We start from the raw sequence: 56,562 nt of genomic DNA, 5'->3' as shown, positions 1-56,562 counted from the left end.
ACCGGACGGACGGGTCTTCCTCGAACTGGCGGGCCAGCTGGTTCATGAGCCGTACGCCGGACGATGCGAGGGGATGCCCGACGGCGATTGCCCCGCCATAGCGGTTGACGCGCGGGTCGTCGTCGGAGATTCCGAAGTGGTCCAGGAAGCTCAGGACCTGAACGGCGAAGGCCTCGTTGATCTCGAAAAGGCCGATGTCCCCGATGCAGAGTCCGGCGTTCTTGAGGGCCTTCTCGGTGGCCGGGACCGGTCCGATGCCCATGACTTCAGGTTCGACACCGGCGAAGGCATAGGAGACCAAGCGCATCTTCACGGACAGGCCGAGCTCCTCGGCAGCTTCGGCGGAGGCCAGGACTGCCGCCGTCGCGCCGTCGTTCAAGCCGGCGGCATTGCCTGCGGTGACCCGGCCGTGGGCCCTGAACGGCGTGCGCAGCTCCGCGAGGTCATCCACCGTGGTCCCTGGGCGCGGCGGCTCGTCGGTGGTGTTCACCGTCCAGCCTTTGCCGGGCTTCATCGTGGCGACCGGGACCAAGTCGGGCTGGATCTGGCCCTTGCCGTAGGCGGCGGCAAGTTTTGCCTGGGATGCCGCGGCGTAGGAGTCCGTTCGCTCCTTAGTGATGGACGGGAAACGGTCGTGCAGGTTCTCGGCGGTGTTGCCCATGTTCAAGGCGGCCGGATCCACGATCCGCTCGGACATGAACCTGGGGTTGGGATCCGCGCCGGCGCCCATGGGGTGGTTGCCCATGTGCTCCACACCGCCCGCAATCACGACGTCGTATGCGCCGAAACCGATGCCGCTCGCCGTCGTCGTGACCGCGGTCATTGCTCCGGCGCACATGCGGTCGATCGCAAAGCCGGGCACGCTGCGGGGGAGGCCGGCCAGGAGGGCGGCGGTGCGGCCGATGGTCAAGCCCTGGTCGCCGGCCTGCGTCGTAGCGGCGATGGCAACTTCGTCAACGCGTTCGGCAGGCAGGCCCGGATTGCGGCGCATCAGTTCGCGGATGCACTTGACCACGAGGTCATCGGCGCGGGTGCCCGCATAGATGCCTTTTTCGCCCGCTTTGCCGAACGGCGTCCGGACACCGTCCACGAAGACGACGTCGCGGACTGCCCGCGGCTTGGCGCTGTTCCCGGTGTGGCTCATGTGTGACTCCTCGTTGAGACATGGATGCCGGACAGCCCTCGCAGGGTAGCCGGTGTCATTCACCGCCATGTTACTCGCCAGTAACTTAGTGCGCAAGGTGCTCAATACCGATCCTCGCTCACGTATGGAGGGTTCCCGACGGATCCTCGCTCACGTATGAAGGGTTCCCGATGGACCCTCGCTCACGTATGAAGGGTTCCCGATGGACCCTCGCTCACATCATTAAAGAATGCACTTGGAGAAGGGCCTGTATGTGAGCGAGGGTTGTGGCTGGAGGGCCTGTATGTGAGCGAGGGTTGTGGCTGGAGGGCCTGTATGTGAGCGAGGGTTGTGGCTGGAGGGCCTGTATGTGAGCGAGGGTTGTGGCTGGAGGGCCTGTATGTGAGCAAGGGTTGTGCTTGAAGGGCCTGTATGTGAGCGGGCGTCTCAAGGGGAGTGCGGGAATCTCGGGCTAAGGGGCCGGGGTCCGTTCCTTGGAAGCCGGGCTCCGTGGTTCCTTGGGTTCCTTGGGTTCCTTGGGCGGCAGCGGTTGCGGATTCAGTGACGCCTCGGTGAGGATCGGCGCCGTGATGGCGATTTGCCAGTCGCGGGCGCCGAGCGCGCGCAACTCTTCCGACACGGACTCCACCGTGATGTCCGACGGCGGCCGCCACAGCACGCGCCTCATGTAATCCGGAGTGAGCAGGTTCTCCACGGGAAGCTTGAGCCCATCGGCCGCCTCCTGAAGCCGGGGCCGGGCAGTCCCCAAGCGGGCCGCGGCTTCGGGATCGCGGTCTGTCCAGACACGCGGTGGCGGGGGAGCGTTGGTTGGAAGATGCAGAGGCGGAAGGTCTTCGGTGTTCCGCGCGCCGGCAATACAGCGCAGCCAGCGTGGTGCTTCGCGCTGCGCGGCCCGCCCGTGGAAGCCTTTGGTGGCCAGGAGCTGCGGAACGGTTGTGGGCATGGCCTTGGCAGCGGCGACCAGGGCGGAGTCGGGAATGAGGCGGCTGGGAGCAACATCCCGTTTCCGCGCGAGCTGATCCCGTTCGTACCAAAGCTCGCGCACGGCAGTCAACTGACGGCGGTCACGGATCTGGTGCAGTCCGGAGGTCTTGCGCCACGGGTCCACCCTCGGGGCTGGAAGGCCCGCGCCGAGGATGCCGGCGAATTCCTGTTCGGCAAATTCCAGCTTGCCGTCCGCTTCCAGGAGTTCAATGAGTTCTTCGCGCAGTTCGGCGAGCACCTCGACGTCGAGGGCCGCGTACCGCAGCCAGGGTTCGGGGAGAGGGCGGGTGGACCAGTCGGCGGCCGAGTGTTCCTTGGCGAGGCCGAAGCCCAGGAGCTGCTCGATGACAGCTGCGAGGCCCACGCGGGGCAGTCCGGCAAGGCGTGCGGCGAGTTCCGTGTCGAAGAGCTTGTCGGGCCACATGCCAAGCTCGGCCAGGCACGGAAGATCCTGCGTCGCGGCGTGCAGGATCCACTCGACGCCGCGCAGCGCTTCGTTGATGATTTTCAGGTCATCGAAGGGTTCGGGGTCGATCAGCCAGGTGCCTGCGCCGTCCCGCCTGATCTGCACGAGGAAGGCACGCTGCCCGTAGCGGAAGCCGGAGGCACGTTCGGCGTCGACCCCGGCTGGGCCGGATCCCGCGGCGATGGCAGCGGCGCACCGCTCCAGGCCGGCCAGGGTGTCGATGACAAGGGGAACGCCCTCGCGCGGGGCATCCAGATCGATGATCTCGGGTATCCGGCCTTCGGAGCCGTCTACCGTGATGTGTGGTGTGGGATCAGCAGCCGGAGCGCCGGCTGTGGTGGGTTCCAGATTTTCAGGGGTCATGGTGCCTTCAGTTTACCGACTCTGTGCGGGGCCGCTCCGGCCAGGGATTCGAGCGGACTTTCACGGACTTCATGTGAGCCGCCGATTAGGCAGGGGAATGACGCCGGGAGGCAGGGGAGGGAGCCCCGCGAACGTGCAGACCATGTCGCACCATGCCTCCAGATGGGCCTGGACATCTGAAGACGCAGGCGTCCATGAGGCACGGAGTTCTATGTCAATGGTTTCCGGTCTCTCGGCCAGCGTCCCGAAACTCTCGGACAGGATGCGTGTGGCAGTTCCGCCTGCCGCGCGGTACTGGGCCGAATGGTTCTCGAGGGCGTCCACGAGCCATGTCCAGGCCACGGAACCGAGCATGGCATCGTTGCCCATGTCGGCTTCCAGCTGCGCCCGGATATAGGTGACGATCCGGAATTCCCCGTCCCATACAGCCGAGCCGTCTGGATCGTGGAGCAAGATGAACCTGCCTGTTGCGAGCTCATCGTCTTCATCATCGGCCGTTCCAGGCGAGCCCGGGGTGTTCTCGCTGGAGAATGCCATGGCCGCGGGGCCATGGACAGGGGTCCGGCCCGGACGCGTCGACCTGCTGAAGACCTCTGCCCCCAAGGCCACGGCGTAGGGGGCCAAGCGGGAGGGGGCCGGGATTTCCGCGAGCCGCAGCTCGCTCCGGCACTTTGCTTTTCGTAGCGTTCCCAACGCATGCAAGAAATCCGCGGGAACTTGTGCGAGTGCGTTCACCTTCGCAGATTATGTGTCAGGGGCGGCGAAACCTTGAAGCCACGCCGCCCCGTCGGGTGCCCTATGCGGACGCCAGTTCGCGCTTGATTGCGGCAACGAAGGAATCGATGTCCTCTTCCGTGGTGTCGAAGGAACACATCCAGCGCACCTCGCGGTTCGCTTCGTTCCAGTCGTAGAACTTGAAGGAGGAGCGGAGCCGATCGGCGACGCCGGCGGGGAGCACCGCGAAGACGCCGTTGGACTCCGTGGCCTGCGTAGGCTCCACACCCTCGATGGAGTCGACCGCCGCCCGCAGCCGTGAGGCCATGGCATTTGCGTGTTCCGCAGAGCGAAGCCACAGCCCGGACTCAAGAAGAGCGATGAACTGGGCCGAAATGAAGCGCATCTTGGAGGCCAGCTGCATGTTCATCTTGCGCAGGAACTTCAGCCCATGGGCGGTCTCCGGATTCAGGGCAACCACTACTTCGCCGAACAGCAGCCCGTTCTTGGTGCCGCCGAAGGACAAGATGTCCACGCCGGCGTCGCGGGTGAACCTCCGCAACGGCACGCCAAGGTGGGCGGCGGCATTGGCGAGCCGCGCGCCGTCCATGTGCAGTTTCATGCCCTTGGCATGGATGTGGTCGGCGATTGCCCGGACTTCTTCCGGGGTATAGCACGTGCCGAGCTCCGTGGTCTGCGTGATGGAGACGGCCAAGGGCTGCGCGCGGTGCTCGTCGCCCCAGCCCCAGGCTTCGCGGTCGATCAATTCCGGAGTCAGCTTGCCGTCCGACGTCGGGACCTGGAGGAGCTTGATGCCGCCGATCCGCTCCGGCGCGCCGTTCTCGTCCATGTTGATGTGCGCGGTCGAGGCGCAAATGACGGCACCCCAGCGCGGCAGCAGTGACTGCAGGGACAACACGTTGGCTCCGGTCCCGTTGAAGACGGGGAAGCACTCGATGCCTGTGCCGAAGTGCTGCTCCATGACTTCCTGGAGCCGTTCCGTGTACTGGTCCTCGCCGTAGGACACCTGGTGGCCGCCATTGGCCGCGGCGAGGGCTGCCAGGATTTCAGGGTGGACGCCGGAGTAGTTGTCCGAGGCGAAACCGCGGACAGAGGGATCGTGGAGGCGCCCACTGGCTTCCATATCGAGGGCAGCCGGGAATTCTTGTGTAGTGCTCGTCACTTGTTCATTCACGCTTTCAGTCTATTTGGCCAGGAGGAGGCGCTGTCCGTTCAGTTCCGCGGCCGGCTTGTCGAAGAGCCCGACGGCGGCCGCTGCCAAGTCCTCGACGCCCGTGTATCCGGGGAATTTCCGCTCTGGATGTTCCCTCCGCATCGCCGCGTCGAGGAGTGATTTGACCACGAAGACGACAGCTGCGCTGTGCTGCTCCGTGGGTTCGTCCCTGTTGCCTGATTGATCACGGCGGAACCCGTCGGCCATCGCCAGGGTCCAGGTCTCCGCGGCAGCTTTGGCCGCCGCGTAGGTGGCGGCTCCGGCGGTAGGTGCGGTGACCGCCGTCGAACTCACCATGGCGAAACGTCCCGCGGGGGAGGAAGCGAGATCCGTGTAGAAGACCCGGGAGACGTTTCTCAGGGTGGTGATGGCGCTTTGTTCAAGGGCGGCCCAGTCTTCGTCCGGCTGGTCTTCGATTCCCTTGGCGCCGCGCCAGCCTCCCACCAGGTGGATGACGCCGTCGACCCTTTCCGTGCTCCCGTGGATCTCCGATGCGAGTTCGCGCACGGACTCCAACCGGGAAAGATCGCACACGAGGGGAGTGACGTCGTCGCCCGCCTCGGCCGCTGCGGCCTTGATGCGGGCCTCGTTCGAGCCGATCGTGAAGACCCGGTGCCCGGCCAGCGCGAAGGCGCGGGCCACGGCGATGCCGGAAGAGTTGCTGCCACCGGTGACGACGACAGTCAGCGGTTCGCCCGTCATGAGGCCGCGGTCTGTCCGCTAGTTCCGGTGATACCGGTGGTTGATTCGATGATCGGACGCATTTTCTTCTCCAGTGCTTCGTAGAACATGGACAGGGGGAATTCGTCGTCGAGGACCTGGTCGGTGAGGCCGCGGGGCGGCCCGTCGAGCGGCAGTGCCTCTGGGCCCTTCGCCCAGACCGAAGCCGGGTGGGGAGTGACCGTACCGGAAATGAGTTTATACGCTGCGAGCCAGTGGGCAGCCTTGGGGCGGTCGATCGAGCGCCAGTACAGTTCTTCGATCCGGGCACCGAGCTCGATGACGACGTCGGCGGCCTCGTCCCAGTCGATGCTGAGCTTGCTGTCGGTCCAGTGCAGGACGTGGTGCTGGTGCATCCAGGCGAAGAGGAGCTGGCCGCCCAGGCCATCGTAGTTGCGGACCCGGTTGCCCGTGATTGCGAAGCGGAAGATACGGTCGAAGATGACGGCGTACTGGACGAGCTTCGCGTGGCGCCGGGCGTCGGGCGAAGCATCCTCGTCCTTCTCGATCCGGACGGATTCGCGGAAGGCTGTCAGGTCGCAGCGGAGCTCTTCGAGTGAATAAAGGAAGAACGGCATCCGCTGCTTGATCATGAACGGATCGAAGGGAAGGTCGCCGCGCATGTGGGTTCGGTCATGGATCAGGTCCCACATGACGAACGTCCGCTGCGTGAGTTCCTGGTCATACAACAGCTCAGCGGCATCCGCGGGCAGCTGCAGGGATGTCGTTGCGGCGGCTGCTTTGAGGACGCGGCGGAAGCGTGCGGCCTCGCGGTCGGCGAAGATGGCGCCCCACGTGAAGGCAGGCGTTTCCCGCACTGCGACGGTCTCGGGAAAGAGCACGGCCGAATTGGTGTCGTAGCCGGGGGTGAAGTCCAGGAAACGAATGGGTACGAACAGCTTGTTGGAGTAGTCGCCGGCCTCCAATGCGCCGATGAACTCGGGCCAGATCACCTCGATCAGGACAGCTTCCACAAGACGGCTCGTACTGCCGTTCTGGGTGTACATGGGAAACACCACGAGGTGCTGGAGCCCGTCTTCGCGGTGTTCCTGCGGCTGGAAGGCCAGCAGCGAGTCGAGGAAGTCCGGGACTCCGAAGCCGGCGTCGGCCCAACGGCTGAAATCCGTGACGAGGAGTTCGAGATAGGCGGCGTCGTGCGGGAACGCAGGAGCCAGGCTCTTGATGGCCTCCATGATGGCGGCTGTGTATGCCCTGGCGGCCTCGTGGTGGAGGGAATCCTGGATGGAACCATCCTGGACCTGGAACGCCTGGAGGGCAGTGGCTGCGGCCTTCAGGGAGATCCAGTCCCGGTTGTCCGAGGTGATGCGCGGACGGGTGGTGGTAACGGTGGTGGTCATCGTCGACGGTGCCTTTCCTCAAGAATCATTGTTCTGAGGTGAGCGTAGCAAGCGTCCAGAGTCGCTAATTCAAAAGTGGCTCGAGCATAAGAAACTCTTTTGCAAATGGTTCCGGCAGCCCCCGGAAGATCCAGCCCGGGGAGGGCTGGCCGGCCTTGGCGTGGGATCCAGGGCGCGGACTTACTGCCCGGGACTACCGCCCGGCCGCGGACTCGACAAGCTTGAGCGAAACGGAGTTTATGCAATACCGCTGGTCGGTAGGTGTGCCGTAGCCCTCACCCTCGAAAACGTGTCCCAAGTGTGAATCGCAATTGGCGCAGCGGACCTCCACCCGTTCCATTCCCAAAGCACGGTCATGCAGGTACCGCACGGTGCCTTCCGCGAGCGGTGCCCAGAAGGACGGCCAGCCACAATGGGAATCGAATTTCTCGTTGCTCGTGAAAAGCTCTGCGCCGCACGCGCGGCACTGGTAAACGCCTGCTGTATGGGTGTCCCAGTACTCACCCGTGTACGGGCGTTCCGTTCCGGCCTGGCGAAGGACCCTGAACTCCTCCGGGCTAAGTTCCGCGCGCCACTCCGCATCCGTTTTTTCCAGGCATTGCCCGTCCTTCGGGACATCCTGGAGGGGAACCCCGGCCAAGGGGTCCGCGGACTGGAAGTACTTCTTGTTATCTGCAGTGCTCATGCTCTCTCAACGTTCACGAGTCGCCGATAAATCCCGAGCCCGCATAGAGATGCAGCACGGGCAGCCCCAACTGGTCCTGGGCCTTGTTCGCCCAGTCTGTGTGGAAAGTATCGGCAATCGCGTGCGGGCGCGTGACCACGACGGCCTGTGCCGCATTGAGTGCCTTGACCTTGGACACCAAGCCCGCCACGGCACCGCCGTCGACGATTTCACCAGTCACCCCGCCGCCCAGCCCGTCCAAGGCCGCGAGCGACGCCGACAAGGCCTCCGCGGCCTGGGCCCGCTCCGACTGTGGGTCCGGTGCATCCGCGAGTAGATCCCGGAATGCCTTGGCAACATCAAGCAAGGAGAGGTTCTCGAGGAAGTCCACCAACAAGTGCCGGTTTCCTCCCGGGAGGAAACGCCACGGAGGGCGCTGTTCGGAACACGGCCCCGCAACCGGGAGAATGGTCACATGGCATCCATGACCCGAGCTGCGCCAACCGTTGAGAACGGTGCGAAAATGTCCGCCCGCGCCAAATGGACCGTTGCGGGGATCGTTGCTGGAAGCAGCATTGCCGGCTTGCTGGGCGCAGGGTCTTCGGCGCTCGCAGCCTATTTCGCCCGGCGGGTCATCACCCCCTCAGTGCGCGGGGCTGACCAAGAGGTATTGGCAGTGGTACGTGGCGACAAGGGGCTTCAGGTCATCCTCGCAGCTACCCCGGACACAACCATCGACGGCGTGTTCAGCCTCTTCTTCGCGGGCGGGACAGGGGTCGCGCGGATCGGACGGATCGTTTCCTATTCGCCCGCGGAGCGGACGGTGCAGCGCGAAGTCGAGGAAGTCTACAGCGGGGATCTGGCAACGGCCCGGCGCGGGTGGTGGAGCGGTGCTGTCTACGACTCTCCGGCGGCGCTTGGCCTGGATTCGGAAGATATACAGATCGACGTCGAAGGTGGCAAGGCGCCTGCGTGGCTGATTCCGTCAGGCTCAGGGAAGCCCGCGAAGCTGTGGGCGATCATGGTCCATGGCCGTGGTGCTACCCGCCTCGAAGGCTTGCGCGCGGTGCGCGTCGCGCACGATCTCGGACTCGACAGCCTGCTGGTTTCCTACCGGAACGACGGCCTGGCGCCGTCCGCCCCGGACGGCCGCTACGGCCTGGGGTCCACGGAATGGCACGACGTCGACGCCGCCATTGAGTACGCACTCGCCCACGGCGCCCACGAAGTGGTCCTGTTCGGATGGTCGATGGGCGGGGCGATCTGCCTGCAGACGGCCGATCTTTCGCATCACCGCCATGTGATCAGGGCCATGGTCCTGGACGCGCCGGTGATCAACTGGGTCAACGTCCTCGCACACCACGCGCAGATCAACAGGATCCCCTACGCCGTAGGCCGTTACGGGCAGTTGATGTTGGGGCACCCGTTGGGCCGGCGCCTCACCGGACTGGCCGCGCCCGTCGACTTGAAGGCAATGGACTGGGATGCCCGCGCCGTCGAACTGCGGACTCCGACGCTGGTAATCCACAGTGTGGATGATGAGTACGTTCCGTACGAACCTTCGGCCAGCCTCGCCGAAAAGAATCCGGACATGGTCACCTTTGAACCCTTCGAAGGCGCGCGCCACACGAAAGAGTGGAACGTGGATCCGCAGAAGTGGGAGCGCCTGGTGCGCTCATGGCTCGCTCCGCGGCTCGCGCCCCGTGGCGGGCCGGCGTCGGATTGAGGGCGGGCCGGCGGCGGCTTGAGAGTACCTGTGCGGCTCCCGACGTTTGCTAAGGGCTGCCGATCGGGGCAGTCAGGGCGCCGGTCAGCCGGATGAGGTCTGCGGGATCCAGCTCAATGTCCAGGCCACGGCGTCCACCGGAAACGAGGACCGTGCCGAAGGCCAACGCAGATTCGTCGAGCACAGTGGGCGATGGCTGGCATTGGCCCAGCGGGGAAATTCCGCCCAAGACGTAGCCCGTGCGTCGCTCCGCAGCCTTGGGATCGGCCATGGCGGCCTTCTTGGATCCGAGAGCCGCGGCAATTGCCTTGAGGTCAAGGGTGCCACTCACCGGGACGATGCCCACCGCTAGCCTGCCTTCAATGTCCACCATCAAGGTCTTGAAGACACGGCCGGGATCGATACCCAGGACCTCGGCCGCCTCAAGCCCGTAGCTGGCCGCCGAAGGATCATGCGGATAGGGGTGCAGCGTGAAAGGAACGCCGGCCGCAGCCAGTACGGCTGTGGCCGGCGTTCCCTGTGAAGCCTGTTTCTTGGCCATTCCCGGTGCTCCGGCTCAGGACGACAAGCGGTCCACCGCGGCGACTTTGCGCTTGATCCGCCCCAGCATGGCCGTCATGCCCCGCATGCGCAGCGGGGTGATTGCCCGGGTGAGGCCCAGCAGTTCCGGCATGTCATCCGGAACAGCCAGGATCTCGGCGGCAGTCAGCCCGTCCAGGCCCTCGTGCAAAACGCCCGCAAAACCGCGCGTGGTGGGCGCTTCCGGTGGTGCTTTGAAGAACAAACGGTAGGCGACACCGTCGGGCTTCTTTTCCTGCTCGATAGTCAGGAACAGCGGCGACTGGCACTCCACCACTTGCTCCAGGAGCTCAGGGTGGTCCAGCAGCCGTTCCGGCAAGGCCGGGAGCCCGCGCGAGAAATCAAGCAACAGCTGAAGGCGATCGGGCTCGGTCAGTGCCTGGAAGTCATCGACAATTTCCGCCAGTGCGGCGGGCAACGTATTGGTACTCATCACTTCCAGCTTACGCACGTCCGGGCCGGTCTGGCTCCCGTTGCTTCAATATGGCCACACCCATGGCGAGGCACAGGGGGTTCCGGGGTTACTTTCCGGCGAGTGCGGGGACGGAGCCTCGCTCAGCGCCCTTGACGATCGGGACGCGCACGGCATTGCCCCACTCCGTCCAGGAACCGTCGTAGTTGCGGACCGTTTCGAAACCAAGCAGGTACTTCAGTGCGAACCAGGTGTGGCTGGAACGCTCGCCGATGCGGCAGTACGCCACGACATCGTCGCCTTCCGTGAGTCCGGCTTCTCCGAGGTAGAGGGCCTCAAGTTCGGTCCGGTTACGGTAGGTGCCATCTTCGGCAGCGGCGCGTGCCCATGGGATGGAGGCTGCAGTGGGGATGTGGCCCCCGCGCAGGGCGCCCTCTTCGGGGTAGGCCGGCATGTGGGTGCGCTGGCCGGTGTATTCCTCGGGGGAGCGGACGTCGATCAACGGCTTGCCGAAGTGAGCCAGGACGTCATCCTTGAAGGCGCGGATGGGGGCGTCGTTCCGTTCGATCGCGGGGTACTCGCCCGGGGTGGGCTGGGGGACGTCCGTGGTGATTTCGCGGCCTTCGGCGATCCACTTGTCGCGGCCGCCGTCCAGGAGCCGGACGTCTTCGTGGCCGAAGAGCGTGAAAACCCAGAGGGCGTATGCTGCCCACCAGTTGGACTTGTCGCCGTAGATCACCACGGTGGTGTCCCGCGAGATGCCTTTGGCGGCTGCCAGGGCTGCGAACGCTTCACCATCGACGTAATCCCGGGTGACTTCATCGTTCAGGTCCGTATGCCAGTCGATCTTCACTGCGCCCGGAATATGGCCGGTCTCGTAGAGAAGGACGTCTTCGTCGGATTCGACAACAACCAGCTTGCCGTCGCCAAGCGCACCGCCTTCAAGTGCCGCGGCAAGCCACTCGGTGGACACCAGGCGTTCGGGGTGGGCGTACGCGGCGAACTTCTCGTTCTGTTCAACGGGGTAGGACATGGGTATGGCCTTTCACTGACACTTTCACTGACACCGGGCGGCGCCGGGCGATAAGACGTGCCCGGGCATTAATCCCACAGTATCGAGGGCCGGGGCCTAAAGCTCCTCCCCGTTCATATGGTGAAATATGGCCTTCATCACGTGTCCGCCCGGGGCGTGGCATTCCCGGTATTCTTGCTGGGGACTTACGACACGAAGAACGGACCGCATTGGTACAGATCGAACAGCTCGTCGCGCGCACGCCGGCGGTCTCAGCGGATGAGATTCTGAAGGGTTTCTACCCTTCGCCACGGTTCGGAGAGGTGTCCTTCAAAAGCTACCGGCCTGATCCGAACCAGCCCAGCCAAGCCGCAGCGGTCAAGGCCTTGGAAGTGTTTGGGGCGACGGTGGGAGCTGGTGACGGAGACGGCCTGTTCAAGCGCCTTTTCGGCAAGAAGGTCAACAGCCGGGCGGGCATCTACCTCGACGGCGGATTCGGCGTCGGAAAGACCCACCTCCTGGCTTCCCTGTGGCACTCGGCTCCGGGGCCGAAAGCCTTCGGGACGTTCGTGGAGTACACCAACCTGGTGGGCGCCCTGTCCTTCCGGAAGACCGTGGAGGCTTTGAGCAGCTACAAGCTTGTTTGCATTGACGAATTTGAGCTCGACGACCCGGGCGACACGGTGCTGATGTCCCGCCTCATGCGTGAATTGTCCGACGCCGGTGTGAAGCTCGCTGCCACGTCCAACACTTTGCCTGGTTCACTCGGGGACGGCCGCTTTGCCGCCGTCGACTTCCAGCGGGAGATCCAGGTCCTTGCGGACCAGTTCGATGTTGTCAGGATCGACGGGGAAGACTTCAGGCACCGCGGCTTGCCCGCAGCTCCGGCACCGTTGAAGACCGAAGACCTCAAGAGGCAGATGCATGCCGAGTTCGATGGCCAGACCGTGGCCATGGACGATTTCCGCGGCCTGATCGACCACCTTGCCGGTGTGCATCCCAGCCGTTATCGCAAGCTGATCTCAGGAATCGATGCTGTTGTCTGGCGCAACGTCGAGACCATTACGGAGCAGGCCGTCGCCCTTCGCTTCGTGGTGCTGGCCGACCGTCTTTACGACAAGGATGTCCCGATCCTTGCCAGCGGCGTGCCCTTCGACAAGCTCTTCACCGAGGAAATGATGACCGGCGGGTACATGAAGAAGTACTTCCGCGCCGTGTCCCGTCTGACCGCCCTGGCACGTGAGGGCCAAAACCACGAGCCTTCTTAAAGATTGGGGCAGGCCCTTTCGTGTCGCGTTCCGCGCCACGTAGGGACCCTGCTGCCCCACTCTAGGCAGGCCCTTTCGTGTCGCGTTCCGCGCCACGTAGGGACCCTGCTGCCCCACTCTACTTTTGGGGTTCGCGGTCTTTGAGGACCCAGCGCACCAGGATTCCGGCGGCAAGTGCCCAGAACGCGGCGCCGATCCCGGCGAAGCTGAGGCCCGAGGCTGCGATCAGGAACGTCACGGAGGCTCCGATGCGTTCCTCGGCAATGGCCAGCGCCGAGGCGATGGCGGAGGCCATGGTGCCCAGCAGCGCCAAGCCCGCGACGGCTTCCAGGAGCCCCGGCGGTGCCGCCGCCACGACCGTCACCAGCGCGGCGGAGAAGGCTGCCAGCACGAGGTAGGCCAGGCCTGACGTGAAGGCTGCGATCCAGCGCCGGCCCCGGTCCTCACCCGCTTCTTCCCCTGCCGCCAGCGCAGCGCTCAACGCGGCGAGGTTGACCGCATGTCCACCAAAGGGAGCCCCCAGGGCAGTCCCTGCCCCGGTCACCAGCATCGACTGGCGCCACGGAACGGTGTAGCCGAATGACTTCAGCACTGCGACCCCCGGAATGTTCTGGGAAGCCATGGTGACAATGAACAAGGGCAAGGCGATGCCGGCCACCGTGCTGAGCGTGAAAACGGGAGCGGTCCAATGCAACTCAGGCAGCAGCCGGTTCGTAGGGATGCTCACGCCGTTGACCACGATGTAGATTCCAATGACTGCGAGAGCCACCAACAGCGCGGCAGGGACCGACCAGCGGGGCGCCAGCTTCATCATGACCAGCCAGCAGAGGATCACAGGAGCCACCAACAAGGGAGCGGTGCCCAAGGCCTTGAACGGGGCAAGGCAAAGGGATAAAAGCACTCCGGCCAGCATCGCCTGGGCGAGGGCCGTCGGAATCTTCGCCATCAGCTTTCCAAGGGCCGGAATGAGCCCTGTCAGGGCGATCAGCACACCAGCGATGAGGAAGGCGCCGACGGCGGCCGGCCACCCGCCGTCGGGCACTCCGGTTCCCGCGAGCAGCGCGGCACCGGGTGTCGACCACGCAAGCGTGACAGGCAAGCGTGACCGCCAGGAAAGCCAGAGCACGCCGAGCCCGAAGGTGAGGGTGAGGGCAAGGAGCCCGCTGGCCGCCTGTTCCTGTGTGGCCCCAACCGCCCGGAGGCCTGCGAGCACCACTGCGAAGGAGGACGTGAAACCGACCAGCGCGGTCACAATTCCGGCCACGAGCGGACGGGAGAGCTGCCGGGAAGCGGAGGCTGGACGTGACTGTCCGGTGTGGAGAGATGACGCTGGCATAGTCCATCACGTTACCCGAGCCGTGGCGCGTCTGCCGAGGCGACATCGGTTAAACGCCAAGGGCACCGGCGGCGCCTCGCGGCGGGACCGGTGCCCCGTTGACGTAACTGTATTCGGGAGCTCTGGCCGGTGGAACCGGCTACGGAGCCTCATTGGCGGAGGGAGCTGTCCAGGCCGAAACCCTTTCAGCAAACCGTCGAGGTTGCCCACGAACTCGGAAGCGGCTCTCTGAACCGCATCTAGTCGTCGATAAATCGGCGGTCTATTCGATGCCGTCCTTGATGGCTTTTTCATTGCCACCAACGAGGTCCTGAACTTTGCCCTTCAGATCGTCAAGTAATCCCACGGGCACCTCCCTTCAATCACGGAGCCAGTTCGCTCCTCCGTTCTCGATCCTAACCCGAGACCTTGGAGGTGCCAAGGAAAAATTTGACTGGGATGTCAAACGATTCCCGGAAGGGGTCACAGCTGCTTCTCGGGAGAAAGCTCCTGGTGGCGCGGGCTGTCCGGATTCATGAGCGAGTTCTTGCGGCCGTAGCCGAAGTAGATGACCAGGCCGATGGCCAGCCACACGACAAAGCGCAGCCAGGTTTCCCAGTGCAGCTGGGTCATGAGGAAGGCGGATGCCAGCATGCCGAAGGCGGGAACCACGGGCATGAACGGCAGCCGGAAGGTGCGCGGTGCGTTCGGCTTCTTGTACCGAAAGATGATGACCGAGAGACAGACGACGACGAAGGCGGCCAGGATGCCGATGTTGGTCAGGTCCGCAACGGCCTTGATGGGGAATACGCCCGCCAGGAAAGCTGACGTCAGGCCGGCAATCCAGGTGACGCGCTGCGGGGTGCCATGACGGTCGGTCTTGGCAAACCAGCCCGGGAGCAGACCGTCACGGCTCATGGAGAACCAGACACGGGTGACGCCGAGCAGGAAGGTCAACATCACGGTGAGGATCGACAGCACGGCGAACACGGAGATGATGGTGGCGATGACGGGCAGGCCCACACCGCTGAAGGCGGAGGCGAAACCGGCCGTCGGGTTGATGTCCTTGTAGTTCTGCATGCCGGTGAGCACCAGGGTCGCCGCAACGTAGAGGAGCATCGCGATGACAAGCGAGAGCACGATGGCCTTGGGCATGTGCTTCTTGCCGTCCTTGGCTTCCTCGGCTGCGGTGCTCATGGCGTCGTAGCCGAACACAGCGAAGAACACGGTGGCCGAACCGGCCACCACAGGGCCGAAGCCGCTGGGCATGAACGGATTGTAGTTGTTCGTGTTGATGTAGAAGATGCCCAGGCCGATGATGAACAGGATCAGGACCACCTTGATGGCCACCGCCACGAGTTCGAAGCGGCCGAATGCCTTGGTTCCTCGGGACAGGATCCAGGTGACCAGCAGGCAGACCAAGATGGCCGGCAGGTTGATGATGCCGCCATGCCCTTCGTCCGCCGTCGAGGTCATCCACGCCGGCATGTGGACGCCGATCCCGGAAAGGAACGCGTCGAAGTAGCCGGAAATGCCGATCGCGACGACGGCGACGATTGCGATGTACTCCAGCAGGAGGTCCCAGCCGATGAACCAGCCGATGACCTCACCCAGGGCAACGTAGCCATAGGTATAGGCGGATCCGGCGCGGGGGATCATGCCGGCGAATTCTGCGTACGAGAGTGCCGCGGCCGCTGATGCAAGGCCCGCGACCAGGAACGAGATCAGCACAGCGGGGCCGACTCCGGGGGTGTCCGCGCTTCCGTGCGCCACGAGGCCGGCCAAGGAGAAGATCCCGACGCCGATGATGCCGCCGACGCCGATAGCCGTCAGTTGCCAGAGGCCCAGGCTTTTGAAGAGCCCGCTGTGTTTGCTTTCCTCCTCGATCTCGTCAATGGGCTTCTTCCTCATGATCGAACGAACGAGTGCTTCTTGATTCACGGTGTTACTCCTGCATGTTGGCATGGACGAATAGCCCTGAAGAAAAGTATGCGATCTGAATCACGTTGGATAAAGCGATATTTGCTGAGTGGTATTGATTAGATTTGCCGATCTTTTCGGTAGGTGAGCGTCTGCGGGCACAAAAAAAGCAGCTCCGGCGGAGCTGCTTGAGTGGTGTCACTGCTTTTGACCAGTGGCTCTGGCTGGATATCGATGGAATGGCCCGATATTTGTGCAATGGAGCGGACGACGAGATTCGAACTCGCGACATCCACCTTGGCAAGGTGGTGCTCTACCAGCTGAGCTACGTCCGCACATGATGGACTCCGGCTGGGCCGGATTTCATCAACAAGCAAGTTGCCTTGCCTTGGTGGGCGATACTGGGATCGAACCAGTGACCTCTTCCGTGTCAGGGAAGCGCGCTACCGCTGCGCCAATCGCCCAAATGCAATCCGGCCTGGACCGGAAACCAAGGTTTTCACCGAGGTGGGTACGGGATTCGAACCCGTGTATACGGCTTTGCAGGCCGCTGCCTCGCCTCTCGGCCAACCCACCGTGTAAGCACGACTCCTGGGGTTCCAAGAAGTCAATGCCGTGACAGTGTCCTGCGAGCGGACGACGAGATTCGAACTCGCGACATCCACCTTGGCAAGGTGGTGCTCTACCAGCTGAGCTACGTCCGCATTGTCTTCTTCGGCGGCCTGCCCGCAGGGGGCATTCCGTCGCTTTCCGACGAGTAAAAACTCTATAGGAGGTTCCGGGAAACTCCAAATCGATCTGCCGGAATCGTAAGCAATGGGTGCTAGTTCCTTGAATTGGCGGGGATTTTGCGAGTTACACGGATGTGATTCGTGGGCCTTTTCTCGATTGTTGCCTGGCCGGTCGGCCCGAGGTTTTCCAGATTTTTGATTTCCGGCCGGGGTCGGTTAGTCTTCTTGTGCACGGGCGATTGGCGCAGTGGTAGCGCGCTTCGTTCACACCGAAGAGGTCACTGGTTCGAACCCAGTATCGCCCACCAAGAAGAGGTCCTGTGCGAAACATTGTTCATGTTTCGCACAGGACCTCTTGTCATTGCCCGCGGGTTCTTGCCTCAAGCCCATCGAGGCCCGATCAGGTGCGAGGCGCTGCCCTGACCACCCGGTTCCTTCCGAGTGACTTTGCTTGGTAGAGGGCGGTGTCGGCAGCAGCAACCATCGCGGTGAGGTCGACTGCGCCGGACTGGGTTGACGTGACTCCGTAACTCACCGTTGGGATGTGGATGTCGTCGAGGCTTTTGCTTGCCGCCAAAGAGCGATTGATGTCGGCCGCGATGCTTTCGGCCCGATCTTGGCTCGCTCCGGGCAAGAGCAAGATGAATTCTTCGCCCCCGTATCGTCCGACCAGGTCGGTGGATCGTACGGACTCGGAGCACGCAGCCGCGAATGCTTGTAGGGCGGCGTCACCGGCGGCATGACCGAACTCATCATTGATTGCTTTGAAATGGTCCAAGTCGGCCAGGATCAAGGAGGCGACGGAGCTTGTGGCGTGCAGGCGCTCAAGTTCCTTAGTGGCCAGGTCCATGAAAGTGCCACGGTTGAGGAGCCCGGTCAGGTTGTCGCGGGCAGCGCGTTCGCTTAGCCGGTTGATCAACTGATCGTTGCTGAGGGCGGTCATGCTGAAAGAGACGGCAACCAGGAGTATCAGCGTGACCAGGCTGGCCATCGATGGGCCGAAATACATGCGGAAATTCGGTCCGCTTGGACCTTCGACGAGGTACACGGACAGGCGGCAGAAATAGTAGGCCGCCAGGAATCCCGCGGCCAAGGCCATCGACTTGTGCACGTGGGAGTAACTGGAATCCAGCAGCCACAGATCGCGGGACGCCAACGCGACGCCCACCGTCATGAATCCCAGATAAACCAGGCCCCCGGACCAGGTGTTGAACCCAGGACTTTCCAAAACGGAGGCGAGGGCCGTTACGCCGCAGGCCGCCGCAAATTGCCACCTTGGCGGCGGCAGCATCCTGAGAGACCGGGCGCCGGTCCACACACTGAACGCTCCGCCCACCAGGAGGACGTTTCCCGAGGGATTCGCCCAGACTTGATACGGCGTCCCATTGAGAAGGAAAGCAAGGTTGCCAGCGAGGAAGAACAGAAGGGCGATGCACCACCACCCGTTGTAGGACGACCGCGTGCGCCTGAACGACGCATAGAACAAGAGGAGCAGGGTAAGAGCGACCACGCCAAGGGCCACTCGCAGTGTTGTTATATCGAGGACCAAGATTTGCTCCCGTAGCCGAGGACGTGACCAATTATGGCACCGGGAGTCGGAGAACCCTGTACGCCATGCATGAGGATCTTATTAGTTACGAGGTGATGGGTTCCGTCGGCACCCCCCCAAGGCTCCGGATCTTCTTGTCAGCGGTGTGTGAAAGAGTTTTCCTATGACAGATCCACTGCTTGCCCACGCCACCGAATACGGCCGGATGTATGCCCGGTCCACGTCCGAGACCTTCTCGGTCCCTTCCATCACCACAGTGATCGGCCAGCAGGCCCACTCCCTGGACGGCTGGTTCGGCTACATGGGTGCCAGCAGCCTGGCGAAAGATCCCGAACTCCCGCAACATCTATCCAGTCCCGCCAAGATGAGGCAGGCCGTCAACAAGGCAGCCAAGGCTGCGGAGGTGTACCGGGACGACGCTGGACGCCGTGGCGACCGCGTGCATAATTACTGCGAACAAGTGGCCCTCCGCGCCCTCGGACGCCAGCACCGCGTGAAGGAAACGCGTGAAGAGCTCGCTTCACATGGCGAGGAAGCCTTCGCGGCCCGCTTCGATGAATGGTGGGAGTTGTACCGGGTGGAGCCCATTGCGCCCGAGATCACCGTGTGGAACGCCAGCGTTGGCTACGCCGGAACCCTCGACCTCGTGGCCAAAATCAACGGCAGGGTCTGCCTGATCGACTACAAGACCAAAGGCACCACCCGCGATGGAACAGTGAAAGCCCTCGACGACAAGGTGGTGATGCAACTGGTTGCGGGCATGAAGGCCGAGGAGAGCCTTGTGGATCCAGCGGCAGGGGAGTGGGAGCCGTGGAAATACGGTGAAAACCCGGTTCTGCTTGCGGTGGCCATCGGAGAGACTGAAGTACGTCCCCAGCTGGCCAATCCAGACGTTCTCAAGCACCACTGGTGGAAGTTCTGCGCGTTGAAGCGGGTGTGGGAGATGTCGGCCGATGTCGCCGCAGCCGGAACAGCGCTGCTTCCTGTAGCGCCGCCGTCGTACCCTGCCACCACGGCACCCGCAGGCTCAACTAAACTGGCTTAGGTCCCTTTCACGGAGACCGAAGCTTTGCCGATCGTGAGGAAAGACAGCACATGGCCATTTTGAGTATCCGTATCATCGGCGACCCCGTGCTCCGCACGGTTGCTGATCCAGTCACGGAATTCGGGCCTGAGCTCGCCAAACTCGTGTCGGACATGACAGAGACAATGGAAGACGTAGACGGTGCAGGACTCGCCGCCCCGCAGATCGGCGTCAGCCAGAGGGTCTTCACTTACCGGATCGGCGGCGTGGAAGGCCACATCATCAACCCCGTGCTGGAAAACAGCGACGACTTCCAGCCTGACGAGGTAGAGGGCTGCCTCTCGATTCCCGGACTCGCTTTCCCGGTTCGCCGCCGCAGGACCACTCGCGCCACCGGCGTGGACCTGAACGGCAACCCCGTGTCGGTTGAGGCGGAGGGCATGCTCGCCCGCTGCTTCCAGCACGAGACCGACCACTTGGACGGGATCCTGTTCACCGACCGCCTCGAGGGTGAGGACCGGAAAACCGCCCTCCGGGCCATCCGCGGGGCGAACTACCACTCCGTGACAGAACGGACCACCGCCAAGAGGGCCAACACTGTAGGCTCAAGCTTCGGCAGCTTCGGGGCTGCCGAATGAGGGTGCTCTTCGCCGGCACCCCGGCTGTAGCAGTCCCTTCCCTTGACGCGCTCATCGAGGCGGGCTTCGAGATCGTGGCGGTGCTGACCAGGCCGGATGCCCCGACCGGCCGCAAAAGGATCCTGACGCCGTCGCCCGTGGCAGCACGTGCGGCTGAACTCGACATCGACATCATCCACGCCTCGAAACTGGACGCCGGGACCACCGAGCGGATCGCTTCATATGAGCCGGACGTCGCAGCGATTGTCGCCTACGGGGGACTCGTCCCCCAAGCCGCACTCGGAGTGCCGCGCCACGGCTGGATTAACCTCCACTTCTCCCTCCTTCCTGCATGGCGCGGCGCCGCACCGGTCCAACGTTCAGTCATCGCCGGTGACGACATCACCGGAGCCGCTACCTTCCTCCTGGAGGAAGGACTCGACACGGGACCGGTCTTCGGGACTTTGACGGAAACCGTACGTCCGGAAGATACGGCCGGCGACTTGCTGGAGCGGCTCTCGCGCAGCGGCGCGATCCTGCTCACCCAGACACTATCCGCCGTCGAGTCCGGCAAAGCGGCCCCCCAGCCCCAGCAAGGCGATGTATCGCTCGCTCCCAAACTGACGCTCGACGACGGCCGGCTCGACTGGACGCAACCGGCCCTCGCCATCAACCGCAGGTCCCGCGGCGTCACGCCCGAACCGGGAGCGTGGACCATGCTCGACGGGCAGCGCGTCAAGCTGGAGCCTCTCGCTTTGCGCCCGGACATCCGGGACCTTGCGCCCGGCCACGTCCGGGTTGACGGCAAGAACGTCCTGGTCGGAACCGGATCCCACGCAGTGCAGCTCGGGCGGATCCAGCCTGCGGGCAAGAAGATGATGCCGTCGGCCGATTGGGCCCGTGGTTTGGCAACACCAGAAAGCGTGGAATTCGAATGAATGAGTCCGGCCGGCGCGGCCCCGACAACAGTGGGAACAGGGACGGCGGTGGCCACGGCAACCGCAATCCCCGCGGCGAAAGCAACCGCAACGCCCAAGGCCGCGAACGCAACAGGGGCCCGCAACGCGGTTTCTCCACCAACGCACCTTCCCAGCGGACCCGGCGCGCAGATCCGGCCCGATTGGTGGCGTTCGAAGTCTTGCGCGCAGTCGCTTCGGAAGACGCGTACGCAAACCTCGTGCTGCCTTCACGGATCCGCCACCACCACCTCGACAAACGCGACGCCGGATTCGCCACCGAATTGAGCTACGGGGCACTTCGCGGCCAGGGGATGTACGACGCCGTCCTGGCCGAGTGCGTCGACCGGCCGCTCGCCCAACTCGATCCGGCAGTCCTTGATGCGTTGCGACTTGGTGCCCACCAATTGCTCGCGATGCGCGTTCCTGCCCACGCGGCACTCGACCAGACTGTCGGGCTGGCCCGCGCCGTCATCGGAGCCGGGCCGTCGTCGCTCATCAACGCGGTGCTCCGAAAAGTCACCGCCAGGACCCTGCCGGAGTGGCTCGACCACTTGCTGGAAAACGAGACCGACGAGACCAGGATCGCCTCTGTACGCCATGCACACCCGGAATGGATTGTCCGGGCGCTGCGCCAGTCGCTCGTCATGCATGGCCGCCCCGCGAGCGAAATCACCGAACTGCTTGAAGCCGATAACGCGGCCCCCGTGGTGAACCTGGTGGCGCTGCCCGGCATCGGCAACCTTGATGAAGCCCTGGAGAACGGGGCCACTCCCGGCGAACTCGTCATCGACTCGGCGCTGTCCAGCGGTGGCGACCTCGGGCGCATGTCCTCCATCCGCGAAGGAACTACGCGCGTCCAGGACGTCGGCTCCCAGTTGGTAGCCCGCGCCGTCGCGGCCGTGGACCTCGGACAGGCCGCCAAGGACGGCGAGAAGTGGCTGGACCTTTGCGCCGGTCCCGGTGGCAAGGCCGCGTTGCTGGCTGCCCTCGCCCACCAGGAAGGCGCGAGCCTCTTGGCCAATGAACCCGCAGAACACCGGGCAAAGCTGGTCAGCCAGGCGCTCTCGGCGGTTCCGGCAGACGCCTGGACCGTTCGGATAGGCGACGGTCGCGACGTCGGCAAGGAACAACCGGAAACTTTCGACCGCGTGCTGGTCGACGTCCCCTGCAGCGGCCTTGGCGCGCTGCGACGTCGCCCCGAATCACGCTGGCGCCGGACGCCCAAGGACCTTGCCGATCTCGGTCCGTTGCAGCGTGAATTGCTCAACTCGGCCATCGACGCCGTCAAACCGGGCGGAGTGGTGGCGTACGTGACGTGCTCCCCGCACCCGGCCGAAACCACCGCCGTCGTCAGCGATGTCCTGCGCAAGCGGGAAGACTTGGAGCAGATCGACGCCGGCGCGGCCCTGGACTCGGTCAGCCTGACCGGCAACCTCGGCGCAGGGCACGAGTTGACCGCCCAATTGTGGCCGCACGTGCATCGAACTGACGCGATGTTCCTGGCACTTATCAGGAAGAAGCCGTAACCTTCGGCGCCTTTCCCCGGCTTAAAGTCCCGCGTGCCCACGCTGGAGAATTGCCAACACCACCAGACCGCCACCAACACTGAGGGAACTGCCTTGACTGAGTGCTGTATCAACCCGAGCATCCTGTCCGCGGACTTCGTGAACCTGGAAGCCGAGCTGAAGAGAATCAGCAACGCCGACGCCGTCCACGTCGATGTGATGGACAACCATTTTGTTCCGAACCTGACGCTCGGCTTGCCGGTCGTGGAGCGGATCCAGGCTGTGAGCCCGGTCCCGCTGGACGCCCACCTGATGATCGCCGACGCCGATCGCTGGGCGCCGGCCTACGCCGACGCCGGCGTGGCTTCCGTGACCTTCCATGCGGAAGCGGCGATGGCTCCCATCAAGCTCGCCCGTGAGCTCCGTGCCCGCGGTGCGAAGGCAGGTATGGCCCTTCGTCCGGCCACGCCGGTGGAACCGTACCTGGACATGCTCAGCGAACTGGACATGCTCCTCATCATGACCGTGGAGCCGGGCTTCGGCGGGCAGTCCTTCCTGGACGTCACGCTGCCGAAGATCCGGCGGGCGCGGGCGGCAATCGATGGCTCGGGTATCGGAGTCGCAATCCAGGTTGATGGCGGCGTCACGGAGGAGACCATTGTCCGGGCAGCCGAAGCCGGCGCGAATGTGTTCGTTGCCGGCTCCGCCGTCTACGGCCACGCCGACCCCGCCGCCGCTATTGAGCGGCTGCGTGCCGCTGGCCTCTCGGCAATGTGACCGGCCTCGCGGCAATGTGACAACAATGACGCAATTGCCTGCATATTGCTCCGGGAATACATCGGCCATGCGTCCAGTTGTGTCAGAATAGCAACACACATACGTGCTCCGGGGTCGGTGTAATTCCGAACCGGCGGTTATAGTCCGCGACCCGCGAGCCATCGCGTTTCCTTCACGGGAATCACGACGGCGGATGGTTGAACTGGTGGAATTCCAGTACCGACAGTTAAAGTCTGGATGGGAGAAGCACGTACAGTCATGCTTGGGCTTTCCGTGCGCCCGGCATCGCGCTGTCGTACACCCCCGGAGCCATCGCGGCATTCGAGGGAAGGAACGACATGGACTTTCTGCGATGGCTCTTCGAAGCACAGATTCCCGTAGGCGGATCTGTCCTTGTTCTTCGCGAAGTGCTAGGCAATATATTCGGGCTCGCCAGCGCCCTGGGCGGCATGCGCCGCAAAGTCTGGGCATGGCCCATCGGAATCGCAGGCAACCTGCTCCTGCTGACCGTCTTTCTTGGCAACGTCTTCGGTGCCGCCTCGCCGGCAACCCTGTGGGGCCAGGCCGGACGCCAGATCATGTTCATCAGCGTCGCAGCCTACGGCTGGTACCGCTGGCGCCAAGGCCTCCAATCAGGCACCCACGGCCGCGCCATTGTGCCTGGATGGGCAAGCCCCAAAGTGCGGATCGCAATGGCGGCAGCCATGATTGCGGGAACAGCCGCCCTGACTCCCGTCTTCGATTCCATGGGTTCCTACCCTCCTGTGTGGGCAGACGCCTGGACCTTCATGGGTTCGCTTCTGGCGACGTATGGGATGGCGCGCGGCTGGACCGAATTCTGGCTGATCTGGGTTGCCGTGGACATTGTGGGGGTTCCGCTGCTTTTCAGCGCAGGCTACTTTGCCAGCGCTTTCATGTACCTCTTTTACGGGTTCTTCACACTTGCCGGATTCTTTGTCTGGTGGCGCGCAGACCGACGTGAAAGCCGTCCGCTCAGGCCAACGCCCGAGCCTGAACCTGCAGGAGCCCTTTCATGAGCGACGCCTTGAAGCTGAATTCCCCGGAGGCTGAGTCTGCGGCCATGGAAACCGCACTGCACGTGGCCCTCCGGGGACACCGTGGCGCCAATCCCTTGGTGGGCGCGGTTGTGCTCGGGCCCAATGGAGAACAACTCGTCACGGGCTACCACCGCGGCGCCGGCACTCCCCACGCCGAGGCGGACGCGATCGCCAAGGCGCGGGCAAAGGGTTTGGACCTCGCCGGGACAACCATGGTGGTCACCTTGGAGCCTTGCAACCACGTAGGGCGCACGGGACCTTGTGCGCGGGCCATCATTGACGCCGGGATATCCCGCGTAGTCTACGCCGTGGACGATCCCCACGATCCCGCCGCCGGAGGTGCCGGCACGCTGCGCGCTGCCGGAGTGGACGTGCAGTCCGGGCTGGCCGCCGCCGAGGCCTGGAAGCTGAACCGCGAGTGGTTCAATGCGGTGGAAGCGAGGCGCCCGTTCGTCACGCTTCACATCGCCCAGACCCTGGACAGCAGGATCGCGGCCACGGACGGGACCAGCCAATGGATCTCCAGCCCGGAATCGTTGGCCGACAACCACGGACTGCGTCGTTTGATCGACGCGATTCTCGTGGGCACCGAAACCGTCCTGGTAGACAACCCGCGGCTGACGGCGCGGGAAGCAGACGGCACGGAATCGCCAAGCCAGCCGGTCCGGGCCGTCATGGGACTGCGCGAGGTCCCCGCGGATGCCGCGGTGCGGGGGACTGACGGCAAGTTCATCCAGCTGCCAACCCGCGATCCTTCAGAAGCTTTGGAGTCGCTGTTCGCTGAAGGCGTCCGGCACGTCATGGTGGAAGGCGGCTCCCGCATCCTGAGCGCCTTCCTCGCCGCGGGTCTTGTGGATGAATTGATCGTGTATGTTGCGCCCACCCTGTTGGGCTCGGGTACACCGGCCCTGACGGATCTCGGCATCTCCACCCTGGCCGACGCCCAGCACTGGAACTGGGACGACGCCGGCGGCGGTGCGGTCCATGCACTGGGTCGCGACCTGCGGCTGCATTTGAGGTCCGGACCATCGGACGGAAACAAGCCGGCTTGGACCAAGTCCCAAACCGAACACCACGAACCATTTCCGGGCAAGGACGCCTCGGACACCACCACAGGAGGACACTGATGTTTACCGGAATCGTTGCTGAACAAGGCACGGTCCTGTCCGTCGAGCACGACGGCGAGGCCAGCGCCACGCTGCGCCTCACGGCCCCCAGCACCACTGAAGGGCTTGGCCTGGGCGGCTCCATCGCCGTCAACGGCGTGTGCCTCACCGCAACGGACATCGACGGCCGGGAGTTCAGCGTCGACGTCATGGGTGAAACCCTCGTACGGACCACCATTGGCGAACTGACTGCGGGTGACACTGTGAACCTCGAGCGTTGTGTCCAGGCTGGCGGCCGCTTGGACGGCCACGTCGTGCAGGGGCACGTCGACGGCGTCGGGCAGCTTCTGGAGCGCGAGTCGCTGGGCAACTGGGACCGCCTCCGCTTCGCCGTGCCAGCCCCGCTGGCACGGTACATCGCCGAAAAGGGGTCGATCGCCGTCGACGGCGTTTCACTCACCGTCACCGCCGTCAGCCCGGCCGAAGAAGAGAACCCCTGGTTTGAAGTGGGACTCATTCCCACCACGCTGGACGAAACCGGGCTCGGGGCCAAGGCCGCAGGCGGCCGCGTCAACCTCGAGGTGGACGTTCTCGCGAAATACACCGAGCGCCTGCTGTCCTTCCGTTCCCCGGCAACTGCCGGCGAGGCTGCCCTGTGAGCGCGGCACGCAACGGCAGTACCACCGTGGTACGTCAGGGGCTGGACCCCGTCGAGAAGGCTATTCAGGCCATGGCAGCCGGCCGTCCTGTCATTGTCGTGGACAATGAAGACCGCGAAAACGAAGGCGACATCATCTTCGCCGCCGAACACGCGACTCCTGCCCTCATGGGCTGGACCATCCGCTACAGCTCGGGAGTCATTTGCGTTCCCCTCGAGGGCTCGCGGGCTGATGCCCTGGCGCTCCCGCCGATGGTCCTGGTCAATGAAGACGCCAAGGGCACGGCCTACACGGTGTCCTGTGATGCTGCTTTGGGCGTAAGCACCGGTATTTCCGCAACGGACAGGGCCCTGACGGCACGGATTCTGGCTGATTCAAGCAGCACGCCGTCGTCGGTCACCCGGCCCGGGCATATTTTTCCGCTCCGGGCCGTTAAGGGGGGAGTGCGTGAACGTCCGGGACACACGGAAGCGGCAGTTGATCTCTGCCGGCTTGCGGGACTCGCCCCGGTGGGCGTGATCGCCGAGTTGGTACATGACGATGGTGAAATGATGCGCCTGGACAGCCTCCGGGAGTTCGCTGCCGAGCATGGATGTCCTCTGATTTCGATCGAGGATCTCGTGGCTTATGTTGTAGCGTCGGAGGCTGAGCACCAGGTTGCAATTGCGGCAGGAAACGAGGAGCAGCGATGACCACAGCGACAACGCACGACGGCGGCACGCACGCGCGCGCACCGCATCCCGTGAGCGGCGGCCCGATTGTCCAGCTACCCACCGCCTTCGGTGAGTTCGTGGCACAAGCATGGACCGACCTTGCCACCGGCGCGGAGCACCTGGCGGTGAGTTCCCCGAAAACGCCGCGTGCAGGCAAGGCCCCGCTGGTGCGCCTTCATTCGGAGTGCCTCACGGGCGACGTATTCGGCTCGTACCGCTGCGATTGCGGCGAGCAGCTGGCCTACGCCCTTGAGCTGATCCGTGAAGAGGGCGGCACCCTGCTCTACCTGCGCGGACAGGAAGGCCGCGGCATCGGCCTGGCCAACAAAATCAAGGCCTACGCCCTGCAAGAGGCCGGATTCGACACGGTCGAGGCCAACGAGCAGCTCGGGCTGCCTGTGGACGCCCGCTGCTACAAAGCGGCTGCCCAGATCCTTGCCGAAATGGGCCTTCACGAAATCCGCCTCCTGAGCAACAACCCGGACAAGCAGAACCGTCTTGCCGCGGCTGGCGTGAAGGTGGTTGAAATGGTGCCCACCGAGGTCCCGTCCCGTGAAGAAAACCTTCGCTACCTTCAGACCAAGAAGGACCGCATGGACCACCGACTGACCCTCGGTGACACCGAACCGGCCGGTACCCATGCAGCTACCGGCACTTTTGACCTCGAACAAGACTGAACTGCACCAGCAAGACTGAACTGCACCATCAACACTGAACGGACTACCACGCACCCATGAGCGGACACGGCGCCCCCACCATCGACCTCACCACCCTCAATCCGGAGGAAACCCACCAGCTGAGACTCGCCATCGTGGCAGCCAGTTGGCACACCCAGATTATGGACGGGCTCCTCGACGGAGCACTGCGTGCCGCAAAGGAAGCAGGCATTGCCGAGCCCACCGTGCTGCGCGTCCCGGGGTCCTTTGAACTTCCCGTCGCCGCGGCACGGCTCGCGCCGCATTTTGACGCCGTCGTTGCCCTCGGCGTCGTCATCCGCGGAGGTACGCCGCACTTTGACTACGTGTGCCAGGCGGCGACGTCGGGACTCACTGAAGTAAGCGTTCGCACCGGCGTGCCGGTGGGCTTCGGCGTGCTCACGTGCGACACCGAGCAGCAGGGCCTGGACCGCGCCGGACTGGAAGGCTCGTCCGAGGACAAAGGGCACGAAGCCGTGACTGCAGCGCTCGCCACTGCATTGACCCTCAAGCAGTACACCTAGGAATCGACGAAAGGGATGTGGGCGTGCCGGCGCATTGTGCGTTCGCTCACATCCCTTCCGTCATGCAATGACCCGACAGGCGGTCACCGGCCCCGAGCAAGTAGGCTGTAGGGCGTGAAGAATTTCGAGACGCTGTTCGCAGAACTGAGCGAAAAGGCAGCGACCCGTCCGGCAGGCTCCCGCACCGTCGCCGAATTGGACTCCGGAATCCACGGCATCGGCAAGAAAGTCGTGGAGGAAGCCGCCGAAGTCTGGATGGCTGCAGAGTATGAATCCGATGAAGCCGCGGCCGAGGAAATCTCCCAGTTGCTCTACCACCTGCAGGTCCTGATGCTCGCCAAGGGTCTGAGCCTGGAAGACGTTTACAAGCATCTGTAGCCACGTCCACTCCGCCCGGACCTGAAAGGTCCTGGCGGAGCCCAGCGTGGCCCCCGCGCTCACTGCAGCACAGTGTCGTCTGAGACCAGTCGTCTGAGACCAGTCCTTCTGGGAACAGTGTCGTGAGCCCAATGCCTGAAACATCCCCTTCCACTCCCCAAGAAAGTCCCCAATGCTGCGAGTAGCCGTCCCCAACAAGGGATCCTTGTCCGAAGCCGCCTCCGCGATGCTGTCCGAGGCGGGATACCGCCAGCGCCGCGATACCCGCGAACTGGTCATGGTCGATCCCGACAACGACATTGAGTTCTTCTTCCTCCGCCCCCGCGACATCGCGGTGTATGTCGGCCAAGGAACGCTCGACGTCGGCATCACCGGCCGCGACCTCCTGCTGGACGCGCAGGTCGAAGCAGAAGAGCTGCTTCCCCTTGGCTTCGCCGCGTCCACCTTCCGTTTCGCCGGCCCCGTCGGGGACTTCTCCGGCGTCGAGCAGCTTGAAGGCAAGCGCCTCGCGACGAGCTACGACGGCCTCCTGCGCGATTACCTCGCCGAGCGCGGTGTCAAAGCCAAGGTGGTCCGCCTCGACGGCGCCGTTGAGTCTTCCGTGCGTCTCGGCGTCGCCGACGCGATCGCGGACGTCGTCGAAACCGGAAACACGCTCAAAGCTGCCGGAATGGAGATCTTCGGCGAGCCCATCCTCAAGTCCGAAGCCGTCCTGATCCGCCGCACCGGCGAGGGTGGTGCCGCAAACGGCACCGCGAAGGAAATCGAGGTCCTGATCCGGCGCCTGCAGGGCGTGCTCGTCGCCCGTCAGTACGTCCTCATGGACTACGACATCCGCAAGGATCTTGTGGAAGAAGCCGCCACCCTCACCCCGGGCCTCGAATCGCCCACCGTGTCGCCGCTGCGCGACTCGGATTGGGTCGCCGTCCGCTCCATGGTTCCTAAAAAGGAAACCAACCGGATCATGGATGAACTGTACGACCTCGGCGCCCGCGCCATCCTGGTCAGCAGCATCCACGCCTGCCGCATCTGACGCCATCCAAGAGAGACAATTCCAGGAGTAGCAATGGCTGTAGCAGTACGGGTCATCCCTTGCCTAGATGTCGACGCCGGCCGTGTGGTGAAGGGCATCAACTTCGAGGGTCTTCGCGACGCCGGAGATCCCGTCGAGCTGGCGCACCGCTATGACAACGCCGGGGCGGATGAGCTCACGTTCCTTGATGTCACGGCGTCTTCCGGCAACCGGGAAACCACGTTCGACGTCGTTCGACGCACCGCCGAGGAAGTCTTCATCCCGCTCACCGTCGGCGGTGGTGTCCGCGGCGTGGCCGAAGTGGACAAGCTCTTGCGTTTCGGCGCGGACAAGGCCTCCATCAACACGGCCGCCGTTGCACGCCCGGACGTCATCGACGAGATCACCCGCCATTTCGGATCCCAGGTACTGGTCCTGTCGGTGGACGCGCGGCGGACGAGGCCCGGCTCCGAGCCCACGGCTTCCGGCTTCGAGGTGACCACCCACGGCGGACGCCAGGGAACCGGAATCGACGCCATTGCGTGGGCCAAGGAAGCCGCGGACCGCGGTGTGGGGGAGATCCTCCTGAATTCGATTGACGCCGACGGCACCAAGGACGGCTTCGACCTCGAACTCATCCGCTTGGTCCGTGCGGCCGTCCACATCCCGATCATCGCTTCCGGCGGCGCTGGAGAACCGGCGCATTTCCCGCCCGCAGTGGAAGCAGGTGCAGACGCCGTTCTGGCGGCCTCGGTGTTCCATTTCGGTCCGGATGACATGATCGCCCAGGTCAAGGCCGCGATCCGCCAAGCCGGCTTCCTGGTCCGCTAGCGGTTCCCACCCCAACCCAACCCAACTGACTCGCAGTTAACGTCGTTTAGAATCCTCATAACGACAACAACTGCGAGTCAGTTGGGGTTTAACAGCGGGTCAGAGGCCGACTTCGGCTGACTGAAGAAGGGCGACGGCGTCCGGCTGGCCTTCGAAGGTGACCAGCGCGTGATGCGTGCGGCCGTGGGCGTGCATCAGGAGCTCACCGGGTTCGCCCACGATGGCGACGGATACGGGAGCCCGCTTGGCAACATGGCGGGGACCCGTGGGGCGGACCAAGACGATCCCGAGGTCCACGCCGCGGTAGAGAATTGCAGCGCGCTTGATCAATTCGTCCCACAGGGCGTCCGAGTATTCCTCGTCCAGGGCCCGTGGAGCCCAACGGTCTCCGGCCCGGCGGATGTCTTCCGTGTGCACGAAATATTCAATGAGGTTGGAGGACTCGTCGAGGGCCTTGATCTTGAGGGGAGACAAGGCGGGCGGCCCCGAGCGGAAGGTATTCACCAGCTCGGCGTAATCTTCCGTGGTTTTGAGCTTGGAGGCCAGTTTGGCCGTGGCTTTGTCCGAGGCCCGGGCGAGGCTCTTGATGACCAAGCCGATGCCGACGGCCGCTTTGCGTTCCCGCAAGTACAAGTGCGCCGCGAGGTCCCTTGTCAGCCACCCTTCGCAGAGCGTGGGGGAGTCAGGTCCGGCCGCCAGGAGTGTTTCGGCCAGTACTTCGCGGGAGGGATCGACGAAATGCATCACTTGTGAAACTAGCACGAGACCCGCTCTGTTGCGCAGTGGAACCGCCGCTGAATTTCGGCTCCATATGAGGCACTAGACTTGATCTGATGTCTGAGCAGTCAACACCCCCAGCCACGCCCGCTGCCGCCTTTGCCGCGGAGCCCGCCGTCGTGCCCGCAAGTCCGCTCCCGCAGGAGCTGGCCAACGCGCTGAAGCGCGATTCCGCCGGCCTGGTGGCCGCGATCATCCAGCAGTTCGACACCGACGAAGTGCTGATGCTCGGCTGGATGGACGATGAGGCGTTGCACCGGACCCTGACCACGGGACGCGTGACGTTCTTCTCCCGTTCCCGCCAGGAATACTGGCGCAAGGGTGACACCTCCGGTCACGTCCAGTTCGTGAAATCGGTGGCCCTGGACTGCGACGGCGATGCCCTGCTGGTCCGCGTCGACCAAGTAGGCGCGGCCTGCCACACCGGCACACGCACCTGCTTCGATGGCCGGAGCCTCGCCGCCGTCACCGGCCAGCGGGACTAGCCCGCTACACACCATCCATTGAGGCAAGCACACAAGAAGAGGCGGAGAACACAAACCATGCAGGACCTTGGAATCATCAGCCCGGGCCTGGAGGAGTTCCGCGAACTCGCCGCGCACAGCCGGGTCATCCCGGTCCGGCTCAGGGTACTGGCCGACGCCGAAACTCCCATCGGGCTCTACCGTAAGCTGGCCCAAGGCCAGCCGGGCACCTTCCTCCTGGAGTCGGCAGCCGTCGGCGGAGCATGGTCACGTTATTCCTTCATTGGTTCCCGTTCACGCGCCACCTTGACCAGCAAGGACGGCCAGGCGCACTGGATCGGCGAGCCTCCCGTCGGCGTGCCGGTCGACGGGAGCCCCGTCGACGCCGTCCGCGACACCATTGCGGCCCTGCAAACCGACCGCTTCCCGGACCTTCCTCCCTTCACCTCCGGCCTTGTCGGCTTCCTCGGTTGGGAAACCGTCCGGCACTGGGAGAAGCTGACCAGCCCCCCGGAGGATGACCTCCACCTGCCGGAACTTGCCCTGAACCTCGTGACGGACATGGCTGTCCACGACAACATGGACGGCACCGTCTTGTTGATTGCCAACGCCATCAATTTCGACAACAGTTCCGAACGGGTGGACGAAGCCTGGCATGACGCCGTCGCCCGGGTGAAGCGACTGCTGGACCAGATCAGCACGCCCGTGAAGCAACCGGTATCGGTCTTGCAGTCCGAAGCACTCGACTTCGCGTCCAGCGTCCAGGAACGCTGGGACGAGCAGGAGTACCTCAACGCGATCGATCGCGGCAAGGAAGCGATCGTCGACGGCGAGGTCTTCCAAGTGGTCATTTCGCGACGGTTTGAAATGGAGTGTGCCGCGGATCCGCTGGATGTCTACCGCGTGCTGCGCAACACCAACCCGAGCCCGTATATGTACCTCTTCAGCCTCGAAGATCCCGACGGCCGCGAATACACGATCGTCGGCTCCTCTCCCGAAGCCCTCGTGACCGTGACTGGCAATGAGGTCATCACCCACCCGATTGCCGGTTCGCGGCCCCGAGGCAAGACCGTTGAGGCCGACAAGGCGCTGGCTACCGAGCTGCTCGCGGACCAGAAGGAACGCGCGGAACACCTGATGCTCGTGGACTTGTCCCGGAACGACCTGTCCAAGGTCTGCGTGGCAGGAACCGTGGACGTCACTCAGTTCATGGAGGTCGAACGCTTCAGCCACATCATGCACCTCGTGTCCACGGTGGTCGGAGAGTTGGCTCCCGGAGCGAAGGCATACGACGTGCTCAAGGCGACCTTCCCGGCCGGCACGCTGTCCGGTGCCCCCAAGCCGCGCGCACTGCGTCTCCTGGACGAACTCGAACCGCACCGACGGGGCATCTACGGCGGCGTCGTGGGTTACCTCGATTTCGCAGGCGATATGGACATGGCGATCGCCATCCGCTCGGCACTGTTGCGCGAGGGCCGGGCGTATGTCCAGGCCGGCGGCGGTATCGTGGCCGATTCCCACAAACCTTCCGAAGCGCTCGAGACCGTGAACAAGGCGGCTGCCCCCTTGCGTGCCGTGCACACCGCCGGATCGCTCCACAACATTTCCCCGGACGCGGTTTCCGCGGATACCGTCGTGGACGGGAACCCCGCACTGTGAGCACTGCCCGCCCCCAGACGGCCAGCACAAAGCCTCCCGTGTGGGCACGGAAGGGCAACGTCGTGCTCGCCATGGCAATTCTTGCCCTCGCCGTTTTCGGGACCACCACCCAGACCTGGATAAACGTCCGCCTGGATCCCGCTGCCGCGGCCAATGCCGACCTCCACGTACAGGGGAGCAAGGCCGCAACCGCGGTGACCGCACTCGCGCTCGTCGCCCTTGCCGGCGGACTGGCATCGTCCATTGCGGGCAAGGTTTCGCGCTGGATCATTGCAACGATCATCGTGCTTGCCTCGGCGGGCATCATTGTCGCCGCGGTGACTGTCCTGGCAGACCCCCTCGGTGCGGCGCAAGGAACCATTGCGGCGACCACCGGCATTTCGGGTGGACACGCCGCTGCGTCGTCCACCGTGTTCCCGGTACTCGCCGTCGTGGCTGCAGGGTTGCTGGCATTGTGTGGTGGCCTGCTGCCGCTCGCGGGCCGGCACTGGAAGGCGCGCACCAAGTACGACGTCGCCAGCCGGGCAGCCCTCGCCGGTTCCGGTCCCGTCGATGAGATCGACAGCTGGGACAGCCTCTCGCGCGGAGAAGACCCCACGTAAGACCCGACTGTCCGGACGTCGGACGATGTCCCGGGTGCCGTCAATAAATGGCAGAATGTAAGCAGTATTCATCCTGAGGAGATTTTCACATGAGCAAAACCACAGTGTCCGCGAGCAAGGCCCCTGTGACCGCTGCGAGCCACAGCGACGCCATCGGCCACGGCAACAGCCCGGCCGCGTGGACCTGCGTGATTGTCATGCTGGTAGGCGCCCTGGTGTCCTCCATCGCCTTTGTTATCGCCAGCACCCCCATTTTCATCGCCGGCATCGTCGTGATGGTGGCCGGCCTGATTGCCGGCTGGGCCATGCGCAAGGCCGGCTACGGCGTCGACGGCAGCAAGCTGAAGAACGCCGGCCACTGACCGTGACCGTTCTTGATGACATCATCGTCGGTGTCAGGGAGGACATGGAGGCCCGCCGCCGCCTTGTCGGCCTTGACGAGCTGAAAGAGCGAGCCGCGGCCGCTGCGCCTGCGCTGGACGCCTGGGCTGCCTTGGGCGGGCCGTCAGCCAGCCGTGACGAACTGAAGGTCATCGCGGAAATCAAACGCCGCAGCCCCTCCAAGGGCGATCTCGCGAGCATCGTCGACCCTGCTGCGCTGGCAGTGCAATACGCCGACGGCGGCGCCTCCGTGATCAGCGTCCTCACCGAACAGCGGCGCTTCAACGGGTCCCTGGCGGACCTGGACGCGGTGCGGGCCGCCGTCGACATTCCGTTGCTGCGCAAGGACTTCACGGTTGACGAGTACCAGATCTGGGAAGCCCGTGCCCACGGCGCGGACCTCATCCTGCTGATCGTCGCCGCGCTTTCAGACGAGCAGCTGCGTGAATTCAGCGCGTTGAGCCACGAGCTCGGCATGAACGTCCTGGTGGAAACCCACACGCCCGAGGAGATCGAGCGTGCGGCCGCAGCCCAGGCGCGGATCATCGGGGTGAACGTCCGCAACCTCAAGACGCTCGACGTCGACCGCTCCCTGTTTGCCTCGCTCGCTGGAAACATTCCAGCGGGAGCGGTTGTCGTGGCCGAGTCCGGCGTGCGGAACGCCGACGACGTCGCGCACTATGCGGGGAACGGTGCCCACGCAATCCTCGTGGGCGAAGCCCTTGTGAGCGACTCCACCCCGCGCGAGCGGATCAGTGAATTCAAGGCGGCCGGAGCTGCCGCCATTGCCGTCAGGACCTGACAGGCCTGATTCGCGGCGTGGACCCGGACAGCAGCGGAGAACGCGGCTGGTAGCTGTCCTGCGGCCCTGGAAGAACCCAACTACCAACTGAACAGGACGGTGAGACTGATGGTGGACGCATCAACAGCCAACTCGCAAGAGAATGTGGCCGACGCATTCCTACAAGGTGGAGCCTCGCTCCGCAACGCCGCTGGGCCGTACTTCGGCTCCTACGGCGGACGCTGGATGCCCGAGTCCCTCATCGCCGCCCTGGACGAGGTCGAGGACACGTTCGAGAAAGCCAAGGCCGATCCTGAGTTCCTTGCCCAGCTGAAGGACCTCAACAAAAACTACTCGGGCCGTCCGTCGCTGCTCACGGAGGCCAAGCGTTTCTCCCAGCACGCCGGCGGCGCGCGCATCTTCCTCAAGCGCGAAGACCTGAACCACACCGGATCCCACAAGATCAACAACGTCCTCGGCCAGGCTTTGCTCGCGAAGCGCATGGGCAAGACCCGTGTCATCGCCGAGACCGGCGCCGGCCAGCACGGCGTGGCCAGCGCCACCGCTGCAGCCTTGCTCGGACTGGAATGCGTCGTCTACATGGGCGCCGAGGATTGCCGCCGCCAGGCACTCAACGTGGCCCGCATGCAGCTCCTGGGCGCCACAGTGGTTCCCGTAACCAACGGATCGCAAACGCTCAAGGACGCCATCAACGACGCCCTCCGCGACTGGGTTTCCAATGTGGACAACACCCACTACCTGCTGGGCACGGCGGCGGGTGCGCACCCGTTCCCGGCGATGGTGCGTTTCTTCCACGAGGTCATCGGCGAGGAAGCGCGCGCCCAGATCCTGGAGCAGACCGGCAAACTTCCGGACGCCGTCTGCGCCTGCATCGGCGGCGGCTCGAATGCCATCGGCATCTTCCACAGCTTCCTGGATGACGCCTCCGTGAAGATCTACGGTTTTGAAGCCGGCGGAGACGGTGTCGAAACAGGACGCCACGCGGCCGCCATCACCCTCGGACGCCCCGGCGTGCTGCATGGTGCCCGGTCCTACCTCATGCAGGACGAAGACGGCCAGACCATCGAGTCCCACTCGATTTCCGCAGGCCTCGACTACCCGAGCGTCGGTCCGGAGCACTCCTACCTCGCGGACATCGGCCGCGTCACCTACGAGCCCATCACGGACACCGAGGCCATGGACGCGTTCCGCCTGCTCTGCCGGACCGAAGGCATCATCCCCGCCATCGAGTCCTCGCACGCCCTCGCCGGTGCCATCAAAGTGGGCAAGCAGCTCACAGAAGGCAAGGAAAACCCGGCCGACACGATCATCATCGTGAACCTGTCCGGGCGCGGTGACAAGGACGTGGAAACGGCCGCCGAATGGTTCGACATGTTGGATGAAAACGGCAACGTCAAGGGCACCACCCTCTCCACGCGCAAACCCAAGGGCCCGTCCGAACGCAGCAACCTTGAGATCAGCACTGAAGAAGCAAGCGAGGACCAGAACTAATGACTGAGCAGATGACCAGCAAGTCCGCTGCCGCGATCGACCGTGCGAAGGCACAAGGCCGGGCCGCGCTGATCGGATACCTGCCGGCAGGATACCCGGACGTTCAGTCAAGCATCGACGCCGGCATTGCCATGGCGCGTAACGGCGCGGACCTCATTGAAATCGGCATCCCGTATTCGGACCCCGTCATGGACGGCGCTGTCATCCAGGCCGCGACTACAGAGGCCATCGCCAACGGTTTCCGCGTCGCCAGCGTCTTCGACGTGGTAGCGGGCATCACCGCAGCCACCGACGCCGCCGTGCTGGTCATGACCTACTGGAACCCGGTGATGCGCATGGGCGTCGACGAGTTCTCACGCAGGCTGGCCGAAGCCGGGGGAGCCGGACTCATCACGCCGGACCTCATTCCGGACGAGGCTGCCGAATGGTTCGCGGCATCGGACAAATACGGACTCGACCGGGTCTTCCTCGTGGCACCGTCGTCCACCCCCGAACGCCTGGCCATGACGGTGGAGGCGAGCCGCGGTTTCGTCTACGCCGTCTCCATCATGGGCGTCACCGGAACGCGGCAGTCTGTCAGCAGCAGCGCCGAAAAGCTTGTCGCCGATACCCATGCGGCCGGTGCCGAAAGGGTCTGCGTCGGGCTCGGAGTCTCCAACGCAGGCCACGTCCGGGAAATTGCGGCATACGCCGACGGCGTGATCGTCGGTACCGCGTTGGTTGCGGCCATCCGGGACGGCGGCGTTGACGCCGTCGCACAGCTCACCAAGAACCTCAGCGCAGGCCTCGGCCGTGCAACAGCGCAGGCCTAGAAAAGGAAAAGCGTAGACAATGCAGAGTCTCCTCCACGTCGCGGCAATGGCTCCCATGAGCATTCCGAGCCCCTCATGGTCCGGATTTGATATTCCGCTGCCGTGGGGGACTCTCCGCATCCATGCGTACGCCCTGTGCATTCTTCTCGGCATCATCCTGGGCCTGTGGCTCACCGCCGTGCGCTGGAAGCGCCGCGGCACCCCCGAAGGCAGCCTGTGGGACATCGCCATCTGGGCGATCCCCTTCGGCATTGTGGGCGGCCGCCTCTACCACGTCATCTCCTCGCCGGACGCGTATTTCGGCCCTGGCTTCAACGGCACCGGCGACCTGTCCCTGATCCCGCAGATCTGGCGGGGCGGCCTGGGCATCTGGGGTGCCGTGGTTCTCGGCGTTGTCGGTGCATGGCTCGGCTGCCGCCGTTCCGGCGTCAAGCTGACTGCATTCCTCGACGCCGCAGCCCCCGGGCTCCTGCTGGCGCAAGCGATCGGGCGTTGGGGGAACTGGTTCAACCAGGAACTCTTCGGCGGACCCACCACGTTGCCATGGGGCCTCCAAATAGACCCGAACAGCCCCAATTTTCCGGCTGGAATGCCGAGTGACACCCTGTTCCACCCGACGTTCCTTTACGAATCGCTCTGGAACATCATCGGCGTCGTGGTCCTCCTGGTCCTGGACCGCCGCTTCCATTTCCGGCGCGGCAGGCTCTTCTGGCTGTACGCCATCTACTACACGCTTGGCCGCGTCTGGATCGAAGCGTTGCGGATCGACGATGCCGAACAGATCAACCTCTTCGGCATCACCACGCGACTCAACGTATGGACCAGTATCTTCGTCTTCGTCGCAGCGCTCATCATCTTCATCGTCCTGAGCCTGCGCGGCAGGCCGGAGCCGGACACCGCGTACCTTCCCGGCAGGGAACCGGCCGCGGTGACCGCCGAAGAGGATGAGGCCGCCACGGTTGACTCAAGTGCCCGGGACGATGAGACGGCTGCTGCTGGGACGAACAGCACAATTGTGACCGATCCGAAGGCCCATGATACGGACGGATCTGTCTCAGATACCGGTGCGCATGGTAATCTCCGGAATAACCAAAGCGATCTGGGCCATACTGCTGAGCCTACGGAAACGGCCGAGGAGTCACATGCCGGCGTCACGTCGGATTCCGGCTCCGCGTCCACCGAAACCACTGCCAGCAGCGCCCCCGGATCCGGGCCGGAAGCTGGCAGCACCAAGTAGCCAGCGCTACGGCACAGGGGAACCGGGCTACCGCCCAGAGGCCCCCGGCCACAGCGTCGTGGCACCTTGGCAGTCGCCCGGCAGCACACAGAGGCTCCGCGGTCAAGCTTGGGTCAGGGACATGCGTAACTGTTCGTTGCGTCTTGCCCGCTGACCTACAATTTCAAGTAACTAGCGCTTTGTTATGCCCGTCACACGGCAGGCAAGGTGGGGCCAACGTTGTCCCTTCCATTCGCACGATCTCGAGGAAGGACGTCTTCAATGACCCATCTTCATAACCCAAGCTGGTCCGGAACAGTCGAACCGCAGGGTGCCATCTCGCCCTTCAAGCGTTTCGCTGCGCTCCCGGAAGCCCAGGGACTCTACAACCCTGACCAGGAGAAGGACGCTTGTGGCCTGGCCATTATCGCCACGCTGCGTGGTGAACCCGGCTATGACATCGTGGAAGCGGCCCTGACTGCCCTGCGCAACCTTGAACACCGGGGCGCCGTGGGCGCCGACGAAGGCACGGGCGACGGTGCCGGGCTCCTCATGCAGGTTCCGGACGAATTCTTCCGGGCCGTCACTGAGTTCGAGCTCCCCGCACCCGGTCAGTACGTGGTGGGTACTGCCTTCCTGCCGGCTGAAACCCGCGAAGCCGAGACCGCAAAGGCCGGTATCGAGGCGCTTGCGGCAGATGAAGGCCTGACAGTTCTTGGCTGGCGAGAAGTGCCGGTAGTGGGGGACCTGGTCGGCGCCATGGCCCGTGCCTGCATGCCTTACTTCGCACAGCCGTTCCTCGCTTCCGCCACTGGCGAAGTGCTGGATCGGAATGAACTGGACTCCCGGGCATGGCGTGTCCGCAAGCGTGCGCAGAACAAGTTCGGCGTGTACTTCCCGTCGCTGTCCTCGCGCACCATCGTGTACAAGGGCATGTTGACCACGGCCCAGCTGGAGCCGTTCTACCCGGATCTCTCGGACAAGCGCTTCAAGACCAAGCTGGCCATCGTGCACTCGCGCTTCTCCACGAACACGTTCCCGTCATGGCCGCTAGCCCAGCCCTTCCGCACCATCGCCCACAACGGTGAAATCAATACCGTCAAGGGCAACCGGAACTGGATGCGGGCGCGACAGTCCCAGCTCGCGAACCCGCTGCTGGGCGATTCGCCGGAGGAGTTGTACCCCATCTGCACGCCGGGTGCCTCGGACTCCGCGTCCTTCGATGAGGTTGCCGAGCTGCTCTGGCTTTCCGGGCGGCCCATCACGCACTCGATCATGATGATGATCCCCGAGGCGTGGGAAAACCACGCCACGATGGATCCGGCCCGCCGCGCCTTCTACGAGTACCACTCGCTGCTCATGGAGCCGTGGGACGGTCCCGCGGCAGTGTCCTTCACGGACGGCAACCTCGTTGGTGCAACCCTTGACCGCAACGGCTTGCGCCCCGGCCGTTACTGGATCACCGAAGATGGCCTGATCATCTTCGCCTCCGAAGTCGGCGTGATTGAGGTCGAGCCAGCCAAGGTGGTCAAGAAGGGCCGTGTTTCGCCGGGCAAGATGTTCCTGGTGGACACCGAAGCCGGTCGCATCATCGACGACGCCGAGGTCAAGGCCGAGGTGGCCGCAGCCAACCCCTGGGCTGAATGGGTCAAGGACAACCTGATCGACCTTAACGAGCTTCCCGAGCGCGAGCACGTGCTGCACACGGCCGCGTCCGTGAACATCCGCCAGCGGACTTTCGGCTACACCACCGAGGAATTGAAGATCCTCCTGGGGCCGATGGCCCGCACCGGGGCCGAACCGCTCGGCGCCATGGGCTCCGACACCCCGGTTGCCGTGCTGTCCAAGCGCCCGCGTTTGCTGTTCGACTACTTCGTGCAGTCTTTCGCCCAGGTCACCAACCCGCCCCTCGACGCGATCCGCGAAGAGCTCGTTACCTCGCTGAAGTGCGCCATCGGTCCCAACGGCAACCTTCTCGACGTCGGGCAGGTCCGCCAGCCGCAGATCTCCCTGCCGTTCCCGGTGATCAACAACGATCAGCTCGCCAAGATCGCCAACATTGAGAACGCCGACGGCGACAAGGTCGCCATGAAGGTCCGCGGACTGTACCGTCCGGAGGGCGGCGAAGCAGCGCTCCGGAGCCGACTGACCGAAATCTGCGAGCAGGTTTCCGGTGCGATCAACCGCGGCGTGCAGTACATCGTACTGTCCGACCGCGACTCCAACGCGCAGTGGGCCCCCATCCCGTCCCTGCTGCTCGTCAGTGCGGTACACCACCACTTGCTCCGCAGCGCCAACCGCACCAAGACCGCCCTGGTGGTCGAGGCCGGCGACGTCCGCGAAACGCACCACGTGGCTGTGCTGGTTGGCTTCGGCGCTTCCGCCGTGAACCCGTACCTGGCGATGGAATCCGTGGAGCAGCTCATCAGCACCGGCGAAGTCGTTGGCGTGACTCCCGAAGACGGCGTCTACAACCTCATCAAGGGCCTCGGCAAGGGCGTCCTCAAGATCATGTCCAAGATGGGCATTTCCACGGTGGCCTCCTACACCGGCGCCCAGACTTTCGAAGCACTGGGCCTGTCCCAGGACCTCGTGGACGAATTCTTCTCGGGCACCCACTCCCAGCTGGGTGGCGTCGGCCTGGATGTCATCGCCGCCGAAGTTTCCGCGCGCCACCAGATGGCCTACCCGGAAGGCGGCATCGAGCTGCCGCACCGTCCGCTGCTCGGTGGCGGCGAATACCAGTGGCGCCGCGACGGCGAACCGCACCTGTTCAACCCGGAGACTGTTTTCCGCCTGCAGCACGCCACACGCGAACGCCGCTACGACATCTTCAAGTCATACACCCAGGGAATCGACGACCAGTCCGAGAACCTCATGACCCTCCGTGGGCTCTTGAAGTTCAAGGACAGCCTGCGGCCCGCGGTGCCACTTGAAGAGGTCGAGCCGGTTTCGAGCATCGTGAAGCGCTTCTCCACCGGAGCGATGAGCTACGGCTCCATCTCCAAGGAAGCCCACGAAACACTCGCGATCGCCATGAACCGGCTGGGCGCCAAGTCCAACACCGGGGAAGGCGGCGAAGACGTGGACCGCCTGCTGGACCCGGAGCGCCGCTCCGCCATCAAGCAGATTGCCTCCGGCCGTTTCGGCGTGACCAGCCTGTACCTGACCAACGCCGAGGACATCCAGATCAAGATGGCCCAGGGTGCCAAGCCCGGTGAAGGCGGCCAGCTGATGGCGCAGAAGGTCTACCCCTGGGTAGCCCGGACCCGCCACTCAACCCCCGGCGTCGGGCTCATCTCCCCGCCCCCGCACCACGACATCTACTCGATCGAGGATCTCGCGCAGCTCATCTACGACGCCAAGCGGGCCAATCCCTCGGCACGCGTGCACGTGAAGCTCGTTTCCGAAGTCGGGATCGGCACCGTGGCGTCCGGCGTCACCAAGGCGAAGGCCGACGTCGTGCTCGTCTCAGGGCACGACGGCGGAACCGGCGCCTCGCCGCTGAACTCGCTCAAGCATGCGGGTGTCCCGTGGGAGCTCGGCCTCGCCGAGACCCAGCAGACGCTCATGCTCAACGGGCTCCGCGACCGCGTCGTGGTTCAGGTGGACGGCCAGCTCAAGACTGGCCGGGACGTCATCATCGCTGCGCTGCTGGGTGCCGAGGAGTACGGCTTCGCGACCGCGCCCCTCGTGGTGTCCGGCTGCATCATGATGCGCGTCTGCCACCTCGATACCTGCCCGGTCGGCGTCGCAACCCAGAACCCGGAGCTCCGCTCGCGCTTCAACGGCAAGCCGGAGTTCGTGGTCAACTTCTTCGAATTCCTCGCCGAGGAAGTCCGTGAGCTGCTTGCCGAACTCGGCTTCCGCAGCCTCGAAGAAGCCATCGGGCACGCCGAGGTCCTGGACACCCGTGAAGTTATCGACCACTGGAAGGCCGAGGGACTCGACCTCGACCCGATCCTGCACGGCCTCGAGTTCGACGACGACGTTCCGCTGCGGAACCTCACCGGCCAGAACCACGAGCTCGACAAACACTTCGACCAGCGCCTCATCGGCATGGCCGCCGAAGCTTTGAGCGACCGCACGCCGGTGAAGATCGCCGTCGACGTCATCAACACGGACCGTTCCGTCGGCACCATGCTGGGGCACGTCGTAACCAAGACCTTCGGCATCGATGTGCTCGCCACCGACACCATCGACATCACCCTGAAGGGCACCGCCGGGCAGTCGCTGGGCGCCTTCCTTCCGGCAGGCATCACCCTGCGCATGTTCGGCGACTCCAACGACTACGTCGGCAAGGGACTCTCCGGCGGACGCATCATCGTCCGCCCGGACCGCACCAACGTTTTCCAGGCGGAACGCAACGTCATCGCCGGCAACGTGATCGGCTACGGCGCCACGAGCGGCGAAATGTTCCTGCGCGGCCAGGTGGGCGAACGCTTCCTGGTACGCAACTCGGGGGCCGCCGCCGTCGTTGAAGGCATCGGTGACCATGGCTGCGAGTACATGACCGGTGGCCAGACGCTGATCATCGGCCGCACCGGCCGCAACTTCGGCGCCGGCATGTCCGGTGGTACCGCCTACGTGCTGGACCTCCAGCCCGCCCGGGTCAACAAGCAGGCCCTGGATTCCGGCGAACTGCAGCTGCTCGAGCTTGACGACGAGGACCGCACCATCGTCCACGGCCTTCTGGTCAAGCACCTGGAAGAAACCGAATCCGTCCTCGCAGGCCGCTTGCTCGAAAACTTCGATGACACAGCAGCCCGCATCACCAAAGTTCTGCCGCGCGACTATGCCGCAGTCCTGCAAACCCGTCTCGACGCTATCGAAGAAGGCCTTGATCCCGATGGCGAAGAAGTATGGTCTCGAATCCTGGAGGTAACCGGTGGCTGATCCACGCGGATTTCTGAAAGTCCGGCAGCGCGAGACGCAGCCACGCCGTCCTGTTCCCGTCCGCATCATGGACTGGAAAGAAGTTTATGAGGCCCAGGACAAGGGGGTGCTCAAGAGCCAGGCAGGCCGCTGCATGGACTGCGGCGTTCCGTTCTGCCACCAGGGCTGCCCCTTGGGGAACCTCATCCCCGAGTGGAACGACCTCACGTGGCGCGGCAAGGGCGAGGAAGCGATCGAGCGCCTTCACGCGACGAACAACTTCCCGGAGTTCACCGGCCGTTTGTGTCCTGCGCCGTGTGAAGCATCCTGTGTCCTGGGCATCAATCAGCCCGCTGTGACCATCAAGCAGGTTGAAGTTTCGATCATCGACGACGCCTTCGAAAACGGTTGGGTACAACCCCTTCCGCCGGCGCGTCTCTCCGGTAAGACGGTCGCCGTCGTCGGCTCCGGCCCCGCAGGGCTTGCCGTCGCACAGCAGCTGACGCGCGTCGGACACACGGTAGCCGTCTACGAGCGCGACGACAAGATCGGGGGACTGCTGCGCTATGGCATCCCCGATTTCAAGATGGAAAAGGAACAGGTCGACCGCCGCGTCGAGCAGATGAAGGCCGAGGGCACCCGCTTCCGCACGGGTGTGGCGGTCGGAAGCGACGTGACGTGGGAGCAGTTGCGCCGCCGTTACGACTCGGTGGTGATCGCCACCGGCGCTACCGTTCCGCGCGATATTCCCATCCCCGGCCGCGGCCTCGAAGGCATCCACTTCGCCATGGATTACCTGGTGCCCGCCAACCGCGTGGTTGCCGGTGAAACCGTGGAGGGCCAGATCGATGCCAAGGGCAAGCACGTGATCATCCTCGGTGGCGGCGACACCGGCGCCGACTGCCTCGGCACGGCACACCGCCACGGCGCTGCGTCCGTCACCACCCTCGCGATCGGCAAGCAGCCGCCGCTTGAGCGCGCCTCGCACCAGCCATGGCCGACGTTCCCTACGCTCTTCGAGGTCGCCAGCGCACACGAAGAAGGCGGCGAACGCACCTACCTTGCTTCCACTGTTGAATTTGTCGGAGAAGACGGCAAGCTCACAGGGGTCAAAGTGGCCGAGACCGAGTTCGTGGACGGCAAGCGCCTGCCGAAGGCCGGTACGGAACGCGTCATTCCCGCCGACCTGGTGTTCCTGTCGCTCGGCTTTACGGGTGCAGAACCTGCCGGTATCACCGAACAGGTCAGCGCAGAATTCGACGGCCGCGGCAACGTGGCCCGGGATGGGTACTACATGACCAACACCGAGGGCGTTTTCGTGGCAGGCGATGCCGGTCGCGGGCAGTCATTGATTGTCTGGGCTATCGCCGAAGGCCGCGCCTGCGCTGCCGCCGTCGACAAGTACCTCATGGGCAGCACTATTCTTCCCGCGCCGGTGGCTCCCACCGACCGGGCCATATCGGTCCTCTAAGGACCGGCGCACCACGCTTTCCCAACTCCAACCGCAGCACACTACTAGGGTAGGTATATGAGACGCGCAAAAATCGTGGCAACGTTCGGACCGGCAATTTCCAGCTATGACAACACCCTCGCGGTGCTGGAAGCCGGCGTCGACGTCGCCCGCATGAACATGAGCCATGGCGACTACTCGGTACACGACACCACGTACGAGAACGTCCGCAAAGCCGCTGCCCAGCTTCACAAGCCGGTTGCCATCATGGCTGACCTGCAGGGCCCGAAGATCCGTCTGGGTCGATTTGTCGACGGCCCCCACGAACTTGCCGTCGGTGACACTTTCACCATCACTACCGAGGACGTCCCGGGTACCAAGGACATCTGCTCCACCACGCTCAAGAGCCTGACCGAAGACGTCAACATCGGCGATGCACTGCTGATCGACGACGGCAAGGTTGCCCTTCGCGCCATCGAGGTTGACGACGTCAAGGTGGTCGCCACGGTGACCGTCGGTGGCTGGGTCTCCAACAACAAGGGCATCAACCTGCCCGGCGTTGCCGTCAACGTCCCCGCACTGAGCGAAAAGGATGAGGACGATCTCCGCTGGGCTATGAGGCGCGGTGTTGACCTGGTGGCACTGTCCTTCGTCCGTGATGCATCCGACATCAAGCGCGTGCACGAAATCATGGACGAAGAGGGCCGCCGCGTGCCGGTCATCGCCAAGATCGAGAAGCCCCAGGCAGTGGACCAGCTCCACGAAATCATCGACGCCTTCGACGCCATCATGGTTGCCCGCGGGGACCTTGGCGTGGAACTCCCGCTCGAGGAAGTGCCGATCGTCCAGAAGCGCGCCATTGAACTGGCCCGCCGTTGGGCCAAGCCGGTCATCGTGGCCACCCAGGTGCTCGAATCGATGATCGACAACCCGCGTCCCACCCGGGCCGAGGCTTCGGACTGCGCCAACGCAGTGCTTGACGGCGCCGACGCAGTCATGCTCTCCGGCGAGACCAGCGTGGGCAAGTTCCCGATCGAGACGGTCAAGACCATGGCCCGGATCATCGAGTCCACCGAAGAGCACGGTCTTGAGCGCGTTCCTCCGCTCGGTACCAAGCCCAAGACCCGCGGTGGCGCCATCACGCGTGCCGCCGTCGAAATCGCCGACCAGCTGGACGCAAAGTACATCTGTACTTTCACCCAGTCCGGCGACTCGGCCCGCCGACTGTCCCGCCTGCGTCCCGTCAAGCCGGTTTTCGCCTTCACTCCGGTGGAGCACGTCTGGAACCAGTTGGCGCTGACCTGGGGCATCCAGCCCGTCCTGGTCCCGATGGTGGGCCACACTGACGCCATGACAGCCCAGGTGGACCGCAGCCTCCTCGAGATGAAGATCGTAGAGAACGGCGACCTCGTGGTCATCGCGGCCGGTTCGCCTCCCGGACAGGCTGGCTCCACGAACTCGCTCAAGGTCCACAAGGTGGGCGACCTCGCGGACACTTCCCGTGTGGAAGAGGCCGCAGCCCGCAAGGAAAAGGTCGGACCGTGGCCGGAGAAGAAGAAGGCCAAGTCGAAGGTTTGATCTTTTCGGATTAGCTTTTCGGATCAAGCAGGGGAGGCTCCGCCGTTTGGCGGGGCCTCCCTTGTCTTGTTTTGGGGCCGGGTGGTTCGTGGGCGGCGGCGGGTGGGTTCGTCGTCGGCGACGGGTGCTATACGGTGCGACGGCCCTATCCGGGGCGACGAAGGGCGCCGCTTCTATCGGAAGCGGCGCCCTTTGCGGGGGAGTGCTAGTTGACCTGGTTGATGATCGTCTCGGCGACCTCGCGCATGCTGAGGCGACGGTCCATGGAGGTCTTCTGGATCCAGCGGAATGCTTCCGGCTCGGTGAGGCCCATTTTTGTGGTCAGGAGGCTCTTGGCCCGCTCCACAAGCTTGCGCGTGGCGAACTGCTCCTGAAGGTCGGTTACTTCGCTCTCAAGGGCCCTGATCTCCTCATGGCGGGATAGCGCGATTTCGATAGCCGGAATCAAATCGGCAGGAGTGAAAGGCTTGACGACGTAGGCCATGGCCCCGGCGTCGCGGGCGCGCTCCACGAGCTCCTTCTGGCTGAACGCCGTCAGGAGGACCACGGGGGCGATCCTCGCCTTGACGATCTTCTCCGCAGCAGAGATGCCGTCCATGACAGGCATCTTGACGTCCATGAGGACCAGATCCGGCTTCAGTTCCTCGGCCAGCTGGACAGCCTTCTCACCGTTGTCGGCCTCACCGACAACGTCGTAGCCTTCGCCCTTCAAGATCTCGATGATGTCCAGGCGGATGAGGGTCTCATCCTCTGCGACAACTACTCGGCGTGCCGGCTGGGATGCGGGCTTGGACTCCGTCTGTTCTGACACGGGATCTCCTTCAAGACGTACGGCGGGTTCTCCACCATCTTAGTTGCACCCGGTCCCTGCGTATGATTTATTGCTCGGCCGAGCCGGTTCTGGAAATTAGCCTATCTGCATGTAGAGTAGTTTCGCGCACTGCAACAGGGAGCGTTGAGTTCTGTGAAGAGCTCGACGTCGGTTAGTCTTGTTTCGGTGTTTCCGCGCCCGAGTGGCGGAATTGGCAGACGCGCCGCACTCAAAATGCGGTATCGAAAGGTGTGTGGGTTCGAGTCCCACCTCGGGCACAGTGTTTCCGCAGGTCAGGGGCCTATTTGGCCCCTGACTGTTGACAAAAACCCCAAAAGTGTTGACACGGGTCTAGCATTTTTGTGTGGCCAGCATCCGCAAACGCGTAAAAAAGGACGGAACATCCTCCTTCATGGTGCTTTGGCGCGACCCGAAGAGCCACGAGCAACAAGGCCTGACTGTCGCCTCCGAATCCGAAGCCGAGACCCTTAAACGGCTGCTGGATGCGAACGGACAATCCTTTGAAATTGCCCAGCAAGCAATCCTCGCGAACCAGTCGAAAGTACCGACTGTGGCCGAAGTGATTCAGGAGCATATTGACCTTCTGATCCGACCCTCAAGTGGAACCACCCGGACCTACCAGACGATGCTGGATCTTCATGTGCGGGACGTCATCGGTCACATCCCGGTGGACAAGCTCGATTACCGGCACATGAATCACTGGGTGAAGTCGATGATGGCCAAGGGCCGATCGCCGAAGACCATCCACAATGTTCACGGTCTTATCTCTGCAGCGATGAACACTGCCGAGATGCTGCAATACATCCCCCGGAACCCTTGTCGTGGAGTGCAGCTGCCTAGCCTTGACCGGGCTGAGGATGAAGCGATGTTTCTCACTCACGCCGAATTCAGCTTGATCATGGAAGGCATGGGGGAGCGGTACAAGGCGTTCACGAGCTTCCTGGTCATGACTGGGACAAGGTTCGGCGAAGCTACAGCGCTAACCGTGGGGGATGTCGACCTGTTGTCCAAGCCACCCACGGTACGGATCAACAAGGCCTGGAAACGGGACGGGCAGTCGCAGTTTTACATTGGAGCAACGAAGACCGGCGCCGGAAAACGCACCATCGGACTCAATCCGGCACTGGTCGAGCTGCTGATCCCGCTGGTAGCCAGCCGTCCCGGAAAAGAACTCCTGTTCACCACTCCAAAAGGGCAGCGGATCGTCCATAAGTTGTATTGGCATCACTACTGGGTGCCGGCCGTCCGGACGGCGCAGGCGATTGGGCTGAGCAAGACGCCACGTATTCACGATCTCCGGCACACGCATGCGTCGTGGCTAATCCAGGACGGAGTGTCGCTATTTACCATTTCACGGCGCCTCGGCCACGCTTCAACCCGGACAACGGAGCAGGTCTACGGCCATCTGATGCCACAGGCGCTGCAGGCCGGCGCTGACGCCACGGAACGTTCAATCACCGGATTCGTCCACTGACGGTGTTCGCGCCGCTGAGGCCGCGTTGACCGCATCCTAGTTCACTGGGGACAGCCGGCCCTTCGCTCGTGTTCCGATGAGCCGTGCGGGCGCCGCCGGTGCTGCCTGCGCTGGGACCTCACTCAGGCGAGCGATTTCCAGGATGTGCTCGGACGTGAAAATGATCTTTCCCTTGCCCCAGCATGTATGCGGGAAGCGCCCGGCGGCGGCGCCGTCGCGGAGCCAGGCCTCAGTGCATCGCATGAGGGCAGCTGCCTCGGCCGGCTCGAAGAACTCAAGGTCCATTTGTCTTCCCTGACTTCGTGGGTGGTGTTGGCAGTTCATGCTCCTGAGTGCAGGAATGGACATGACTAAGCACAAGTGACCGCAGCGACCGGTCAAATCACGGGCATTCTCCGAACCTGCGGCAGATCCTGGCCTCATAGAGTCGCCGAAAAGGCTTCGGCGGCCGCTCGTACGCTCTGGGGAGAGGCCGAAACCCTTGATGAGGCGGAAGATTCCACGAGCCCGGCGCCCTTCAAAAGTGCGATCTGACGGCGGATGGCTGAGGGAGAGATCCGGATTTCGGCTCCAATTTCATTGCAGCTCGCGGGCCCATTCCTGAGAAGGAAACGGATGATTTGGCTTCGTGTTCGGTTCATCAAGATGTTCGACATGGAGACCGGGCCTGGTAATGATAGAAATTGCTGCTGTAGACGGGTCTACAGCAGAAGGCTACTCCTGACTACTGAACCTGGGAAGGCCCTCGTGAACGTGGATAGGCTGATTGCCCTAAAGGGTCGCCCGCGAAATACTGGGGACACCAGTGAATGCCGCGAAAACTGATCTCGCCGTACCGCGCCAGAAAGTCCCGAGGGGGTGTCTATGCCAAGTGAAGAGTCGGGCTCGACTGGCACCCTCACCCCACAGGCGGAACTTGCGCGACGCCTGAATCTGCTCCTCGACGTAGTGGTAGCGGAGCGGGGAAAACCGGTGACGTTCCGCGAAGTCCAGGATGAACTGGCCGGAAGGGGTATCAAGCTTTCCAGAGCCCGCTGGTTCTACATGAAGGACGGACGCGGTCGCCTCGTTAGCGATACTGAATTGCTAACCGCATTGTGCGACATCTTCAACGTCGACCGCTCTTACCTTCTGGTTGGTGGTGACGCCGGCTTGCCTGAGCGCATCGATTCCCAGCTTGAGTTCGTGAAGTCCCTTCGTGCGGCACGGGTGAAGTCCTTCGCGGCCCGAACCCTAGGAGATGTCTCGCCGGAGACTCTTCGAGCGATCTCCGAGTATCTCAACAAGGACATCAGCCGGCATCCATCCGCCGAGGAGGCTGCCGCTAGTTCTCCATCAGATACCGAAGATGAGCATCCAGAAGTTCCTTAATGCGGACGGCGTTTGCCGAATAGCGAGGTGACCGGCCGTGTCTCCGGCCGGGTTCAACGTCCACATTGATAGCGCCGGACTCTTCAAGCGCTAGAAGGTGTTTGGCCACGCTTGGCTCGCCGGCACTCACTGCATCCACGATGTCTCCGCGGGTTGCGGGGCCGTGAGCTGAAAGATAGCGGAGGATTTCGTTCCGCGACCTATTGCCAAAGGTCGCGACGGCAGCCTCGACGTCGGACGACCAGGCGTCGTCGTGGGGTTGGGTAATCCTTGGCATGGAACCATTCTTGCCGAAGGGGTATAGAAAAGTAAGTCTCGCAGTCTTGACGATACTTTAATTATTCTTGACAATAGTTTGCATAGCTTTTATTGCGATGGTGGGTGGGGTCGATTCTGGGCTGACACCCCATGCGCGGGGGCACCCGCGTCGGACTATCGGAGACTGCTTTGTCGAAGCGGTGAAGACCATGAGTGTCGAAGATCGGGCGAATCAAGCCCAACAAAAACAACCAACACCAGCAACCATTGATGTTTCCCTCACCAGGCCACTCGAGCCTGTGTCAATCCCAGTTGACCAGATTATGGTGGCGGTCGAGGGAGTACGACGTTACGTCGTATCCCGTCTATCCCGGATCGGCCGAGCATGCGATGCAGACGATGTCATGCAAGACATCCGGTTGGCCGTCTGGGACGGAGTCGCACGCGGCCGCTATCGCCAACTCCCCGGAGTTCGCTTTGAGGCGTGGGTACAGGGAGTGGCCGGCAACTTATGCGCCGCACACATTCGTCGTGAGCTGTCCCATCAGACCCTTCCGCTACTGGTCGAACCAAGCGGCGGTGATTGCCCAGCCTCGTCTGACGCGCTGGCAATCTTAGCTATCGACCAGAACTGGGACAGAGGCGCTAACGGGGTTATAGACCAGGAATGGGCGCGCACGATTATTGCCCTGACCCGAACCAGTGTGAATGAGAGCGTTTGGGGCCTAGCCATGGACAGTCTTACTGCGCCGCGTCGATACGGCCCGCCCTCGCCACAGGATCGCCGACGGTGGCATGCGGTGACAGTGGTGCGCCAGACGGCGAAGACTGTTCAAAGTGCCCTGGAAGTGGAGCCGGCAGGCATCCGCAGCCTGGAGGATCTCTGCAAGCACGCAGCTGAATGCTTGCCAACCCTGGTGCTCCGCCGAGTTGCATCGACCATCGTTCGTCGAGATGTTCGCGGGCCGGAGAGAAACCGAGCCTTGGAGTCGTTGGCCGCCGAGCTCGGGGTAACAGAACGCTATGTGGCGGTGCAGATCGGTTTCGCCCGACGCCTGTACCAAGCTTCGTGGAGGATTCTCCGGAATGGAATGACAACGGCCCCTTGAGTCATGTCGTGGGACCGTACTGCTTGCAATGAAGGGGACGAGGAGGCAGAAATGGGGCTGTTGCAGAGGCGTGTCCTACTGGGCTCAGGGAAACGGCGGTCCTGGTGGATCGGCGTCCTGGCAATTCTGAGCATAGTAGCGGCAATGTTCATTCTTGCGCTTCCCGCGGGCGGGCCCCGAACGGAGCCTGCTTCACCTTCGACAGCGAGCCCGGCAGCCACTGGTGCTGCGGCGTCGTCGACATCATCGTCAGTCGCATCACCGACCGCAGCTTCCGCGTTGGAAACTCCACCCGCGATCGGAGAACCACGCACAACGGACTATCGGAGGCTTGCTTCCGCGGCAGCGACGGCGATTTACACCTGGGACACGAGAACGGCGTCGTACTCTGAGGTTTACTCCCGGCTCCGGGACTGGTGGGACGTTCTGCCGGACGGGTCCAACCCCCTAACGGTGTTTGTGCAGGAGTTCGAAGCGACCGGGGTCAACGCGGGAACCTATGCGACCTTGGCAGGGGAGCAGGCGCGCCGTTCGGCGACGGTCCAGTCCCTTGTGTGCGACGGCGAGCTGGCCAAGGTGCGCGACCACCCGGCGCCCTGGGTTGGCCTTCACGTCTGCACAGCGACTCTGAGCGTTGTGGATCAATCGCACTCGGACCGCAACGCCTATGCGGCTCCCGTAAGCGTCATGGTGAATTGTCCCCCGGCCGCTACAGCCCCGATCGATCATTGTGTAGTCGTTGGTTTCTACGCGACGCCGAGCAGGATCGTCTACTGATGCCGGCTCCCGCGGTTCTGGCCGGCTGGGCGAAGCGCCGCGCTATTCTGCGGGCATCGGCCGCTGCGCTTATGGCACTGACCCTGGTCTGTGCTTTTGCGTTTTGCGCTGGTGTGGCGGTGTTTGCCGCCAACGCAGCGGCGACTGCTGGTGCCTGCTCGTTCGGCGCGAATGCCAATGGCCGGCCGCCCGCGGATGGAGCCAGTGGCTTGGAGATTCAGCCCCGTGGTCAGACGCCAGCCGCTCTAACAACCGCCCAAGTGTCAGTTGCGCGGATCTACATAGCAGTCGGTAAGCAAATGGGCATCTCGAGGGACGGCCAAATCATCGCGATCATGATGGCGCTTCAGGAATCCGGCCTCCGTGTCCTGGCGAACACCAACGTTCTCGCTTCGCTCTTGATTCGGCATGACGGCGTCGGCAGCGACCACGACTCCCTCGGAACCGCCCAGCAACGTCCAGCCGCCGGCTGGGGGACCATCGAGCAACTAATGGACCCCAACTACAACGCACAGGCCTTCTACGGCGGCCCGAGCGGTCCCAACCACGGCAGCCCACCCGGGCTGCTTGATGTCCCTACTTGGCAATCCATGGACAAGGGTAACGCTGCCCAAGCTGTCCAAGTATCGGCCTTTCCTGAGCTGTATGCGCGGTGGGAACCCGAGGCAACGGCCATAGTCGACGCGCTCGCAGGTGGCACTGCGCCAGCATCTTGCGACAGCTCTCCTAGCGGTTCGGTGCCGCCGGGAATAGCGCCAAATCTCAGCCAGATCCGGAAGGACATCCTGCGCTTTGCTCAAGAAGGCCTGGGTGGGGCCTACGTCTGGGGTGGGACGGCGTTCAAAGCTTGGGACTGCTCTGGCTACGTTCAGTGGATCTATAAGCAGGTGGGGATCAACCTGCCACGTGTCGATCAGTGGACCGTGGGGAACCAAACTGAAAATCCGCAGCCGGGGGATTTGGTGGTGCAAAATCCACAGGGGCCCAACAACTGGGGGCACGTTGGCATCTATGCCGGTGATGGCATGATGTACAGCGCGCTGAACCCGGCTGTTGGGACGTTGATCCACCCGATAGCTTGGAATTCGGGTACGGCTTATTTTGATCTGCTGGACTGACGTCAGGAGGAGTCCAATAGCGGGAGAGGCCAAGGTTTTCCAGACCTTTGCGATGTCTCTGGACAAGGCGATGCCCTCCGTGCCCTTGACTTTGCGCCGCCCGGGGCACAGCATGTGCTGCTTTGCGGTCCCCCGGGGGTATGCCCTTAACCCATTTATATGATGAGGGACCAGCAGGCTAAGCCATCTCACTGCGGTCTCCGGCGAAATTTGGGGTTTGGGTGTCGCAGCCATGCAGCGCCGCATGCCTAAGTAAAGCGGCTGTTCAGAGGGAATTTTCGCCACCCACCCCTGAGATAAGAATTGATGCGGACCCTGGCTGTCCTCAGGTTTGGCACAAGGACTACGACCTCAAACCGCCCACGACTCCGACGTCCGGATCCTACCTGTGGCGTAGGAGCGTGAGCAAGCGTAGCGTCGTTTGGAGAATTGGCGGCTACCGCAAGCACATGACCCAGAGGATCATTGGGCCGATTCGAATTTGCGAAGGGACTGAGATGGCTGGGTGGAATGCTGACACGGCGGCAGGGCCTTTGGGAGCCGGGACGGTTACCCTAGTCGAGGGGTCCTCTTTCTGCATCTCTTTGCAGAACGGGGACATACATCCCGAACATCCACACGGCCTTTTCGTCCAGGACACCCGCATTCTGTCCTGTTGGAGGCTCACAATTAACGACCAGCCACTTGAGCCGTTGGCCGCTGAGATGAAGGAGCCGTACAGGGCGCTCTTTGCAGCGCGCGTTCCCCGTTCGGACGGGTATGCAGACAGCCCGCTGATTGTGGAGCGGCTGCGAGAAGTTGGGGTGGGCATCCAAGAGCAAGTCAGCATCTGGAATTATTCTTTAGACGCCGTTGATTGCGTGGTCTCCCTGACGGTTGAGGCGGATTTTGCGGATCTGTTCGAGGTGAAGGAGGCGCGGATCGAGCGGCTCTGGGACCAGACCCGCGAACCAGACCACGACACACTGACGATCCGGGCTGTTTGGCAGGATGTCCGGAAGGGCGTTGCCGTGCGGGCCCCTGGAGCGGACGTTGATCAGGAGGCTCTCACATACCGTGTGTCGGTCGCGCCGCACGGGAAGTGGAGTACGACCTTAGCTGTGGTGCCCATCGTGGATGGGCCGAGTTCTGAAACCCTATTTGTCCATGCCGATGAGGACGGGTTGTCTCCCCGTGATCGGCGTCGGCAGGAATGGGTGGCCAAAATTCCGGTGCTGCAGATGGGAAATCGATCCATAGAACGAATTGGTCGCCGAAGCTACGACGACCTGGGTTCCCTTCGCATCGAGGATCCTAATAATCCAGAGCGCGTCGTGGTGGCCGCGGGTGCGCCTTGGTTTATGACCCTGTTTGGCCGCGATTCGTTGTGGGCCTCGGAGATGTCGATGCCGGTGGATCCCTCGCTGGCATTGGGCACTCTGCAAACGCTGGCGGACCGGCAGGGTACGGTGATTGATCCGATGAGCGAGGAGGAGCCGGGCAAGATCCTGCACGAAGTCCGGTTTGATGTCTCCAGCGGTTTGTCCTTGGGTGGAAAATCCGTCTATTACGGAAGTGTCGACGCGACGCCCCTGTTCCTGGTGGTCCTGGGGTCCGTCAGCCGATGGGGGTTCGACAAGGACACGATTTCCGCCCTCCTTCCCCACGCAGACCGGGCACTGGAGTGGATCAGGGACTACGGAGACAAGGACGGTGACGGATTCGTCGAATACGACCGGCTCAACCCTAAAGGGCTTATCAATCAAGGCTGGAAGGACTCCTGGGACGGCATCAACTTCGCGGACGGACGGCTGGCCGAGCCCCCTATCGCGCTTTGCGAGGTGCAGGCATACGTTTACGTCGCCTATCTCTCGCGGGCATGGATGGCCTATGACGTCGGCGATGCGGCTTTGGGGAACGACTTGGCCATCCGGGCGGCGCGGTTGAAGGAACAGTTCAATGAGCAGTTCTGGATGCCTGATCGCGGTTACTACGCCGTTGCCTTGGACGGCCAAAAGCGGCAGGTCGATGCCTGCACTTCCAATATGGGTCACTGCCTCTGGGCCGGACTCGTGGACAAGGACAAGGCGCCACTGGTGGCGGGACGGCTAATGTCCCCGGAAATGTTTAGCGGCTGGGGAGTACGGACTCTAGCTAGCGACATGGGGGCGTACAACCCGGCGAGTTACCACAACGGCTCGGTCTGGCCCCATGACAATGCCATCACTGCGGTCGGCCTTCTGCGCTACGGTTTTGTTGAGGAGGCGCAGTGCATCGCCACTGCCCTGTTGGAGGCAGCGGAGTTTTCCGACGGCCGGCTGCCTGAACTGTTCTGCGGGTTCAGCCGGGAACGCTACGCCCGGCCCGTTCCGTATCCAACGGCTTGTTCACCCCAGGCGTGGGCAGCGACCACACCAATCTTCCTGGTGACCAGCCTGATGCGATTTGACGCCCATGCTTCCGGGGGTGGCTTATGGATGGATCCCGTGCTGCCCGAGTCCTACGGCGACCTGCACGTCACGAATGCACCCATGGCCGGTGGCCGAGTCACCATCGATATCAAGGATTCAATACCTTCAGTCAAGGGAATGCCTGAAGGAATGGTGTTCCACCTTGGACGCAGGCCTTGGCTGGCAGAACTCGTAGAGCAAGCCGGTCGGGGCGAAATGGCCTAACACTCGCTCAGTCGGGGCTGGCTGCGGCACACGGTGTAGCCCATCCTGACTTCGTCGCGGAAGAGCCGGGAGAGCGTGGGTTGGAACAAGGCAGCCGCGGTCTTGATTTTTGCGGAGAGGACCTCACGTGCCTGCACCAAGGCCAGAACGAGCTTGGACTTGAGGAGGCGACTTCAGGGGTCCAGGGTGGCTTCTAACTCCATCGGAGGAACTTCGTTGTTTGAAAGCCGACGTCCGGCCTTGCGATGCCCACGCTCGCACGTGCCTTTGCTTCTGCTACGCTGCCGGAACCGCGGTCATCCGTGCGGGACGAAGCGGATGAACATTGCTTTGAAACCGGGGGTGTTGGATTCGCGGGCGACGTTTTCTTGTGGACCAGGGCGTTGGCTTCGGGGAAGTATGCGGCGGCACAGCCCTGTGCGGTGGGGTAGGCCACGAGGCGGAACTTGTCGGCTTTCCGGTCGTGGCCCTGGAAGGTGCTGATGACGTCTACCAGGTCGCGGTCCTTTGTACCCGAGTTCCATGAGGTCCTGGGGATGGATCAGAATCACCCGGCGGCCGCCGGAGATGCCGCGGTAGCGGTCGTCCAGGCCATAATAGGTGGTGTTGTACTGATCGTGACTGCGGACGGTCTGCAGGATCAGGTGCCCGTCCGGCGGAGTCAGGTATTCCAGCGGGCTGACGGTGAAGCGGCCGCGGCCGATGTCCGTTTTGAAGGAACGGGTGTCCCTTGGCGGGTTGGCAGCACGAAGCCGTTCCTGGTCCGGACCGGGTCGTTGAAGTCCTGGAAGCCCGGGATGACGCGGGAGATGTGGTCCCGGACCACATCGTAGTCCACGGCCATG

52 protein-coding genes, 6 tRNA genes, 2 pseudogenes and 1 riboswitch (2 of these 61 only partly in view) are annotated in these 56,562 nt (G+C 63.6%); of the genes and pseudogenes, 36 read left to right on the top strand and 24 right to left on the bottom strand.

Annotated elements, in window-relative coordinates; all coding sequences use genetic code 11:
• The 8 genes from AB4Z38_RS05920 to AB4Z38_RS05885 all read right to left on the bottom strand — a co-directional run.
• Positions 1–1,144, bottom strand: partial view of a thiolase family protein gene (locus AB4Z38_RS05920; protein WP_441428852.1) — the 5' portion only. It extends 149 nt beyond the left edge of the window; the window shows 1,144 of its 1,293 coding nt (coding positions 1–1,144); its start codon is at positions 1,142–1,144; the stop codon falls past the left edge of the window.
• A gap of 451 nt (positions 1,145–1,595) precedes the next feature.
• On the bottom strand, positions 1,596–2,957 hold the full coding sequence (locus AB4Z38_RS05915) for an HRDC domain-containing protein (protein ID WP_441428851.1): 1,362 nt from the start codon (positions 2,955–2,957) through the stop codon (positions 1,596–1,598).
• A gap of 69 nt (positions 2,958–3,026) precedes the next feature.
• On the bottom strand, positions 3,027–3,692 hold the full coding sequence (locus AB4Z38_RS05910) for a DUF3000 domain-containing protein (protein WP_441428850.1): 666 nt from the start codon (positions 3,690–3,692) through the stop codon (positions 3,027–3,029).
• A 61-nt stretch (positions 3,693–3,753) separates the two neighbouring features.
• A complete protein-coding gene (locus AB4Z38_RS05905; RefSeq protein WP_441428929.1) occupies positions 3,754–4,815 on the bottom strand; it encodes a threonine aldolase family protein in 1,062 nt (353 codons plus the stop codon).
• A 60-nt stretch (positions 4,816–4,875) separates the two neighbouring features.
• On the bottom strand, positions 4,876–5,607 hold the full coding sequence (locus AB4Z38_RS05900) for an SDR family oxidoreductase (RefSeq protein ID WP_441428849.1): 732 nt from the start codon (positions 5,605–5,607) through the stop codon (positions 4,876–4,878).
• Positions 5,604–6,983, bottom strand: coding sequence for a DUF6421 family protein (locus AB4Z38_RS05895; protein ID WP_441428848.1), 1,380 nt, complete (start codon positions 6,981–6,983; stop codon positions 5,604–5,606). The genes AB4Z38_RS05900 and AB4Z38_RS05895 overlap by 4 nt, the downstream gene beginning before the upstream one ends.
• 193 nt (positions 6,984–7,176) lie before the next feature.
• Complete coding sequence (msrB, locus tag AB4Z38_RS05890; protein ID WP_441428847.1) at positions 7,177–7,668, bottom strand: peptide-methionine (R)-S-oxide reductase MsrB; 492 nt, start codon at positions 7,666–7,668, stop codon at positions 7,177–7,179.
• Positions 7,669–7,681: 13 nt separating this feature from the next.
• Positions 7,682–8,122: a hypothetical protein gene (locus AB4Z38_RS05885; RefSeq protein ID WP_441428846.1), complete on the bottom strand. Its 441-nt coding sequence runs from the start codon at positions 8,120–8,122 to the stop codon at positions 7,682–7,684.
• 9 nt (positions 8,123–8,131) lie between these two features.
• On the opposite strand from AB4Z38_RS05885, the gene AB4Z38_RS05880 reads away from it, so the two are divergent.
• Positions 8,132–9,373, top strand: a complete 1,242-nt coding sequence (locus AB4Z38_RS05880; RefSeq protein ID WP_441428928.1) for an alpha/beta hydrolase family protein — start codon at positions 8,132–8,134, stop codon at positions 9,371–9,373.
• A gap of 49 nt (positions 9,374–9,422) precedes the next feature.
• Here the strand turns inward: AB4Z38_RS05880 and ybaK are convergent, their stop codons facing one another.
• The 3 genes from ybaK to AB4Z38_RS05865 form a co-directional block, all read right to left on the bottom strand.
• A complete protein-coding gene (gene ybaK, locus AB4Z38_RS05875; RefSeq protein ID WP_441428845.1) occupies positions 9,423–9,914 on the bottom strand; it encodes a Cys-tRNA(Pro) deacylase in 492 nt (163 codons plus the stop codon).
• 15 nt (positions 9,915–9,929) lie between these two features.
• Complete coding sequence (locus tag AB4Z38_RS05870; protein ID WP_441428844.1) at positions 9,930–10,385, bottom strand: SufE family protein; 456 nt, start codon at positions 10,383–10,385, stop codon at positions 9,930–9,932.
• An 88-nt stretch (positions 10,386–10,473) separates the two neighbouring features.
• The gene (locus tag AB4Z38_RS05865; protein WP_441428843.1) at positions 10,474–11,397 is read right to left on the bottom strand and encodes a sulfurtransferase; all 924 of its coding nucleotides are present in this window, start codon (positions 11,395–11,397) and stop codon (positions 10,474–10,476) included.
• A 209-nt stretch (positions 11,398–11,606) separates the two neighbouring features.
• On the opposite strand from AB4Z38_RS05865, the gene zapE reads away from it, so the two are divergent.
• Entirely contained in the window at positions 11,607–12,644 is a 1,038-nt protein-coding gene (zapE, locus tag AB4Z38_RS05860; RefSeq protein ID WP_284981488.1) for a cell division protein ZapE, read from the top strand.
• A gap of 118 nt (positions 12,645–12,762) precedes the next feature.
• Here the strand turns inward: zapE and AB4Z38_RS05855 are convergent, their stop codons facing one another.
• The 6 genes from AB4Z38_RS05855 to AB4Z38_RS05830 all read right to left on the bottom strand — a co-directional run bounded on the left by AB4Z38_RS05855 (position 12,763) and on the right by AB4Z38_RS05830 (position 16,583).
• On the bottom strand, positions 12,763–13,980 hold the full coding sequence (locus AB4Z38_RS05855) for a benzoate/H(+) symporter BenE family transporter (RefSeq protein ID WP_441428842.1): 1,218 nt from the start codon (positions 13,978–13,980) through the stop codon (positions 12,763–12,765).
• 462 nt (positions 13,981–14,442) lie between these two features.
• Positions 14,443–15,870 carry an amino acid permease gene (locus AB4Z38_RS05850; protein ID WP_441428927.1) on the bottom strand — a complete coding sequence of 476 codons (1,428 nt, stop codon included), beginning with the start codon at positions 15,868–15,870 and terminating at the stop codon, positions 14,443–14,445.
• A 268-nt stretch (positions 15,871–16,138) separates the two neighbouring features.
• Positions 16,139–16,214, bottom strand: a tRNA-Gly gene (locus AB4Z38_RS05845).
• 54 nt (positions 16,215–16,268) lie between these two features.
• Positions 16,269–16,343: transfer RNA gene (locus tag AB4Z38_RS05840), tRNA-Val, on the bottom strand.
• A 41-nt stretch (positions 16,344–16,384) separates the two neighbouring features.
• A tRNA-Cys gene (locus tag AB4Z38_RS05835) sits at positions 16,385–16,455 on the bottom strand.
• A gap of 55 nt (positions 16,456–16,510) precedes the next feature.
• Positions 16,511–16,583, bottom strand: a tRNA-Gly gene (locus AB4Z38_RS05830).
• Between the two features lie 260 nt (positions 16,584–16,843).
• Here AB4Z38_RS05830 and AB4Z38_RS05825 point away from each other — a divergent pair.
• Positions 16,844–16,918 (top strand) — tRNA-Val (locus tag AB4Z38_RS05825).
• A 92-nt stretch (positions 16,919–17,010) separates the two neighbouring features.
• On the opposite strand, the gene AB4Z38_RS05820 is transcribed toward AB4Z38_RS05825, so the two are convergent.
• A complete protein-coding gene (locus AB4Z38_RS05820) occupies positions 17,011–18,159 on the bottom strand; it encodes a GGDEF domain-containing protein (protein ID WP_441428841.1) in 1,149 nt (382 codons plus the stop codon).
• A 163-nt stretch (positions 18,160–18,322) separates the two neighbouring features.
• Here AB4Z38_RS05820 and AB4Z38_RS05815 point away from each other — a divergent pair, with 163 nt between their 5' ends.
• From AB4Z38_RS05815 to hisF, 14 genes are all read left to right on the top strand, one after another.
• Positions 18,323–19,204: a cytochrome gene (locus AB4Z38_RS05815; protein WP_441428840.1), complete on the top strand. Its 882-nt coding sequence runs from the start codon at positions 18,323–18,325 to the stop codon at positions 19,202–19,204.
• Between the two features lie 50 nt (positions 19,205–19,254).
• The gene (gene def / locus AB4Z38_RS05810) at positions 19,255–19,821 is read left to right on the top strand and encodes a peptide deformylase (RefSeq protein WP_441428839.1); all 567 of its coding nucleotides are present in this window, start codon (positions 19,255–19,257) and stop codon (positions 19,819–19,821) included.
• On the top strand, positions 19,818–20,738 hold the full coding sequence (gene fmt, locus AB4Z38_RS05805) for a methionyl-tRNA formyltransferase (RefSeq protein WP_441428838.1): 921 nt from the start codon (positions 19,818–19,820) through the stop codon (positions 20,736–20,738). The genes def and fmt overlap by 4 nt, the downstream gene beginning before the upstream one ends.
• Positions 20,735–22,285 carry an RsmB/NOP family class I SAM-dependent RNA methyltransferase gene (locus AB4Z38_RS05800; RefSeq protein ID WP_441428837.1) on the top strand — a complete coding sequence of 517 codons (1,551 nt, stop codon included), beginning with the start codon at positions 20,735–20,737 and terminating at the stop codon, positions 22,283–22,285. The genes fmt and AB4Z38_RS05800 overlap by 4 nt, the downstream gene beginning before the upstream one ends.
• 93 nt (positions 22,286–22,378) lie before the next feature.
• Positions 22,379–23,041 carry a ribulose-phosphate 3-epimerase gene (gene rpe / locus AB4Z38_RS05795; RefSeq protein ID WP_441428836.1) on the top strand — a complete coding sequence of 221 codons (663 nt, stop codon included), beginning with the start codon at positions 22,379–22,381 and terminating at the stop codon, positions 23,039–23,041.
• 99 nt (positions 23,042–23,140) lie between these two features.
• Positions 23,141–23,295, top strand: a riboswitch (FMN riboswitch).
• 84 nt (positions 23,296–23,379) lie between these two features.
• Positions 23,380–24,078, top strand: coding sequence for a nicotinamide riboside transporter PnuC (gene pnuC / locus AB4Z38_RS05790; RefSeq protein WP_441428835.1), 699 nt, complete (start codon positions 23,380–23,382; stop codon positions 24,076–24,078).
• Entirely contained in the window at positions 24,075–25,226 is a 1,152-nt protein-coding gene (gene ribD / locus AB4Z38_RS05785; protein WP_441428834.1) for a bifunctional diaminohydroxyphosphoribosylaminopyrimidine deaminase/5-amino-6-(5-phosphoribosylamino)uracil reductase RibD, read from the top strand. Before pnuC ends, ribD begins: the two co-directional genes overlap by 4 nt.
• Positions 25,226–25,864, top strand: a complete 639-nt coding sequence (locus AB4Z38_RS05780; protein WP_441428833.1) for a riboflavin synthase — start codon at positions 25,226–25,228, stop codon at positions 25,862–25,864. Before ribD ends, AB4Z38_RS05780 begins: the two co-directional genes overlap by 1 nt.
• Entirely contained in the window at positions 25,861–26,556 is a 696-nt protein-coding gene (ribB, locus tag AB4Z38_RS05775) for a 3,4-dihydroxy-2-butanone-4-phosphate synthase (protein WP_441428832.1), read from the top strand. Before AB4Z38_RS05780 ends, ribB begins: the two co-directional genes overlap by 4 nt.
• Positions 26,553–27,254, top strand: a complete 702-nt coding sequence (gene ribA, locus AB4Z38_RS05770) for a GTP cyclohydrolase II (protein ID WP_441428831.1) — start codon at positions 26,553–26,555, stop codon at positions 27,252–27,254. Before ribB ends, ribA begins: the two co-directional genes overlap by 4 nt.
• A gap of 56 nt (positions 27,255–27,310) precedes the next feature.
• Entirely contained in the window at positions 27,311–27,796 is a 486-nt protein-coding gene (gene ribH / locus AB4Z38_RS05765) for a 6,7-dimethyl-8-ribityllumazine synthase (protein WP_441428830.1), read from the top strand.
• A gap of 114 nt (positions 27,797–27,910) precedes the next feature.
• Positions 27,911–28,174 carry a phosphoribosyl-ATP diphosphatase gene (locus AB4Z38_RS05760; RefSeq protein WP_018778638.1) on the top strand — a complete coding sequence of 88 codons (264 nt, stop codon included), beginning with the start codon at positions 27,911–27,913 and terminating at the stop codon, positions 28,172–28,174.
• Positions 28,175–28,346: 172 nt separating this feature from the next.
• Complete coding sequence (gene hisG / locus AB4Z38_RS05755; protein WP_284752063.1) at positions 28,347–29,207, top strand: ATP phosphoribosyltransferase; 861 nt, start codon at positions 28,347–28,349, stop codon at positions 29,205–29,207.
• Positions 29,208–29,240: 33 nt separating this feature from the next.
• Entirely contained in the window at positions 29,241–30,017 is a 777-nt protein-coding gene (hisF, locus tag AB4Z38_RS05750) for an imidazole glycerol phosphate synthase subunit HisF (protein WP_441428829.1), read from the top strand.
• A 99-nt stretch (positions 30,018–30,116) separates the two neighbouring features.
• Here hisF and AB4Z38_RS05745 read toward each other — a convergent pair whose 3' ends face one another.
• Positions 30,117–30,761, bottom strand: a complete 645-nt coding sequence (locus AB4Z38_RS05745; RefSeq protein ID WP_184739179.1) for a TIGR03085 family metal-binding protein — start codon at positions 30,759–30,761, stop codon at positions 30,117–30,119.
• A gap of 89 nt (positions 30,762–30,850) precedes the next feature.
• Between AB4Z38_RS05745 and hisI the strand changes: the two genes are divergently transcribed.
• The 11 genes from hisI to pyk all read left to right on the top strand — a co-directional run bounded on the left by hisI (position 30,851) and on the right by pyk (position 46,124).
• On the top strand, positions 30,851–31,279 hold the full coding sequence (gene hisI, locus AB4Z38_RS05740) for a phosphoribosyl-AMP cyclohydrolase (protein ID WP_441428828.1): 429 nt from the start codon (positions 30,851–30,853) through the stop codon (positions 31,277–31,279).
• A 57-nt stretch (positions 31,280–31,336) separates the two neighbouring features.
• Positions 31,337–32,917, top strand: coding sequence for an anthranilate synthase component I (locus tag AB4Z38_RS05735; RefSeq protein WP_441428827.1), 1,581 nt, complete (start codon positions 31,337–31,339; stop codon positions 32,915–32,917).
• Positions 32,914–33,519, top strand: a complete 606-nt coding sequence (locus tag AB4Z38_RS05730) for a Trp biosynthesis-associated membrane protein (protein WP_441428826.1) — start codon at positions 32,914–32,916, stop codon at positions 33,517–33,519. The genes AB4Z38_RS05735 and AB4Z38_RS05730 overlap by 4 nt, the downstream gene beginning before the upstream one ends.
• Positions 33,520–33,608: 89 nt before the next feature.
• Complete coding sequence (locus AB4Z38_RS05725; RefSeq protein WP_236817197.1) at positions 33,609–33,881, top strand: HGxxPAAW family protein; 273 nt, start codon at positions 33,609–33,611, stop codon at positions 33,879–33,881.
• Between the two features lie 2 nt (positions 33,882–33,883).
• Positions 33,884–34,702, top strand: a complete 819-nt coding sequence (trpC, locus tag AB4Z38_RS05720) for an indole-3-glycerol phosphate synthase TrpC (RefSeq protein WP_441428825.1) — start codon at positions 33,884–33,886, stop codon at positions 34,700–34,702.
• A 108-nt stretch (positions 34,703–34,810) separates the two neighbouring features.
• Entirely contained in the window at positions 34,811–36,193 is a 1,383-nt protein-coding gene (trpB, locus tag AB4Z38_RS05715) for a tryptophan synthase subunit beta (RefSeq protein WP_234750252.1), read from the top strand.
• A complete protein-coding gene (trpA, locus tag AB4Z38_RS05710; RefSeq protein ID WP_441428824.1) occupies positions 36,193–37,005 on the top strand; it encodes a tryptophan synthase subunit alpha in 813 nt (270 codons plus the stop codon). Before trpB ends, trpA begins: the two co-directional genes overlap by 1 nt.
• Positions 37,006–37,024: 19 nt before the next feature.
• Complete coding sequence (lgt, locus tag AB4Z38_RS05705; RefSeq protein WP_441428823.1) at positions 37,025–38,242, top strand: prolipoprotein diacylglyceryl transferase; 1,218 nt, start codon at positions 37,025–37,027, stop codon at positions 38,240–38,242.
• A 261-nt stretch (positions 38,243–38,503) separates the two neighbouring features.
• Complete coding sequence (gene gltB, locus AB4Z38_RS05700; RefSeq protein WP_441428822.1) at positions 38,504–43,117, top strand: glutamate synthase large subunit; 4,614 nt, start codon at positions 38,504–38,506, stop codon at positions 43,115–43,117.
• Entirely contained in the window at positions 43,110–44,567 is a 1,458-nt protein-coding gene (locus AB4Z38_RS05695) for a glutamate synthase subunit beta (RefSeq protein ID WP_441428821.1), read from the top strand. The genes gltB and AB4Z38_RS05695 overlap by 8 nt, the downstream gene beginning before the upstream one ends.
• 57 nt (positions 44,568–44,624) lie before the next feature.
• Positions 44,625–46,124 (top strand): pyruvate kinase, encoded by a 1,500-nt coding sequence (gene pyk / locus AB4Z38_RS05690; protein WP_441428820.1) that lies wholly within the window; start codon positions 44,625–44,627, stop codon positions 46,122–46,124.
• A gap of 205 nt (positions 46,125–46,329) precedes the next feature.
• Here the strand turns inward: pyk and AB4Z38_RS05685 are convergent, their stop codons facing one another.
• Positions 46,330–46,935, bottom strand: a complete 606-nt coding sequence (locus AB4Z38_RS05685; protein ID WP_059389079.1) for an ANTAR domain-containing response regulator — start codon at positions 46,933–46,935, stop codon at positions 46,330–46,332.
• 196 nt (positions 46,936–47,131) lie between these two features.
• On the opposite strand from AB4Z38_RS05685, the gene AB4Z38_RS05680 reads away from it, so the two are divergent.
• A tRNA-Leu gene (locus AB4Z38_RS05680) sits at positions 47,132–47,213 on the top strand.
• An 86-nt stretch (positions 47,214–47,299) separates the two neighbouring features.
• The gene (locus tag AB4Z38_RS05675; protein WP_441428819.1) at positions 47,300–48,430 is read left to right on the top strand and encodes a tyrosine-type recombinase/integrase; all 1,131 of its coding nucleotides are present in this window, start codon (positions 47,300–47,302) and stop codon (positions 48,428–48,430) included.
• A 36-nt stretch (positions 48,431–48,466) separates the two neighbouring features.
• On the opposite strand, the gene AB4Z38_RS05670 is transcribed toward AB4Z38_RS05675, so the two are convergent.
• Both AB4Z38_RS05670 and AB4Z38_RS05665 read right to left on the bottom strand, forming a co-directional pair.
• Positions 48,467–48,715, bottom strand: coding sequence for a hypothetical protein (locus AB4Z38_RS05670; RefSeq protein ID WP_441428818.1), 249 nt, complete (start codon positions 48,713–48,715; stop codon positions 48,467–48,469).
• Positions 48,716–48,849: 134 nt separating this feature from the next.
• Entirely contained in the window at positions 48,850–49,071 is a 222-nt protein-coding gene (locus tag AB4Z38_RS05665) for a winged helix-turn-helix domain-containing protein (RefSeq protein ID WP_441428817.1), read from the bottom strand.
• 223 nt (positions 49,072–49,294) lie between these two features.
• Here AB4Z38_RS05665 and AB4Z38_RS05660 point away from each other — a divergent pair, with 223 nt between their 5' ends.
• Positions 49,295–49,801 carry a hypothetical protein gene (locus tag AB4Z38_RS05660; RefSeq protein ID WP_441428816.1) on the top strand — a complete coding sequence of 169 codons (507 nt, stop codon included), beginning with the start codon at positions 49,295–49,297 and terminating at the stop codon, positions 49,799–49,801.
• On the opposite strand, the gene AB4Z38_RS05655 is transcribed toward AB4Z38_RS05660, so the two are convergent.
• On the bottom strand, positions 49,755–50,078 hold the full coding sequence (locus AB4Z38_RS05655; RefSeq protein WP_441428815.1) for an ArsR/SmtB family transcription factor: 324 nt from the start codon (positions 50,076–50,078) through the stop codon (positions 49,755–49,757). The genes AB4Z38_RS05660 and AB4Z38_RS05655 overlap by 47 nt on opposite strands.
• A gap of 97 nt (positions 50,079–50,175) precedes the next feature.
• Between AB4Z38_RS05655 and AB4Z38_RS05650 the strand changes: the two genes are divergently transcribed.
• From AB4Z38_RS05650 to AB4Z38_RS05630, 5 genes and pseudogenes are all read left to right on the top strand, one after another.
• Entirely contained in the window at positions 50,176–51,168 is a 993-nt protein-coding gene (locus tag AB4Z38_RS05650; RefSeq protein WP_441428926.1) for a sigma factor, read from the top strand.
• Positions 51,169–51,447: 279 nt separating this feature from the next.
• The gene (locus AB4Z38_RS05645; protein WP_441428814.1) at positions 51,448–51,945 is read left to right on the top strand and encodes a hypothetical protein; all 498 of its coding nucleotides are present in this window, start codon (positions 51,448–51,450) and stop codon (positions 51,943–51,945) included.
• Positions 51,946–52,016: 71 nt separating this feature from the next.
• Complete coding sequence (locus AB4Z38_RS05640; protein WP_441428813.1) at positions 52,017–53,063, top strand: C40 family peptidase; 1,047 nt, start codon at positions 52,017–52,019, stop codon at positions 53,061–53,063.
• Between the two features lie 54 nt (positions 53,064–53,117).
• Positions 53,118–53,213: pseudogene (locus tag AB4Z38_RS05635) on the top strand (hypothetical protein); the annotation flags it as partial.
• A 347-nt stretch (positions 53,214–53,560) separates the two neighbouring features.
• Positions 53,561–55,717 carry an amylo-alpha-1,6-glucosidase gene (locus AB4Z38_RS05630; protein WP_441428812.1) on the top strand — a complete coding sequence of 719 codons (2,157 nt, stop codon included), beginning with the start codon at positions 53,561–53,563 and terminating at the stop codon, positions 55,715–55,717.
• A 296-nt stretch (positions 55,718–56,013) separates the two neighbouring features.
• On the opposite strand, the pseudogene AB4Z38_RS05625 reads toward AB4Z38_RS05630, so the two are convergent.
• A pseudogene (locus AB4Z38_RS05625) lies at positions 56,014–56,562 on the bottom strand (FdhF/YdeP family oxidoreductase) (it continues 1,750 nt past the right edge of the window).

Source organism: Arthrobacter sp. 2RAF6 (assembly GCF_052115205.1).
In the GTDB taxonomy this organism is placed as follows: domain Bacteria; phylum Actinomycetota; class Actinomycetes; order Actinomycetales; family Micrococcaceae; genus Arthrobacter.
Note: the sequence above shows the minus strand (reverse complement) of the source record. Positions and strands in the feature narration are given on the sequence as shown.

Coding starts and splice junctions, on each gene's coding strand:
- pyk (WP_441428820.1), top strand. CDS start 44,625: ATGAGACGCGCAAAAATCGTGGCAACGTTCGGACCGGCAATTTCCAGC.
- AB4Z38_RS05670 (WP_441428818.1), bottom strand. CDS start 48,715: ATGGACCTTGAGTTCTTCGAGCCGGCCGAGGCAGCTGCCCTCATGCGA.
- msrB (WP_441428847.1), bottom strand. CDS start 7,668: ATGAGCACTGCAGATAACAAGAAGTACTTCCAGTCCGCGGACCCCTTG.
- AB4Z38_RS05660 (WP_441428816.1), top strand. CDS start 49,295: ATGCCAAGTGAAGAGTCGGGCTCGACTGGCACCCTCACCCCACAGGCG.
- AB4Z38_RS05895 (WP_441428848.1), bottom strand. CDS start 6,983: ATGACCACCACCGTTACCACCACCCGTCCGCGCATCACCTCGGACAAC.
- gltB (WP_441428822.1), top strand. CDS start 38,504: ATGACCCATCTTCATAACCCAAGCTGGTCCGGAACAGTCGAACCGCAG.
- ribD (WP_441428834.1), top strand. CDS start 24,075: ATGAGCGACGCCTTGAAGCTGAATTCCCCGGAGGCTGAGTCTGCGGCC.
- hisF (WP_441428829.1), top strand. CDS start 29,241: ATGGCTGTAGCAGTACGGGTCATCCCTTGCCTAGATGTCGACGCCGGC.
- def (WP_441428839.1), top strand. CDS start 19,255: ATGGCCATTTTGAGTATCCGTATCATCGGCGACCCCGTGCTCCGCACG.
- AB4Z38_RS05640 (WP_441428813.1), top strand. CDS start 52,017: ATGGCACTGACCCTGGTCTGTGCTTTTGCGTTTTGCGCTGGTGTGGCG.
- AB4Z38_RS05865 (WP_441428843.1), bottom strand. CDS start 11,397: ATGTCCTACCCCGTTGAACAGAACGAGAAGTTCGCCGCGTACGCCCAC.
- AB4Z38_RS05630 (WP_441428812.1), top strand. CDS start 53,561: ATGGCTGGGTGGAATGCTGACACGGCGGCAGGGCCTTTGGGAGCCGGG.
- AB4Z38_RS05870 (WP_441428844.1), bottom strand. CDS start 10,385: ATGAGTACCAATACGTTGCCCGCCGCACTGGCGGAAATTGTCGATGAC.
- AB4Z38_RS05745 (WP_184739179.1), bottom strand. CDS start 30,761: ATGCATTTCGTCGATCCCTCCCGCGAAGTACTGGCCGAAACACTCCTG.
- lgt (WP_441428823.1), top strand. CDS start 37,025: ATGCAGAGTCTCCTCCACGTCGCGGCAATGGCTCCCATGAGCATTCCG.
- ybaK (WP_441428845.1), bottom strand. CDS start 9,914: ATGGCCAAGAAACAGGCTTCACAGGGAACGCCGGCCACAGCCGTACTG.
- trpB (WP_234750252.1), top strand. CDS start 34,811: ATGGTGGACGCATCAACAGCCAACTCGCAAGAGAATGTGGCCGACGCA.
- AB4Z38_RS05815 (WP_441428840.1), top strand. CDS start 18,323: ATGACAGATCCACTGCTTGCCCACGCCACCGAATACGGCCGGATGTAT.
- trpA (WP_441428824.1), top strand. CDS start 36,193: ATGACTGAGCAGATGACCAGCAAGTCCGCTGCCGCGATCGACCGTGCG.
- AB4Z38_RS05900 (WP_441428849.1), bottom strand. CDS start 5,607: ATGACGGGCGAACCGCTGACTGTCGTCGTCACCGGTGGCAGCAACTCT.
- AB4Z38_RS05855 (WP_441428842.1), bottom strand. CDS start 13,980: ATGCCAGCGTCATCTCTCCACACCGGACAGTCACGTCCAGCCTCCGCT.
- ribA (WP_441428831.1), top strand. CDS start 26,553: ATGACCACAGCGACAACGCACGACGGCGGCACGCACGCGCGCGCACCG.
- AB4Z38_RS05655 (WP_441428815.1), bottom strand. CDS start 50,078: ATGCCAAGGATTACCCAACCCCACGACGACGCCTGGTCGTCCGACGTC.
- AB4Z38_RS05665 (WP_441428817.1), bottom strand. CDS start 49,071: ATGAACCGAACACGAAGCCAAATCATCCGTTTCCTTCTCAGGAATGGG.
- ribH (WP_441428830.1), top strand. CDS start 27,311: ATGAGCGGACACGGCGCCCCCACCATCGACCTCACCACCCTCAATCCG.
- pnuC (WP_441428835.1), top strand. CDS start 23,380: ATGGACTTTCTGCGATGGCTCTTCGAAGCACAGATTCCCGTAGGCGGA.
- AB4Z38_RS05725 (WP_236817197.1), top strand. CDS start 33,609: ATGAGCAAAACCACAGTGTCCGCGAGCAAGGCCCCTGTGACCGCTGCG.
- AB4Z38_RS05905 (WP_441428929.1), bottom strand. CDS start 4,815: ATGGAAGCCAGTGGGCGCCTCCACGATCCCTCTGTCCGCGGTTTCGCC.
- AB4Z38_RS05735 (WP_441428827.1), top strand. CDS start 31,337: ATGCAGGACCTTGGAATCATCAGCCCGGGCCTGGAGGAGTTCCGCGAA.
- hisI (WP_441428828.1), top strand. CDS start 30,851: ATGTCTGAGCAGTCAACACCCCCAGCCACGCCCGCTGCCGCCTTTGCC.
- AB4Z38_RS05915 (WP_441428851.1), bottom strand. CDS start 2,957: ATGACCCCTGAAAATCTGGAACCCACCACAGCCGGCGCTCCGGCTGCT.
- AB4Z38_RS05650 (WP_441428926.1), top strand. CDS start 50,176: ATGGTGGGTGGGGTCGATTCTGGGCTGACACCCCATGCGCGGGGGCAC.
- AB4Z38_RS05800 (WP_441428837.1), top strand. CDS start 20,735: ATGAATGAGTCCGGCCGGCGCGGCCCCGACAACAGTGGGAACAGGGAC.
- AB4Z38_RS05880 (WP_441428928.1), top strand. CDS start 8,132: ATGACCCGAGCTGCGCCAACCGTTGAGAACGGTGCGAAAATGTCCGCC.
- AB4Z38_RS05780 (WP_441428833.1), top strand. CDS start 25,226: ATGTTTACCGGAATCGTTGCTGAACAAGGCACGGTCCTGTCCGTCGAG.
- fmt (WP_441428838.1), top strand. CDS start 19,818: ATGAGGGTGCTCTTCGCCGGCACCCCGGCTGTAGCAGTCCCTTCCCTT.
- hisG (WP_284752063.1), top strand. CDS start 28,347: ATGCTGCGAGTAGCCGTCCCCAACAAGGGATCCTTGTCCGAAGCCGCC.
- AB4Z38_RS05850 (WP_441428927.1), bottom strand. CDS start 15,870: ATGAGGAAGAAGCCCATTGACGAGATCGAGGAGGAAAGCAAACACAGC.